This is a genomic window from Longicatena sp. 210702-DFI.1.196 (assembly GCF_020563125.1).
Taxonomy (GTDB): domain Bacteria; phylum Bacillota_I; class Bacilli_A; order Erysipelotrichales; family Erysipelotrichaceae; genus Longicatena; species Longicatena caecimuris.
On record NZ_JAJCPX010000002.1, the window covers coordinates 1 to 57,671 of the forward strand.

The 57,671-nt window shown below is 38.0% G+C and carries 45 protein-coding genes and 1 pseudogene; 12 read left to right on the forward strand and 34 right to left on the reverse strand.

The features are described from left to right. Nucleotides 1-246: 246 nt before the first annotated feature. The 3 genes from LI241_RS01180 to LI241_RS01190 all read left to right on the forward strand — a co-directional run bounded on the left by LI241_RS01180 (nucleotide 247) and on the right by LI241_RS01190 (nucleotide 3,899). On the forward strand, nucleotides 247-1,632 hold the full coding sequence (locus tag LI241_RS01180) for a polysaccharide deacetylase family protein (protein WP_008687408.1): 1,386 nt from the start codon (nucleotides 247-249) through the stop codon (nucleotides 1,630-1,632). 101 nt (nucleotides 1,633-1,733) lie between these two features. Next, nucleotides 1,734-3,145, forward strand: a protein-coding gene (locus LI241_RS01185) for an IS3 family transposase (protein WP_119957509.1) whose coding sequence is annotated in 2 segments (ribosomal slippage) — nucleotides 1,734-2,237 and nucleotides 2,240-3,145 — 1,410 coding nt in all. Because the reading frame shifts where the segments join, the coding sequence is not laid out codon by codon here. A gap of 253 nt (nucleotides 3,146-3,398) precedes the next feature. After that, nucleotides 3,399-3,899, forward strand: coding sequence for a nitroreductase family protein (locus tag LI241_RS01190; RefSeq protein ID WP_008687402.1), 501 nt, complete (start codon nucleotides 3,399-3,401; stop codon nucleotides 3,897-3,899). Nucleotides 3,900-4,162: 263 nt separating this feature from the next. On the opposite strand, the gene LI241_RS01195 is transcribed toward LI241_RS01190, so the two are convergent. The 4 genes from LI241_RS01195 to LI241_RS01210 all read right to left on the reverse strand — a co-directional run bounded on the left by LI241_RS01195 (nucleotide 4,163) and on the right by LI241_RS01210 (nucleotide 8,500). Next, a complete protein-coding gene (locus LI241_RS01195) occupies nucleotides 4,163-5,086 on the reverse strand; it encodes an isoaspartyl peptidase/L-asparaginase (protein ID WP_008687400.1) in 924 nt (307 codons plus the stop codon). 352 nt (nucleotides 5,087-5,438) lie between these two features. Next, a complete protein-coding gene (locus LI241_RS01200; protein WP_008687399.1) occupies nucleotides 5,439-6,389 on the reverse strand; it encodes an L-lactate dehydrogenase in 951 nt (316 codons plus the stop codon). A gap of 180 nt (nucleotides 6,390-6,569) precedes the next feature. Then, the gene (locus LI241_RS01205; RefSeq protein ID WP_008687397.1) at nucleotides 6,570-7,886 is read right to left on the reverse strand and encodes a replication-associated recombination protein A; all 1,317 of its coding nucleotides are present in this window, start codon (nucleotides 7,884-7,886) and stop codon (nucleotides 6,570-6,572) included. 374 nt (nucleotides 7,887-8,260) lie between these two features. Then, nucleotides 8,261-8,500 (reverse strand): hypothetical protein, encoded by a 240-nt coding sequence (locus LI241_RS01210; protein ID WP_008687395.1) that lies wholly within the window; start codon nucleotides 8,498-8,500, stop codon nucleotides 8,261-8,263. Between the two features lie 535 nt (nucleotides 8,501-9,035). Here LI241_RS01210 and LI241_RS15920 point away from each other — a divergent pair. From LI241_RS15920 to LI241_RS01225, 3 genes and pseudogenes are all read left to right on the forward strand, one after another. Next, nucleotides 9,036-10,157: pseudogene (locus LI241_RS15920) on the forward strand (acyl-CoA dehydrogenase); the annotation flags it as partial. 171 nt (nucleotides 10,158-10,328) lie between these two features. Continuing rightward, the gene (locus LI241_RS15925; RefSeq protein ID WP_226897022.1) at nucleotides 10,329-10,937 is read left to right on the forward strand and encodes an FAD-binding protein; all 609 of its coding nucleotides are present in this window, start codon (nucleotides 10,329-10,331) and stop codon (nucleotides 10,935-10,937) included. A 14-nt stretch (nucleotides 10,938-10,951) separates the two neighbouring features. Continuing rightward, nucleotides 10,952-12,160, forward strand: a complete 1,209-nt coding sequence (locus LI241_RS01225) for an FprA family A-type flavoprotein (RefSeq protein WP_008687391.1) — start codon at nucleotides 10,952-10,954, stop codon at nucleotides 12,158-12,160. 248 nt (nucleotides 12,161-12,408) lie between these two features. On the opposite strand, the gene yaaA is transcribed toward LI241_RS01225, so the two are convergent. The 29 genes from yaaA to LI241_RS01370 all read right to left on the reverse strand — a co-directional run bounded on the left by yaaA (nucleotide 12,409) and on the right by LI241_RS01370 (nucleotide 52,366). Beyond that, nucleotides 12,409-13,167 (reverse strand): peroxide stress protein YaaA, encoded by a 759-nt coding sequence (yaaA, locus tag LI241_RS01230; protein WP_008687390.1) that lies wholly within the window; start codon nucleotides 13,165-13,167, stop codon nucleotides 12,409-12,411. 131 nt (nucleotides 13,168-13,298) lie between these two features. Beyond that, nucleotides 13,299-13,805 (reverse strand): hypothetical protein, encoded by a 507-nt coding sequence (locus LI241_RS01235; RefSeq protein WP_008687389.1) that lies wholly within the window; start codon nucleotides 13,803-13,805, stop codon nucleotides 13,299-13,301. A gap of 221 nt (nucleotides 13,806-14,026) precedes the next feature. Continuing rightward, nucleotides 14,027-16,621 carry a translation factor GTPase family protein gene (locus LI241_RS01240; RefSeq protein WP_008687388.1) on the reverse strand — a complete coding sequence of 865 codons (2,595 nt, stop codon included), beginning with the start codon at nucleotides 16,619-16,621 and terminating at the stop codon, nucleotides 14,027-14,029. Nucleotides 16,622-16,937: 316 nt separating this feature from the next. Then, nucleotides 16,938-18,377, reverse strand: a complete 1,440-nt coding sequence (locus LI241_RS01245; protein ID WP_008687387.1) for an amidophosphoribosyltransferase — start codon at nucleotides 18,375-18,377, stop codon at nucleotides 16,938-16,940. A gap of 242 nt (nucleotides 18,378-18,619) precedes the next feature. After that, nucleotides 18,620-19,603 (reverse strand): diaminopimelate dehydrogenase, encoded by a 984-nt coding sequence (locus tag LI241_RS01250; protein WP_008979490.1) that lies wholly within the window; start codon nucleotides 19,601-19,603, stop codon nucleotides 18,620-18,622. A 183-nt stretch (nucleotides 19,604-19,786) separates the two neighbouring features. Beyond that, nucleotides 19,787-20,611, reverse strand: a complete 825-nt coding sequence (locus LI241_RS01255; RefSeq protein ID WP_008687385.1) for a class C sortase — start codon at nucleotides 20,609-20,611, stop codon at nucleotides 19,787-19,789. Beyond that, a complete protein-coding gene (locus LI241_RS01260; RefSeq protein WP_008687384.1) occupies nucleotides 20,595-21,437 on the reverse strand; it encodes a class C sortase in 843 nt (280 codons plus the stop codon). Before LI241_RS01260 ends, LI241_RS01255 begins: the two co-directional genes overlap by 17 nt. Beyond that, on the reverse strand, nucleotides 21,430-22,992 hold the full coding sequence (locus tag LI241_RS01265; protein ID WP_008687382.1) for an isopeptide-forming domain-containing fimbrial protein: 1,563 nt from the start codon (nucleotides 22,990-22,992) through the stop codon (nucleotides 21,430-21,432). Before LI241_RS01265 ends, LI241_RS01260 begins: the two co-directional genes overlap by 8 nt. A 2-nt stretch (nucleotides 22,993-22,994) precedes the next feature. Then, the gene (locus tag LI241_RS01270; protein WP_008687380.1) at nucleotides 22,995-27,248 is read right to left on the reverse strand and encodes an isopeptide-forming domain-containing fimbrial protein; all 4,254 of its coding nucleotides are present in this window, start codon (nucleotides 27,246-27,248) and stop codon (nucleotides 22,995-22,997) included. Between the two features lie 987 nt (nucleotides 27,249-28,235). Then, the gene (locus LI241_RS01275; RefSeq protein WP_017144699.1) at nucleotides 28,236-35,126 is read right to left on the reverse strand and encodes an alpha-N-acetylglucosaminidase TIM-barrel domain-containing protein; all 6,891 of its coding nucleotides are present in this window, start codon (nucleotides 35,124-35,126) and stop codon (nucleotides 28,236-28,238) included. Nucleotides 35,127-35,311: 185 nt separating this feature from the next. Next, nucleotides 35,312-36,826, reverse strand: coding sequence for a response regulator (locus tag LI241_RS01280; protein ID WP_008687377.1), 1,515 nt, complete (start codon nucleotides 36,824-36,826; stop codon nucleotides 35,312-35,314). After that, nucleotides 36,798-38,288, reverse strand: coding sequence for a sensor histidine kinase (locus LI241_RS01285; RefSeq protein ID WP_008687376.1), 1,491 nt, complete (start codon nucleotides 38,286-38,288; stop codon nucleotides 36,798-36,800). The genes LI241_RS01280 and LI241_RS01285 overlap by 29 nt, the downstream gene beginning before the upstream one ends. Then, the gene (locus tag LI241_RS01290) at nucleotides 38,285-39,226 is read right to left on the reverse strand and encodes a substrate-binding domain-containing protein (protein WP_008687375.1); all 942 of its coding nucleotides are present in this window, start codon (nucleotides 39,224-39,226) and stop codon (nucleotides 38,285-38,287) included. Before LI241_RS01290 ends, LI241_RS01285 begins: the two co-directional genes overlap by 4 nt. Nucleotides 39,227-39,577: 351 nt before the next feature. Then, nucleotides 39,578-40,021, reverse strand: a complete 444-nt coding sequence (locus LI241_RS01295; protein ID WP_227150923.1) for a group II intron maturase-specific domain-containing protein — start codon at nucleotides 40,019-40,021, stop codon at nucleotides 39,578-39,580. Nucleotides 40,022-40,344: 323 nt separating this feature from the next. After that, nucleotides 40,345-41,034: a 1-acyl-sn-glycerol-3-phosphate acyltransferase gene (locus LI241_RS01300; protein WP_008687372.1), complete on the reverse strand. Its 690-nt coding sequence runs from the start codon at nucleotides 41,032-41,034 to the stop codon at nucleotides 40,345-40,347. After that, nucleotides 41,034-41,384 (reverse strand): holo-ACP synthase, encoded by a 351-nt coding sequence (acpS, locus tag LI241_RS01305; RefSeq protein WP_008687370.1) that lies wholly within the window; start codon nucleotides 41,382-41,384, stop codon nucleotides 41,034-41,036. Before acpS ends, LI241_RS01300 begins: the two co-directional genes overlap by 1 nt. After that, a complete protein-coding gene (locus LI241_RS01310) occupies nucleotides 41,381-42,061 on the reverse strand; it encodes a biotin--[acetyl-CoA-carboxylase] ligase (protein WP_017144700.1) in 681 nt (226 codons plus the stop codon). Before LI241_RS01310 ends, acpS begins: the two co-directional genes overlap by 4 nt. Next, nucleotides 42,051-42,479: a 3-hydroxyacyl-ACP dehydratase FabZ gene (gene fabZ, locus LI241_RS01315; protein WP_008687366.1), complete on the reverse strand. Its 429-nt coding sequence runs from the start codon at nucleotides 42,477-42,479 to the stop codon at nucleotides 42,051-42,053. The genes LI241_RS01310 and fabZ overlap by 11 nt, the downstream gene beginning before the upstream one ends. A 2-nt stretch (nucleotides 42,480-42,481) precedes the next feature. Next, nucleotides 42,482-43,720: a beta-ketoacyl-ACP synthase II gene (gene fabF, locus LI241_RS01320; protein ID WP_008687365.1), complete on the reverse strand. Its 1,239-nt coding sequence runs from the start codon at nucleotides 43,718-43,720 to the stop codon at nucleotides 42,482-42,484. Next, nucleotides 43,721-44,452, reverse strand: coding sequence for a 3-oxoacyl-[acyl-carrier-protein] reductase (gene fabG, locus LI241_RS01325; protein WP_008687363.1), 732 nt, complete (start codon nucleotides 44,450-44,452; stop codon nucleotides 43,721-43,723). 4 nt (nucleotides 44,453-44,456) lie between these two features. Continuing rightward, nucleotides 44,457-45,383, reverse strand: a complete 927-nt coding sequence (fabD, locus tag LI241_RS01330; protein WP_008687361.1) for an ACP S-malonyltransferase — start codon at nucleotides 45,381-45,383, stop codon at nucleotides 44,457-44,459. Nucleotides 45,384-45,467: 84 nt separating this feature from the next. Continuing rightward, nucleotides 45,468-46,535, reverse strand: a complete 1,068-nt coding sequence (locus tag LI241_RS01335; protein ID WP_008687359.1) for a nitronate monooxygenase family protein — start codon at nucleotides 46,533-46,535, stop codon at nucleotides 45,468-45,470. Then, nucleotides 46,525-47,478 carry a nitronate monooxygenase gene (locus LI241_RS01340; protein ID WP_008687357.1) on the reverse strand — a complete coding sequence of 318 codons (954 nt, stop codon included), beginning with the start codon at nucleotides 47,476-47,478 and terminating at the stop codon, nucleotides 46,525-46,527. Before LI241_RS01340 ends, LI241_RS01335 begins: the two co-directional genes overlap by 11 nt. 48 nt (nucleotides 47,479-47,526) lie before the next feature. Beyond that, on the reverse strand, nucleotides 47,527-48,501 hold the full coding sequence (locus tag LI241_RS01345; RefSeq protein ID WP_008687355.1) for a beta-ketoacyl-ACP synthase III: 975 nt from the start codon (nucleotides 48,499-48,501) through the stop codon (nucleotides 47,527-47,529). Continuing rightward, nucleotides 48,488-49,423, reverse strand: a complete 936-nt coding sequence (locus LI241_RS01350) for an acetyl-CoA carboxylase carboxyltransferase subunit alpha (RefSeq protein ID WP_008687353.1) — start codon at nucleotides 49,421-49,423, stop codon at nucleotides 48,488-48,490. The genes LI241_RS01345 and LI241_RS01350 overlap by 14 nt, the downstream gene beginning before the upstream one ends. Further along, a complete protein-coding gene (accD, locus tag LI241_RS01355; protein ID WP_008687351.1) occupies nucleotides 49,414-50,289 on the reverse strand; it encodes an acetyl-CoA carboxylase, carboxyltransferase subunit beta in 876 nt (291 codons plus the stop codon). The genes LI241_RS01350 and accD overlap by 10 nt, the downstream gene beginning before the upstream one ends. Next, nucleotides 50,273-51,640: an acetyl-CoA carboxylase biotin carboxylase subunit gene (gene accC, locus LI241_RS01360; protein ID WP_008687349.1), complete on the reverse strand. Its 1,368-nt coding sequence runs from the start codon at nucleotides 51,638-51,640 to the stop codon at nucleotides 50,273-50,275. The genes accD and accC overlap by 17 nt, the downstream gene beginning before the upstream one ends. Beyond that, complete coding sequence (accB, locus tag LI241_RS01365; RefSeq protein WP_008687347.1) at nucleotides 51,637-52,086, reverse strand: acetyl-CoA carboxylase biotin carboxyl carrier protein; 450 nt, start codon at nucleotides 52,084-52,086, stop codon at nucleotides 51,637-51,639. The genes accC and accB overlap by 4 nt, the downstream gene beginning before the upstream one ends. A gap of 55 nt (nucleotides 52,087-52,141) precedes the next feature. Further along, complete coding sequence (locus LI241_RS01370) at nucleotides 52,142-52,366, reverse strand: acyl carrier protein (RefSeq protein ID WP_008687345.1); 225 nt, start codon at nucleotides 52,364-52,366, stop codon at nucleotides 52,142-52,144. Nucleotides 52,367-52,927: 561 nt separating this feature from the next. On the opposite strand from LI241_RS01370, the gene LI241_RS01375 reads away from it, so the two are divergent. The 5 genes from LI241_RS01375 (at nucleotide 52,928) to LI241_RS01395 (ending at nucleotide 55,969) form a co-directional block, all read left to right on the forward strand. Beyond that, nucleotides 52,928-53,485, forward strand: a complete 558-nt coding sequence (locus tag LI241_RS01375) for a biotin transporter BioY (protein WP_008687344.1) — start codon at nucleotides 52,928-52,930, stop codon at nucleotides 53,483-53,485. A 115-nt stretch (nucleotides 53,486-53,600) separates the two neighbouring features. Beyond that, complete coding sequence (gene hflX / locus LI241_RS01380) at nucleotides 53,601-54,845, forward strand: GTPase HflX (RefSeq protein ID WP_227150896.1); 1,245 nt, start codon at nucleotides 53,601-53,603, stop codon at nucleotides 54,843-54,845. A gap of 166 nt (nucleotides 54,846-55,011) precedes the next feature. Further along, entirely contained in the window at nucleotides 55,012-55,326 is a 315-nt protein-coding gene (locus LI241_RS01385; protein WP_008687340.1) for a DUF6442 family protein, read from the forward strand. Between the two features lie 62 nt (nucleotides 55,327-55,388). After that, on the forward strand, nucleotides 55,389-55,709 hold the full coding sequence (locus tag LI241_RS01390) for a DUF6442 family protein (protein WP_008687338.1): 321 nt from the start codon (nucleotides 55,389-55,391) through the stop codon (nucleotides 55,707-55,709). Nucleotides 55,710-55,759: 50 nt separating this feature from the next. Then, entirely contained in the window at nucleotides 55,760-55,969 is a 210-nt protein-coding gene (locus LI241_RS01395; protein WP_008687337.1) for a helix-turn-helix transcriptional regulator, read from the forward strand. A gap of 165 nt (nucleotides 55,970-56,134) precedes the next feature. Here LI241_RS01395 and LI241_RS01400 read toward each other — a convergent pair whose 3' ends face one another. After that, on the reverse strand, nucleotides 56,135-56,827 hold the full coding sequence (locus LI241_RS01400) for an ATP-binding protein (protein WP_008687336.1): 693 nt from the start codon (nucleotides 56,825-56,827) through the stop codon (nucleotides 56,135-56,137). Nucleotides 56,828-56,915: 88 nt separating this feature from the next. Between LI241_RS01400 and LI241_RS01405 the strand changes: the two genes are divergently transcribed. Next, nucleotides 56,916-57,572, forward strand: coding sequence for a Crp/Fnr family transcriptional regulator (locus LI241_RS01405; RefSeq protein ID WP_008687334.1), 657 nt, complete (start codon nucleotides 56,916-56,918; stop codon nucleotides 57,570-57,572). The last annotated feature ends 99 nt before the right edge of the window (nucleotides 57,573-57,671 follow it).

Genomic DNA, 57,671 nt, shown 5'->3' on the forward strand with positions numbered 1-57,671 from the left:
AATGCTTGAAAGTGTAATATTTATAGGGATAATCAAAAATCAGATATAAAGTTTAGATAAAATTATAAAAATATATGTCATAATAAAGATGTCTTTTCTTACATTTCTATTAAGACAACAACATGCAAAAAAGCTTTTTCATGCCAATATGAATGCAAAAATAGTCAGTCAGAATTTTACCTAATTCGACAAATGTCTGATATAATGAAGAAAATATGAAAAACTATAGGGTACAGGAGGATTTACATGACACAATATAAAAAAAGCAGAAGAAGTCACATACGATGGGATCGTTTGGCAATTATTATGGCCGGGATCATCGTTATTGTGGCTGGAATCTTTGTGGGGATCAAGATGTTAGCAACCAATCCATATGAAAAATATGATGCTTATAACGAAAAGACTAAATTATATGGGGAATTGCAACATGATAGTCAGAAGGAAGAAGATGTTTATTATCTATCTGTACATTATCCTGAATATCAAGAAAAAGTGATGAATGATCTTGTCGCTAACTATCGGAAAAAACATGTAAAAGTAGATAAAAAGCATAGCGGCATGCAATATATTATGGTGGATTATGACAGTAAACTGCTATATGACAGTTATATCACATTAACTTTCCATCAAGTTATTAAAGATGAAAATGATAAAGTCTTAAAGAAAGAAGACGTATCTTATAATTACGATATTAAGCGTAAAAAATTAATGGATGTAAAAGATGTTTTACGCCGTGATTATATTGTGATGCTGAAAAAACTGGCAAAAGAAAATGGTTTTAAAGAAGATCAGATAAAAATTGCAAATTTGAACAGCTTCATTTTGCAGGATAAGAAAGTCTCCTTCTATTTTGACGCAAATGCATCAAAAACATTAGATGTTGTTTATGAAGATCATAAACCATACATAGCTTTGACAAATGCTAAAATTCCTTCTTATTATATGAAAGATCCTATCATCCCAGCTGCGCAGCCGGCTGTGAAAGAAGGAAAGAAATTAATTGCCTTTACCTTTGATGATGGACCGGCTAGTGAAAATACGAAAGCGATTATGGATGAATTTGAAAAATATGGTGGACGAGCAACTTTCTTCATGTTAGGACAAAATGCGGATCTGAATCCAGATTTAGTAAAAGAAGTATATAAACGCGGACATGAAGTTGGTAACCATTCTTGGGATCATTCACAAGGTATCGCTGTAACAAATACGTTAACCAAAAAACAAGTAAGTGAAGAAGTTTATAAACCAAATGATGTCATCTTTAAAGCGACCGGCTTTGAGCCTCGCTATTTCCGTCCGCCTTATGGAGCAATTGGTAATACATTGGATTCCGTATGTGGTTTAGATATGGTTGGTTGGGATATTGATTCCTTGGATTGGCAAAATCATAATCCGGAAATGATGACAAGTATTATTAAAAAAGGGGCTTCCGTTGGTTATGAAGTTGTCTTAATGCACGATATTCATAAAGAGACTGTAGAAGGTGTTAAAAAGGTGTTAAAAGAATTGGATGCACAAGGTTTTCAATTTGTGACAATTGATACCTTGATGAAACAAGATCGTAAATATCTAACGGCTTACAATAATGAGCGAATGCATAATATTGTGATTACTTCCAATGTAGGAAAGTAATACTCACCTTATTCAATTAATCTTTGATTCTTTAAAGAGTTCCAACACAGTGAAATGAACCCCAAAGTTTGGACAATCAAATGAAAGGGGTTCATTTTTAAATGTCAAAACTTACAAGAGAACAAAAAATAGAAATATATAAAAGAAGAAAGCAAGGAGAAAACTTAAAATCATTGTCAAAAGAATATTCTGTTCTTAAGGGTAATATATATTACATGATAAAACTAATAGATGAACATGGTGAAGATATTCTAAGGAAAGATAAGAATAGGCACTACTCTCCTTTATTAAAAGAAGAAATCATAAACAAAGTCTTACATCAACATCACACGATTATGTCCACTGCAATTGAGTATGGACTATCTTCAGATGGTATATTATTTAATTGGATTAAGTCGTATAAAGAGAATGGATATGTTATAGTAGAGAGGAAAAAAGGAAGGCCTCCAACTATGCCAAAGAAAAACATTGTAAATAAAGATTATAAAGATATGACACCAGAGGAAAAGATTAAATATCTTGAAGATAAAAATTTATATTTAGAAGCGGAGAATGAATATTTAAAAAAATTGAGAGCTGTAATTCAGGCAAGGAAGAATCAACAATCAAAGAAAAAGTAGCGGTTGTTTTTGAATTACAGCGTAAATACCCAATTCGTATTCTTCTACATATTTCAAGACTGAAAAGATCTACATATTATTATACTTTATCTAAGACCAATAAGGATATGAAGAACGATAAAGTTATGAACACTATTATTGATATCTACTATACACATAAAGGTCGTTATGGATACCGCAGAATCACGCTAGAATTGATAAATAAAGGGTTTATGATGAATCATAAGAAGGTAAAACGGTTGATGTCTGTGATGGGCTTATATGGCGTTACACCAAAAGCAAAATACAAGTCTTATAAAGGTGATATGAATGGCACTGTAAAAAACCAACTGCTTACACAAGTTATCGATAAAGAAAATCACAAAACTTATTATGAGAGAAATTTTGAAACAACACGGTGCAATCAGAAATGGTCGACAGATGTTTCTGAATTTCATATAGGAGCAGGTAAACTGTATTTATCCCCAATCATCGATTTACATAATCGTGAAATCATATCCTACAGCATATCGAAAAGTCCTAATTTTAAACAAACAAAGGACATGCTTGATCAAGCATTTGACAAACATCTAAACCTTAATGGATTAATCTTTCAATCTGATCAAGGATGGCAATATCAAATGGAAGTTTATCATAAAAGCCTAGAAGAGAAAGGGATTATTCAATCCATGTCACGTAAAGGAAATTGCTTAGATAACTCTCCTATGGAGAATTTCTTTGGTAAGATGAAGAATGAAATGTTTTATGGACATGAATATGAATATAAAACATTAGAAGAATTAGAACTTGCCATGGAAGAATATATTACGTATTATAATACTCAGAGAATAACAACCAAATTAAAAGGATTAACTCCTGTACAATACAGAAATCAATCCTTATTAACTACTTGATTTAGCTTATTTACTTTTTGTCCAAATAATTGGGTTCACTTCACAGGAACTCTTTTTTTCATACATTATGCATATTCAATATCATCATGATGTGAACAAGTAAAGAAACAAAATCTTCCTATGAATCATCATGACAATTGCTTTTTTCAACATCGCTTTTCTCCTCTATCATACGATACTATCATCAACCATGCATTCGCGATACATGTTTCTCATTTCTGTGCTATACTGATAGAAAAGGAGGCATCATGTTATGTTAGAGGAACTATTTAATCGTGTTAGTATTCGCCATTATCAAAATCGTGAAGTGGAACAAGCAAAATTAGAAGAAATGTTAAGAGCTGCCATGAATGCACCAACGGCCAGAAACACACAGAGCTGGCGTTTTCTAGTCATCACGAATAGAGAAACATTAAATCATATGACAGAGCTTCAGCCTTATACCGGGATGATGAAAGAAGCCTATTGTGCGATTCTCGTTATGGGAGATCGCAACGCAAATCCAGTCGATGAATATTTGTATGTAGATGCTGCCGCTGCCATTGAAAATATGTTGATTGAAGGTGTGCATCAAGGCCTTGGCACTTGTTGGTGTGCTGTTGGCCCTTCAAAAGAGCGCATTAGCAAGTTTAAAGAGTATTTCCATTTAAAAGATCATCTATTGCCTGTTGCTGTCGTTGCTGTTGGATACAGTGCAGAAGATAAGACAAGAATTGATCAGTATGATCCTGAAAAGGTTAGCTATTATCGATAGTGTTTATGTAAGCATTTCTTTCAACTGATTTCTAATAAGCCCTTCATGATTGAAAAGATGACAAAAAGAAAAAAAGATATAAAAAAGTGTTTAAAAAAACGTAGCACATCATTTCTTTTATAGACAACGTTTTCTTTATTTACGTTGTCTACTTAGAAGTGATCATATCTTTTCATGCTACGTTTTTTCTTATTGCTTATATCATTTCCAATCAGCTTTCAGCATACCTAAAAGCTTTAAATCTGTTTTTTGCGCATGTATACCTAATCTCCGGTATATTGCTTTATCCATGCGGCATCTGCTTCAAAGTTGTCATGCTTTCCATTTTGATAAGTCGCAACCATTAACTTGATGTCATCTTCTTGAATGACAACATATGGAAATTCTGAAATATTTGTGGAAGCGCCACAATTCCCATCCTTATCCATAGCAATCACACTGATCGCATCACAGGTACGATTGGCCATCTGCATGCGTTTTACATGTGCATCTAATACTGTATCGACGGCTGCTTGTACAGACATACCTGCTGCCATGGCATCGACTATGCGAATGGATAAGCATCCACGCATGATATCTTCTCCCAATCCGGTAGCTGCAGCACTTCCATACAGGGCATCACTGTAAAAACCGGAACCGATGATTGGAGAATCTCCTACACGTCCTTCATGTTTCATAAACAATCCGCTGGTAGATACTCCTGCTGCTAGCTCATCCTGACACTTTCCTAGCACACAAACTGTATCATGTCCTTCATATGCTTTTAATTCCATGTCTTCTTTTTGTTTATCTTGCCATCGTTTTTTACTTTGAGGCGTCATGTGATTTTGAAAAGCAAAACCTTCTTCTTGTGCAAAGGCCTCCGCACCCTTGCCTGACAGTAAACAATTTACTTTATAATCACTTAGCTTAGCCGCTACCGCAATTGGACTTTCAACATTTTCAACTTCGATGATACCACCAAAACCAAGCGTATTTCCATTCATATAAGCACTATCCAACTGCACATGTCCCTGCGCATTCGGCAAACCGCCATGTCCAACAGAGATAAATTCTTCTCTAGCTTCTACATCCTGAATAGCAGCTAAGATTGCCGCCTGTACAGAGCCATCCTGCTGCAATATATCTTTTGCCTTCAGCATTCCATCATACGACATTTTCCATGTCGAAATCATTGCCTTATTCATCTTCGATTACCCCTTTTCATACTACTTTATCACGATTGTAAAAGGCCTTACCATTGCTTTTTAACAATAACCTTTTACCATTTTAACGCTGTTATCATAGCATAAATCCATACACTTGCAAAGTTACAATTGACATCAGAAACTAGATGAGATGCTTCATCCTTACACAAATTACTCCTATAGAGAAAGTAACACGCCTTCTTATCCCCCCTATGCGCTATACCTTTATGATGGCATGTGTATAGCTATCGAATGTCCTTTTTGCCTTTTACTAAGAAATTTTAGATTCCCATAAAGAAAGAAAAAGCTCTCCGTTCAAACGCTGCTAACGTTTGCCAAGAGAGCACATCAATTATAACAATGGGTCAATCGTTCCTGTGTTGATGCTGCGCAATGTTTCACAGCTAGCATCAAATTTTGCCTGATCAACTTCATTTAATTCTAATTTTACAATTTCACGAATACCTTTGCGGTTGATAATAGCAGGAACACCAATATATAAGCCTTCCTGGCCATATTCACCTTCCTGATATGCAGAAATTGTTAAGATCACATTTTCATCGTCCAAGATAGCATGCACCAAACGATTCAAAGAAAGCCCGATTCCATAATACGTAGAACGTTTCCGTTTGATAATTTCATAACCAGCCTGCTGTACCTGTGTATAAATTTCATGCAGATCACTTAAGTCTTTACCTTGTTCATCCAGAATATCTAATAAATTCTTACATCCAACATAGGCATTTGTCCAAGGTACAAAACTGGAATCTCCATGTTCTCCCATAATATAGGCATGAATATTGCTGGAAGATACATCCAGATATTCACTCATCAGATAACGCAATCTGGCAGTATCTAAGATCGTACCAGAACCAATAACTCTTTCTTTTGGTAAACCACTTACTTTTTGAGCAACATAGGTCATGCTGTCAACCGGATTGCTGGCAACTACAATAATACCATCAAAGCCTGATTTCATGATGTTTTCAGTCACGCTTTTTAAGATCATCGTGTCTTTGGCCGCAATATCCAGACGACTTTCGCCTTCCTTCATCGTAACACCGGCTGTAATCACAACGATGCTTGCATCTTTACATTCTTCATAACCACCAGCTTTGATCGTCATTTTTCCACGTGCATAAGGAAGTCCATGCTGTAAGTCCATCGCTTCTCCTACAGCTTTATCATGATTAACATCAATCAAAACCAATTCATCAATACCGCCAGTGTTTAAGAAGCTGTATGCCATACTCATACCGACAAAGCCGGTACCTACCAATACTAATTTTCTTTTCTCATTCATATTCAAGTCCTCCTTTTTTACTATGTCCATGATTTTTAAAACCATACACAGTGTCTTTATGATGTTATCTTTAACTAACACAAGTATAGCATGTTTCTAACGGAAAGAACATATTAATGATTTCCCTTTTTCATGCAGAAAATGACCTATTCTTCCTTTTTATGCCATATTTTTTATATATTACTTATGCTTCTTGCGCCATTCCTCAATCTGCTTCATACGTGCAGTGACCTTACTCTCAGAACCTTGCATGGTGGGTTCATAATAAATCGTTCCCTGTAAAGTAGGTGGCAAACATTGCATGGTTGTCAGCTTATCCTCATAATCATGCGCATACTGGTATCCTTCCCCATAATGAAGTTCCTTCATTAATTTAGTCGGCGCATTGCGAATTTGTAGTGGTACTGGTTCACTAATCATCTTTAAAGCATCTTCTTTCGCATGTTCATAAGCCATATATAAAGCATTGCTTTTAGGTGCTAAGGATAAATAAGTAACAGCATGTGTCAGATGTACACTGCATTCAGGCATCCCGATAAAATGACATGCCTGATATGCCGCCACACAGATTTCTAGTGCCCGACTATCAGCCATACCAACATCCTCACTGGCAAAGCGTACCAATCTTCTTGCCACATACAATGGATCTTCTCCAGCCTCTAACATACGTGCAAGCCAGTAAATAGCTGCCTGCACATCACTGTTGCGCATGGATTTATGCAAAGCGCTGATTAGATTATAATGTTCTTCCCCTTTTTTATCATACAATAAGGATTTTTGATGGATGCACTGCTCCAGCGTTTCTTTTGTGACAAGATACCCTTCATCTGTTTTTTCCGCATTCAATACGACCATTTCCAAGGTATTCAAAGCGACTCTGGCATCTCCATTGGCAAACTGGGCAATCATATCCAACATGCTATCTTCCATCTGCACATTTAAAGTTCCAAAGCCTTTTTCATCCTGTAACGCATGTTGTAATAATTCCACTAAATCACTGGTTTCCAAACCTTTTAAAACAAATACTTTACATCGCGATAAGAGGGCAGAATTAATCTCAAAGGAAGGGTTTTCCGTTGTCGCTCCAATTAAGATGATGCTGCCTTTTTCCACATAAGGTAAAAAAGCATCCTGTTGTGCCTTGTTAAAACGATGAATCTCATCTACGAATAAAATAGTTCGTTTTCCAAACGCTCTGGCATCACTTGCTTCTTTCATGACTTGTTTGATTTCTCGTATGCCACTTGTGACAGCACTAAAATCAATAAAGCGGGATTGTGTCTTATGAGCGATGATCCTAGCCAAAGTTGTCTTACCAACACCGGGTGGACCCCAGAAAATCATACTGGTTACTTGATCTTTTTCAATTAGATTCCATAGGACCTTTCCTTTACCAATCAGATGTTTTTGCCCTACATAATCTTCTAAGCTCTGTGGTCGTAATCGACTTGCCAAAGGATCTTGTAAATCCTGATAAAACAAGGATTCTTGTTCCATGCACATCACTTCCTTAACTGCTTTCATTATAGCACATTTTAGCGAAAGCTTACGTGCCAGCTAAACTCATGTCACAATTCTTTCACATCCTAGATTAGTTAAATTGCTTTCTTACGACCAAAAACCTTTTTCTTATCAGAAATCTTTTTTACGCTATCGCTCATTCTATATCATGCAAGTTTCTCATACCGTTTTCTTCCTTTTGCCTAAGCTACCGTTTCCTCCCTGCATAACAACAAATTCTTTATTTTCATCTTCATCTTTACGTTCATCTTTTAGGACTTTTTCTTTTCCCAACTACTTATCAACCCTTCTACTTATCAACCCTTCTACTTATCAACCCTTCTACTTTTCATTCACCTTCATCATCTTCCTCATCCACAACAACAGGTAGGCAAGCTATGACCACTTCCATAATGTTGTTGCGCTTCTACTTCCGTAAAAAACACACTCTTGCCAATTTCTTCCTCAGCGATCCAATTATCCTCATCGCATAGGACATACGTATCAATCAGAAAAAAAAGCTCTCCCTTCTCTATTTTGATATCGCTCACTTTACCGCATTGAATATGTGAGCCAAGAATATAATATACTACACCGTTTCTTTCTAACATAGGAATCCTCCTGTTTCATCGGTTATAGAATACGAAACTAATTCCTCACTGTCAATTATTCTGCCTGTTAACTCGCTGTTGCATTCGCCTGAACAAAAAAGAAACGATGCTTTTAAAAAATGGTCAACTGGTGCCTGTAATGGTAATTGTTCTCATACTTTCATATGGTTAGCTCCTGTTTGGATAATTGCTCTCCTACTTTCATAGGGAATCGGTTATTCGTTCCTGTGTGGTAATTGTTCTTATACTTTCATTCAAGTAGTAAAACGATCTATCGGTTATAAAATGAACACTGCCTTACCTAATAAGAATTTAATAGCAGCATTCTAATACCACCAAATCTTCATACTTTGTCATAAGAAAAATTCGCTGGTGCATATCGCTATACAAAGCGCTTACATTCTGATATTGTATAACCAGAAAGTGAGAATACATTTCATTTTAATTCTTAATTTTAATTAAATGTAATTCTCAACCTATGGTTGCTCATGAAGCTCTTCATGACTGGCATTGTGTAAATAAGGAGGAAATGTACATGCTTTTTCAAACAACCAAGAAACAAGAAGACCTACGGAAAAAAGTACGCGAATTTGCGGAAAGCGAAGTAAAGCCAATTGCCTTTTTGCTAGATAAGGAAAATGAATTCCCTAGCGAAGCAATTGCCAAATTTGCCGACATGGGAATGATGGGTTTGCCTTATCCCAAAGAATATGGCGGTGCAGGAGCAGATGTCTTAAGCTATGCGATTGCAGTAGAAGAATTATCCAGAGTTGATGGAGGAACCGGTGTCATCTTATCAGCACATGTATCTTTAGGAAGCTATCCAATTTTTGCGTTTGGTAATGAAGAACAAAAACAGAAATATTTAACACCTTTAGCAAAGGGTGAAAAACTTGGTGCTTTTGGGTTAACAGAACCAAATGCCGGTAGTGATGCAGGTGGAACAGAAACAACGGCAGTATTAGAGGGTGATCATTATATCTTAAACGGTGGTAAAATCTTTATTACCAATGCGCCGGTAGCTGATACGTATGTTGTCTTTGCCTCAACAAATCCGGATGCCGGAACACATGGTATCTCTGCTTTCATCGTTGAAAAAGGATGGGAAGGCTTCACCTTTGGAGATCATTACGATAAGATGGGCATTCGCTCTTCTTCCACTGCGGAATTAATCTTTAATAATGTAAAAGTACCAAAAGAAAACCTGTTAGGTAAAGAAGGACAAGGCTTTAAGATTGCAATGGCTACGCTTGATGGCGGTCGTATCGGAATTGCTGCACAGGCATTAGGTATTGCTCAGGGTGCTTATGAACATGCTTTAGAATATGCAAAAGAGCGTATTCAGTTTGGCAAACCAATTGCCCAACAACAGGCAATTTCCTTTAAACTAGCTGATATGGCAACCAAATTACGCTGTGCTAGATTCCTTGTTTACAGTGCTGCTGAATTAAAAGAAGCCCATGAACCTTATGGCATGGAGAGTGCTATGGCTAAACAATATACCTCAGACATCTGCTTAGAGGTTGTCAATGATGCTTTACAGATCTTTGGCGGAAGTGGCTATTTAAAGGGTATGGAAGTCGAACGTGCTTATCGTGATGCGAAAATCTGTACAATCTATGAAGGTACCAATGAGATTCAGCGTGTTGTTATTGCGTCCCATATCATCGGTAAGATGAAAAAAGATGGTAAGGCAAAACGGAAAAAAACATCCATTACCGGTGAACGTAAGAAAATGATCTTCCGTGATGGCACACCAAAAGAACAAGTCGCAAAACTAGTTGAAGCATTGAAGAAAGATGGTTATGATTTCAGTGTAGGTATTGCGATGGATACTCCAATCGTCGATGCGGAACGTGTGATCAGTGCCGGCAAAGGTATTGGGGCAAAAGAAAACATGAAATTAATTGAAGAAGCTGCTAAATCACTAGGTGCTGCGATTGGTTCATCTCGTCCGGTTGCGGAAACTTTGAAATATGTGCCATTAAATCGCTATGTTGGTATGAGTGGACAGAAGTTTAGCGGCAATCTATATGTAGCTTGTGGTATTAGCGGTGCCGGTCAGCATTTAAAAGGTATTAAGGATGCGACAACCATCGTTGCCATCAACAACAATCCAAACGCTCCAATCTTTAAGAATGCCGATTATGGTATTGTAGGTGATTTGATGGAAATCTTACCTTTGTTAGCGGAAGCTTTGGATACGGGTGTAAAACAGCCGGCTCCACCAATGAAGAAGATGAAACGTCCATTTATCAAGAAAGAAGGACCTTCTTATAAACGCTATATCTGCAGTGGCTGCGGCTATGAATATGATATGGAAATCGGCGATCCGGCAAGTGATGTACCTGCAGGAACAACCTTTGATAAACTACCAGAAGAATGGATTTGTCCAGAATGCGGTGAAGAAAAAGAAAACTTCATCGAGATTGAATAGGAGGAAAAAGACGTATGTATTGTGTAAGAAAAGTTGTAGATGATCTGTATTGGGTAGGCGGTAATGACCATCGCTTAGCACTATTTGAAAATATTCATCCGATTCCTCGCGGCGTATCCTATAACTCCTATTTGCTGCTGGATGAAAAAACCGTTCTCTTTGATACCGTAGATTGGTCCATCTGCCGTCAGTTCTTAGAAAATGTGGAACATGTATTAGATGGCCGTGACTTAGATTATTTGGTAATTAATCATATGGAACCTGATCATGGTGCCAGCATTGAAGAAATCTTGTTGCGTTATCCAAATGTTACCATCATTTCCACAGAGAAAAGTATCATGTTGATGCATCAGTTTGGCTTTGATGTTGATGATAAGACCATGACTGTGAAAGAAGGCGATTCCTTTCGCTTCGGTAAACATAACATCGTCTTCGTGGAAGCTCCTATGGTCCATTGGCCGGAAGCAATGGTTAGCTTTGATACAACCGATGGCATTCTCTTCTCTGCCGATGCCTTTGGCTCCTTTGGTGCCTTAGATGGCAAACTGTTTAATGATGAAGTGAACTTTGACCGTGATTGGATTGATGATGCTCGTCGCTATTATACCAACATCGTTGGTAAATACGGTCCACATGTACAAGCCTTGTTAAAGAAAGCCTCCACCTTGGATATCCACTATATCTGTCCGCTACATGGACCGGTATGGCGCAATGACTTTGGCTATCTATTGGATAAATATGATAAATGGAGTCGTTATGAACCAGAAACATGCGGTGTGATGATTGCTTATGCGTCTATGTATGGAAATACTGAAAGTGCTGCTCAGGTATTAGCTGCGAAACTGGCAGAAAAAGGCATGACCAACATTGCCTTATATGATGTATCAAATACCCATGTATCCTACCTCATCAGTGAAACCTTTAAATATAGTCATATCGTTTTAGCAAGTGTTACCTATAATCTAGGTATTTATCCGGTAATGCATGATTATCTGATGCATATGAAGGCATTAAATCTACAGAAGCGTACCGTAGGTATCATTGAAAATGGTTCTTGGGCACCAAAATCCGGTTCTTTGATGAAAGAATTCTTGGATGAAGAGATGAAACAGATGAGCATTCTTAACAGTGAAGTCAATATGATTTCTGCCTTAAATGACAACAATGCAAATGAAGTTGATAATTTAGTAGAAAGCATCCTTGATTCCATGAAAGAAGCATAGATCTTCCACATGCAGGTGGGATGGTATTGATAAGGAAACGATCAATACTGTTACAAAACACATAGGGAAGAAAGATAATAAAAATAGAAGGAAATGGTATATCTGTTTCCTTCTTTTCTTATATGTTAAGGCATATCCTAAATTGTCTTTACATCTTGATGTTATCCTGTTTTATTTGAAGACGCTAAGAAGTACGAGTAAACATATGAGAGGACCTAATATTAAAACTCTCATCTTATAAATCCTCTTTATTTTTTCCTGGGAAATGCTCTGGTAAAAATAAATTCTTCACTACTGGATAAGGCTTCTTGAAAACGATAGCCAAGACCTTGAAACTGCTTGATATCCTCGATATCGGTAATCTGGTGCTCTGCCATATAACGCACCATTTCGCCTCTTGCCATTTTGACATAGACACCTTTTTCTTTTAAAGTATCCTTCGTTTCTTCCATGAAGCGACATTTCACATACCGTATAGCATCACGTTTGTAGCGTGTGATACAACGGCTATATTGCGCACTTGCCAGATCAACGATGACAGAGGATTCTTGGATAAGTTCACGATAGAGCTTATCTTGCCAAAAGGCATAGAGATTGCAAAAGGTGTCTGTACGTAAAAGACTGTTAATTTCCAGACGATAAGGCACTACACCATCCAGTGGTTTTAAGACACCATAAAAACCAGATAAGATACGCAAATGCTTTTGCACATAGGCAAATTGTTCATCACTGAAGATATCCGGTGCCATATACGTGTATTGAATGCCATCATAGGCTAACAGGGCCGGTACAACATTTTGTGTTAACTGCATAGTTTGGAATATCTGATATGCTTCTTGGGCGATACGTTCACTACAGGAAAGAATATGACGTAAAGCACTAACATCCTGCTGTTGCATAATCTTCGCCAATTGCTTGGTTTCCTTTAGCAACTTAGGTGTTCCCTGGGCGTCTAAATAAGCGATATCATTGCGCATGCGTTTCGCTGGTGCAATGCAAATCATCATCTGCATATCCCTCCTTACGTGCCTATTAGCAAATGGAATCATGGCTTAATCATTCTTTACACATAAAATTATTTAAATGAGGTGTTACTCAAGAACTTAAATGAAAAAACTGATGAGTCTCCATCAGTTTTTTAATCGTCATCTTCATCATCATCCTGATATTTGCTAAGAATTATTTTGGCATATTTATAGAATGTTGATTTTTTCATTCCCGTAGCTTTCCGATAAGCCTCTAACGGACGATGCTCACGTTTTAAAGTTATAATTTTTTCTTCAAAGTCTTTTGGAAGCTCTGCAATCGGACGACCATATGCGCCTTTTCCTTCTTCTTTTAAGCGCAATGCATCTTTAATTCCGCGCAATTGTTTTTCTCGATGATCTTCATTCTTCAATGATAAGGTGAAGTAAAACATCGCTAATTCCCGTTCACTGTTCAATGTCAATCCATAAGATTCATCATACAGTGAAATGTTGTTCTCTTTACAGAATGTAAGCTTATCCTGTAAGTCTAAAAGTCCAAATCCAAAACGTTCAATTTTTTTAAAACTAATTTCATCCCCAGGTTTTAACTGCTTTTTAAAATCTTCCCAATACTGCTTTTTGTCTTTTACGTTCTTACATGAAAATTGATATCTCATAGTCCTGCTCCTTGCACAAATTGCTTTCTCATTTGTATTTCTAAATCCTCTATAATTCTATCATAAAATTCTAAATAATGTTCTATTTTCTGCTAATAATTTTAAAAGTTTTCGTATTTTTTTGCATATTTTCTTCTTTATGTAAACTTTAAGATATTTATGTCATTTTTATAGATAATTTTTTTACAAATATTTCCAGAAATTATGTGTAAGGGTATACATTACTTATCTTTTTTCACATCTTTTTGTTCCCTTAAAGCCGTCAATGCTTGATGACGGAAAACGGGTTGTTGCTTATATTCTTGTGAAGAAATTCGATGATGTTCCTCGACCTCTTTTTGAAATTCTCTGGCAGAAATTCTTTGTGCTCCCTGACCGATAACAATTAGCTGTTCCAAACCATCACTTGTTGCGACACGGACACGATACTCCTTTGCCAACTTATGTGTAGCCATCTCGATGTAGTTATCCGCTGTCTGTGAAGTTTTCGTATACACAACATGTATATTTCCGTGCTTTCTGATTGTCTGTGCTGATTGCTTCACGCGATACGCATCAAAGACAAGGATTACCTCACATTTGCGATATCCCTGATAATTATTCAATTTATCAATCAAGCGATCTCTTGCCGCATCCATCTGATCTTTTGCCAATGCACGCAATTCGTCCCAGTCATAAATAATATTATAACCATCGACCAATAGACATTCTGGTAAGATTTTCAGAGTCTTGATTTCCGTAGCAGGTATTTCTTTCCCTGGTTTCCTTTTCGGTTGTTTTTTATCCTTTGGCTTTCCATAAATACTTTCAAAAACACGCTGTAATTCTTTCTCATCAACCTTTGTATTTTCATGTTTGAAACTTGTTTCAGAAGGAGATTGCCTACGTAATGGTAAATGCATATAGTCTTCTACTTTATCCCATGATACCTGATAGCCACTGCCATGCATACAGAATATGGAAGAGGATGGATTATCCAAATCACGTTGTGCATCATAACCAATTTGTGAAATCACATCAGCGGCCTGTTGACATGGACGATAGCCATCCAGAAAACAGCTTAATTTTCCTTTTCCGCCAGTATACGATCGCAATTCAAGTTGGTAAGATTGCATACATGCAACAGGAGCTTCCCCTTCTAAAATACATAGATCCTCATCTTGTGACAAAATAGAAAAATGCGCCTTCATAGACTCTAGATCATAGATGAGACGGCTGAGATGCATCGCTGTCACTTCTGCATGAAAGCGATAATATGGTTCTAAAAGAACGCTTTTTGCTTTCATTAGTCCTTGACGTATCGCACGATATGTCGCCTGCCGAAAATCACCGCCTTCCGTATGTTTCAGATGTGCTTTTCCACATAATAAAGTGATTTTCATATCTGTTATTGGTGATCCACTCAATACTCCGAGATGTTCTTTTTCTTGTATATGATTTAAAATAAGTCGCTGCCAGTGCCGATCCAATTTATCTAATGGAGCAATACTATCTACTTGGATACCACTGCCTGGTGCAAGTGGTTCCAATAGTAAATGAACTTCCGCGTAATGACGCAATGGTTCATAATGACCGACTCCTTCAACTTCCTGTTCTATCGTTTCCTTATAATTCACCATGCCTTCATCAAACGTTACTGAAAGACCCAAACGCTGTGCAATCGTGTATTTCAGTATTTCCATCTGCACTTCACCCATTAGCTGTACACGTATTTCTTTTTTCATCTCTGAATAAGTAATATGTAACTGTGGATCTTCTTCCATTAAGGGAATTAATTTACGCATCGTCGCAAAAGCATCCGTATTCGCAGGTAAAACCATTCGATAATTCATTGCGGCTACACTTTCCACTTCTGTATGATGTTCCTCAAAGCCCAAACCATCTCCTGCCTGCAGCTGACGTATCCCTTTGATAACACAGATTTCACCAGGCAATGCTTCCTGAATCACCTCAAAGCGATTGCCACTATACCGCCGTAATTGATCTACTTTTTCTGTATCACTGATCTTCATTTTCGCTTTCAGGACACCACCACTTACTTTTACATGGGCAAGCCGATTTCCTTGTTCATCATGACTGATTTTATAAATGCGGGCTCCAAACGTATCGCCATATTGTTTTGGCTTGATCCATGTTTTTAAACCATCTAAAAAGGCATCAATACCATCCAATTTTAATGCCGATCCAAAATAACAGGGAAACACCTTTCTTTGCGCAATCGCTGTCTTTATCGCATCTTTTTCAAGAACTCCCTGTGTCAGATACGCTTCCATTAATGCGTCATCACACATCGACACATCTTCCATCAAACTAGCATCCTCTTGCATGAAATCAATACAACGGCTATCTAACTTCTGATTCATTTCTTTTAATAGTTCTTCTTTACTATGATAAGAAATATCCATTTTATTCACAAATACAAAAGTAGGTATCTGATGGGCCTTTAATAGCTGCCATATCGTTTCCGTATGGGCCTGTACCCCATCACTGCCACTGATAATCAAAATAGCATAATCTAAAATTGCTAAAGTCCTCTCCATTTCCGCACTGAAATCGACATGTCCAGGTGTATCCACAAAATTCATATGAAGCTGTTTCCAATGCAAAGCTGCCTGTTTCGCATATATGGTAATACCCCGATTTCTTTCTAGCTCATCATAATCAAGAAATGCATTTTGATGATCTACGCGGCCTAAGTTTCGTATGCTTCCACTGCGATATAACATTGCCTCACTAAGCGTTGTTTTTCCGGCATCCACATGAGCCAACAGACCTGCACAAATATGCATGTTGTTATCTTTTTCCTGTTTGTCCATCTAAATACCTCCTCATCATCTTTTCCCATTATCTGCTACATCTTGCAGTGTTCTATATTCTGTAATATCGGTATGCTGAATTGATCACATACAGGACATTTTTCTCTTCTTTATGCATGGTATCCCTCGATCTAGTTGTACGGTTTTTAAACTATTTTTTTGTGTCATCTGCACATTTCTAAAACTGCTTTATGATTCCCAAGCTATTATATCATTTCCTTTAAAAACCGAAAACAAAGTTTATACATTATGCTCCTTTTGGGTACACATTGATGTGAAGATGAAGAAAGGCTATGCATCTGCACAGCCCTTAACTTTATTCTTTGCCTTCGCCATCTTTTCCATTATCATCTTCTACACCATCAAAACAATAGGTACATAGCTGACATTTATCCAAACCGATTGCCTTTACCATATCGTCAATGCGATGATAGCGCAATGATGTGAAATTAGAACGTTGACAGATTTCGCTACACATCTTTTTATAACGATCACTGTCTGGATTGGCATATTCTGCTAATACCTCATCAGAAACATCGTCACCCTCCAGTTTGCGAATCACCCGACGGGTAATCAGATCCATCTCGGATTTAGAACGTGAGAAGTTGAGATATTTACAGCCAAAGATAATCGGTGGACATGCAGGTCTAACATGAACTTCTTTTGCGCCACTTTCATACAAGAACTCAGTCGTTTCACCTAACTGTGTACCTCGAACAATGGAATCATCTATCAAAAGCAGACGTTTATCTTTGATTTTTTCTTGTACCGGAATCAGTTTCATCTTCGCTATCATTGAGCGCTGTTTCTGACTGGTCGGCATGAAGGAACGTGGCCAGGTTGGCGTATATTTAATGAATGGACGTGCAAATGGTACACCTGATGCATTGGCATAGCCCACGGCATGAGCAATCCCTGAATCAGGAACACCTGCTACACTGTCAACTTCTACATCATCACGATTTGCCAACAGTTCGCCACAGCGATTACGCATACACTCTACATTGACACCTTCATACGTAGAGGTAGGATAACCATAATATACCCATAAGAAACTACAAATTTTCATCTTTTCCAATGGTTTCTGTTTTACTTCAATACGCTGAGGCGTGATAAAAACGATTTCCCCGGGACCTAAATCACGATAATGATGATACCCTAAGTTAAGGAAGGCACTACTTTCAAAGGTTGCACAAAAACCTGTTTCTTTTTCACCAATGACAATCGGAGTTCTTCCTACACGATCTCTAGCGGCATAAATACCTTCTGAAGTCATTAACAGAATGCTCATACTGCCTTTTACAACATCTTGTACATATCGCAGACCTTCGACGATCGTATCTTTATGATTGATAAGAGATGCCACAAGTTCGGTAGGATTCACTTCTCCTGTGCTCATTTCTAAGAAATGCGTAACCCCTTTTTCAAAACACAAATCTTGCAACTCCTGGACATTGTTGATACGTCCGATCGTGGTAATCGCAAAGGAACCTAAATGTGATTTTACCAATAATGGCTGCGCTTCGTTATCAGAAATACAGCCAATGCCGATATTCCCACTGAATTCTTCAATATCTTTCTCAAACTTTGTACGAAATGGTGAATTCTCTATGTTATGGATTGCTCTTCCAAAACCTTTATCACCGTGAATCGCCATTCCACCACGTCTTGTTCCCAGATGGGAATGGTAATCAACGCCAAAAAATACATCTAATACACAGTCTTCTTTCGATGCTACACCAAAAAAACCACTCATAATTACCTCCAATTAAACTCTCTCTTTTTGTAATACGTGTATATTTTACCTTATTTTTTCATGAATGAATATAGAAAATATAATTTTTTCATGGGAATGCTTACATCTTCACAGAAATATAAAAATTTATCTTCTTCATACTGCCTTTCTTGAAAGACACACACTAATTTACTATGCCAATTCTTATGACTTTAAAAGCACATGCAGAAGAAAAGGATAGAATTCTTCTATCCTGTGTAAGATCATAATAGCTTTTTTCGTAATTCTTCACCACTTGCCTCATGCAAATAGGCTGGCGCAATATCAAATACTGTTTTACAGCCGTATTGTCCCTCTTGGGCTAAACGATAGGCTGCTCTGGCATATGCGGTTAACACACTTGACGTGAATTCTGGATTTGAATCTAACGTTAGTTTATACTCTATCACATGTTTATGCTCATCGTGCAATCCTGTGGTACCACTGCGTAAGACAACTCCGCCATGTGGAATGCCTTTATGATGCGCATTCAATTCTTCCTGTGTGATAAAATGCACGGTCGTATCATAATCCGCAAAGTAATTGGGCATCGTTTTGATTTCCTCTTCAATACGCGCAAGATCTGCACCTTCTTTGGCCACGACAAAACATTCCCGTGTATGTTTTTCACGAGCGCTCAACACCGGATGCTCACCATTGCGTACTTTTTCCATTGCTCCTTCTACAGGAATCGTATATTGTCGGGCATCTTGTACACCTTCTATGCGTCGTATCGCATCAGAATGTCCCTGAGATACCCCTTTCCCCCAGAAGGTATAATCATGGCCATGTGGCAAAATCGCCTGTCCATACAAACGATTTAATGAAAATAAGCCCGGATCCCAGCCAACAGAAATTATACTGATATGCTTGCCTTCCATACTTGCTGAATTCACCATAGCAAAATGTTCCGGTATGTTTGCATGTGTATCAAAACTATCAATGACATTAAAATGTTTAGCCAGTTCAGCGGTTTGTTTAGGCAAATCGTTAGCACTGCCTCCACATAAGATTAAAACATCAATTTCATCCTTTTTCTCATATATGCAATCCATGGAATAGACTGGTGCTTGGGTCAATGTCTTTAATGTTGATGGCTCTCTACGCGTAAAAACACCGATAAGCTCCATATCCTTGCTGTTTGTAACTGCACATTCGACACCTTTTCCAAGGTTGCCATATCCTACAATTCCTATTTTCATATGCATTGCTCCTTCCTTACAGCCACTATTTTACCATTTTTTGAAACAACAGTATAGGTTTAATTTCATTTTTATTACAATATTTTCTGAAAATATATGAAGCACTATTTTCAATGCATTATGAAGACGCAATGTATGCATACACCAAACGCCTGAAATTATTCAGGTTATGCAGATGGTATCTATCTTTTAGCGATGCTTCCGTTTGTAATGCAAGAAAGAAAAACCAAGGAAAATACAGATACCAAAACCCATTCCGATAGCCAAGCGATTCCATAAGCGTTCCTTCTCGATTCGTTTTTGTGATGCCGTACTTGCTGGTTGTTTTGTAGTAGGCGTTTTTGTTTCTTCATGATCCTTGCTAGCCCGTTGTGCATAAACAAGATAGCGCTGTTTATTGGTCGGATATGGGTGGCAGGTAATCAAAGTAATCATATCCTTGCCTTCCTGAATCCATACTTTCTCGATTTCATTAGGTTCGATGATTTCTGTCTTCATAACGACATATTGCAAGGTTTCCCAATGATTTCTTATATAAATACGATCTCCCTTTACTAATTTTTCAATATCTTTGAACATCGCTTCCCCTTCATATCCGCCTCGATGCCCTGCAATCACACTGTTTGCGGAAGCTTGGCCTAAGGGCATACTTGTATTGTTAAGTAATGCTAACCCTTTCCGTAAATGCTCTTCACTTGCTCCATGATATATAGGAAGATTTAGCTGCATCTTTGGTATTCGCATAATACCAATTACCGTTTCATCTGTACGATTCGTCTTACTCTTCCATGCATCCTGCACACCTATTTGACCTTCTTGACATAATCGCTTATTATATCTAACCATCTTTTGATACCATTCTTCCCTATCTGTAACACTGTCATTTTCAAATTGTTGAATGACCTGAGCTATCTGATGTTTACGCAGCTGTGTTTGAATATTGGGATACAGACAAATAAGCAGTCCTCCTACTACCATGATTGCGGCAAGTAGATAGTTACGTCCCTTGTTCATGCTTTGCCTTCTTTCTCAATTTTAAAACGCATACCAAACTAAGCAATATGATGATGCCTCCACCTATTATCCATAGGTTTTCCGTTTTCTCTTTTTCTTGCGATGTCACATCCACTTCATGGATGGCTTGTACGCGTTTGCCTCTTACTAACAAGCGATGCGTATTTATTCCATATGGTGTACATGTCATTAAAGTTACATAGTCCTTACCTTTTATGATGCGCAATTTTTCGACTTCTTTGGGTTTTACTACGCGTATCTCATCTACTTCATAGAAAAAAGTTTTATCTAATACCGTTATGCGAAAGGAATCCCCTTTTTCCAACTCATTCAACTTAGTAAACAGTAATGCACTTGGTAAACCTCGATGAGCACATAAAATTGCATGCTGGCTATTTCTTCCAATCGGTAGTGAGGTTCCTTCCAAATGTCCAGCCCCTTTTTTCAAGGCCTCTTCACCACAACCATGATAGATAGGTAAAGATACATTGATTTTACCGATAGTTAAATGGCCCATCACACCGTCATGATTGACATTTAAAACTTCTTCATAATCCTTTGGAAGCACATAGCCGCTACCTTTCACAAAAGGGTCATGTACCGGGTCACCGGAAAGATTTTCATTATATGTAATAGCGGCTTTCCATAACTTCTGTATGTCCTCTTGTTTCTCACGAGCTATGCTTGTCTGATATTGATGAATCACTTTTTTTTGCTGCTCTTCCATATACCAGTTACTGATATGAGGATAAAGGAAAATCCCGGCACCTATCGCTATAAATAGCACAGGTACCAGGAAGGCCGACCATTTTCTTTTCTTATGCATGTCGCTTGCTATTTCTTACAATCACAAGGACACCACCAAGCATAAAGACAATTCCGACTATGCTAAACAATACGGTTCCAGCTCCCCCTGTAATTGGCAGTTGCATATCTTTTGCTTTGCTGTTTTTTACTTTCATTACTACTTTATTCGTTTCTAGTTCCACGGTTCCTTCTAATTCATAAGTCCCTTTTGTTGTTAATGTTACCTCATCTTGTTCTAAACTTCCATTCCCATTTTTATCTTTTAACGCTATCGTTATATCTCCATTCGGTAATACATAGCCACCATCCGGAACCTTTGTTTCTTTTAAGACATAACTTCCTTCATCTATACCCTGTATCGTAAAATGCCCATCAGTTCCTACTGTTAAAACAGTATCCCCCTTTGGATTGATAACATAAGAACCATCTGTTGCTTTTTTAAACTTCAATGAAGTACCATCTTTAGATAACGTAAATTCTGCATTCTTTAAAATATCAGTTCCGCTTTCGCCGACCTTCAATACCTTAATCCCATAAGTATATACCAATTTTTCTGTCGTTTTTTCTTTATAAGATTGTGTATCATAAGGATCGTGATTATATCCAATATAGGCAATATTCTTTAATGCGTCCATCGTTAAGGCTTTATCATTAACCTCAGCATCATAAGTAACCTGTACGTTTAACATAGGATTCGCTTTTATATAAGCTTCTTTGAATACTATTTCAAATGTATAATCAGTTAGCTTAGCCGTTTTTCCAGGATCTTTCTTAACGTCGTAATTGGTTGCGGCTATTTCTTTTCCACTAGCCTCCTTCACGGCAATCGTATCCGGCTTTAAAGTCAATCCTTCTGATAATTTATCACCGATTGCAAAAGTGATAGCACTGGCATCTTCTGGATATGTCGGAATTTGAGCTGTCAGCTGATAGCAGACGCTATCTGTAATAGCTACCGTCGTATCCGTTGGATCAATAACCGTTTTAACAATTGTCGGAGTTGAAGATTTCATAGTAACCGTTTGATCATTCACACTCCATGTCCCTTCCTCTTCGACTGGTGCTATATTGAAACCTGTAGGTGTATAAACCTGTTCTACACCATGTTTTGCGCAAATCAGATAATATCCCAAGCCAATATCCGTTAACGTAACAGAAGGCGCACTGGCAGTAGCCGTTTTCGCTGCTGTTATCGCGATCGTTGAAGGTGAGCGATGAATTTCTGCCGCCATTTTTTCATAAAAGCTTTTTGCTTTTTCCACATCCTCAAGCAAATTCTTGAATTCTGTTGTCACCTCATGGTTCTCTCCTATATAACTAGGATAATTGTCTTTCACCCAATTTTGGACGCCAGTCACCCATGTATATACCGGCGCTTTGGGAGCACCATTTTCTATCTGTATATCAATGATCTTATACATTGACAATTCGGTACCATTTTCAACACCAGTTATGGTTACTTGAACCTTACTGTCTGCACTGATTTCAGCAGAAACATTGCTTGTTTGTGTCATGAGTACCATCCCTATGGCAACCATGGTTGTCAGGACTCGCTTTAACCATTTATTTTTCATTTTCATTCTCCTCCACGTTCCTTTAATTTTTTCTTTTTTCTCCAAAACAGCAGACTACCATAGAAAATACATCCTAATCCAAGCAGATAAAGGTGTTCATCATAGCCGATACTTCCTGTGATCGGTATTTCTTTTAATCGATAATTCATGAGTTCAAAAGATTCATCTTCTTTTCTTTCAAAAGCAGGAGGATTATCCAAACTACCTGTAATTTGAAAAGCCTTTTGTTGTGTATCGTATGCCAACATCCATTGCCCTGCTGGTAGTACATAACCGATTGGTGCCATATATTCTACAAGACGATACTGTTTTTCTATATTTAAACCGGTTAACTTGACACTGCCATCACTTTCCTGCGATATAGCGATTGAACGTTTTTTCCAACATGGATCATTCGATACTACGTTGCCATCTTGATCAAGCTTTACTATATCTTTTGCATGATCATGCGCATCACTCTTACAATTCAGCTCATATGCAGCAAACTTCGCATTTGCCAACTTATTTCCCTCTTCATCTATTTTATAAAACAAGAAATCGGCTGTTGTAATATCCAATTCGTGATACGTTGTTTCGCTTTCTTTTTCAAAAGAATGCTGATGAACCTCGATGATTTTCGCCGTATTTACAAATAGAGTATCATCGCCATTATCAGTTACTTTGGTAGGAATGACAAAATGGAGCTCTTGCTCAGCCTGCAGCGCTTCAATTGTAAAGATCAGCTTCTGTTTGTTTTTAGCATCTTGCATCACCTCTACAAATTGCGAATCTTTCACAAGTTGCTGTTTTGTGGAATCATTACCCAAATACCACGCAATAGCATCCAATTGGATATCCAATCCTGAAGGCAGGATATCCTCCACCTTAATAGCATTCAATAAGAAAGATGTTTCCCCATTTTTTACACTGATATCATAGTTGATTTCATCATGCTTTTTCACCTTTGCCGGATGATCCTGAGTTCCGGAGGCAGGTGTTGATGTTTTATGGATTTCCATTTCAGGTTCACGTATAGCCACCGTTGTTTCCGTTGTTTCTAATAAAGAATCTTGCCACTCAACATTGGAAACCTGTGTGTTTGCATTTACCCATGAGGTATTGTATGCCAATATCTTCTTTTCCATATCTTGCTTTATTATATCAATTGGTGCCTTCATATGAAGAATCGCAGAGACTTGTTGCTGTGATTCTAATACAAACGGCGTTCCTTCTACGGTATTACGCATATCAATAGCAACTGCTGTAACTTTTGACATATCCGCTGGTTTTTCTGCACTCCATATTGTCTCATCTTCAATATTGGCATCCCCTTTTAAACCGGCATCATCATGAGATAATATGATATCTTTTTTCATGGAATATAAAACCTTAGCATCCACACCTTTACGAAGCGCCGATGACACATCAACACTTTGTAAAGTTCCTTTCCAATGTTCTCTTTCTCCAGCATTATTTTCCAAAACATCAAATAAAACTAAATTATTAGCTTTCGCTGTATCTTGTGAAGAATACTGTAAACGATAACTATAGCTATCGCCCGTTAATACTTCTGTGGAAGCTGCATATTTCAATTCCTGTTGGTTTTTCACAGACTTAAAGAACCCTAATTTTGAAAATGTATCCCCTGTAAGACTCGTCGAAACAGAAGCATACAAAGTATCTTTCTGAGCACTTTCCCCCGCTTTTCCATCTTCGTCGATATCAATGAACCATTTTTGATCAGAAAATGATGCATCCGGCATATCCGGATAGCCATTTGTTATACTTTCATTACCAGATTTGTAGGCAATACTATTGCTTATATTTCTTCCAAAATCAAAACAAGATTCCCAAGGATAATACCCATGATATTGTAACAGAAAACCACTTTCCCATTCCCAGCCATTAGGTTGAATATTTGTATATTTTATACTATTTTTTTCACCTGGTTTCATACTTACCTGAATGATCATCATGGTTCTTCCGGAGTTCTTCCAATTTTCTTTTATTTGTACCGTAAAATCACATGGTTTATCTGGTAAAAAAGTAGTACCACCCTGTCGATATACAGTAGTCACTTTAATCTTTCCTACATCTACATACATTCCTTTTGGTAATAAATCATAAAACGTTCCTGACTTTTGTTCTTTGAGCGTTCCATTATCTGATGCTTCATCAAAGGGATCGGCATAATTTGAATATGCTGCCTCATATGCATAGCTCTGATACTCAATATCGTATTGTTGATTTTTTGTATCATTTGTCGTTTTAACTATTTCTTTCTGCATATTGCTGGTTGTTGGATAACCTTCTAAAAGAACCCAAGCTTTGCTATGATTTCCTAACGCACCTTCCATACAATATTCTGCTTTATCTCTTTCTATCATCTGTTCTTTTATTTTTTCAGAGCCTTCAATGGTAAGGGTATTTTTCTGGTTTACCCATTTCCCATTACTATCAAATATTCTGCCCGAATTTATGTTATAGAGCATAATCGAATCTTTTCCCTCAATCAGACTAGCAACATGGGCGGTTTTTCTTAATTGAATGCGAATATCTAAATTCAATTTGTTTTTAAAATATTTTGATTCGTGTTCTAATTTCAATGCAATAATCCCTGCTGGCAATTTTACTGTATTATTTCTATCAATGTTTTCAAATACTTTACCATCGTTATCTATAAAATTAAATATTTTATTGCCAACACATATAAACTTTCCTAATTTTATCCATTCACCATCAAAGCTTTTTCTACCATATAGATCAGCAGGTTCCCAATTCCCATATTCCGTATTTTCATTAAATAGATAGCCTCCTATATCCTCATTCGCCGTCATATCAAACTCATTGATAACCACATGCACAGCGCTAAATACATAATCGTTCTCTTGCAGTCGCTCATCCTCTAATGTAACAAAATCATCTACTAATTCGGTTTTATAGCTCTTTTTCCCATAACTATCCAAAACATTGTCAGGCAATCCATCGCCTTTGGTATAAATACCTCCATCCGTTGTCATTTCATTCGCCCAATGCCCCTGTAATTCAGGTAATTCATCATTTATATGAGCTTGTTCCATTAAATTGAAGAAACCCGGTGCGTTGCCGCCCCAACATATATAATTATGAAATCCCTTATTAATCCAACTGTTCCCTTCAGGGTATTTAAAGTTAAAATCTACATAACTGTAACTTGCATCAGCACTTTTTTCCTGATCGAGCGTAGGCATTTCATTAGGATATAAATCAATAACTTTTGCAAACACCTTATTTTTATATAGCGAATTTTTGATTGCATCTTTCCTTGGATATTTCACTAATACATGGGTGATAAAATATGGTGTTTCTAGTTGTGCTTCATCCCCTTGGATCATAAAGTCCTCTTCCCCTATATGAAATACGTTGTTTCCAAATGTATCACCAGGTTCAATTTTGGAAAAATAAGGGTCATACCAGCCTAAAATAGTACCATTGTTATCAACTACATCTTTTAAAAGTAGTTGGTATGGTCTAGTCATACTTGCATCAAATTGTCCTTTGATTAACCAATTCACAAAAAAATAATCTTCTGCATCCGCTGGTTTTGCTCCCCACTCTTTTTGCCAAGTCTCATATTTTTTATATTTCTTCTTTGTTAAGGATATCAAATCTGATTTTGTGATCTGGGTAACCTGCAATTCATCCGCTTTATGTAATAATGTACCATTCCTATATAGTTCCGCCTGTACCTTACCAATAGAACCTGATGAAATAGCACTTGGTTTTTGATTTACAGCTTCATTATAAGTATAATACGTTATATCAAAGATCAGTGTATGCGCCTGTGTAATTTCTTGCGAATTTGTCACTATAAGACTATTGCCATCATCAGATATCTTATAATAAAAACTATTTTGATCTCCATTATCAGGTAAACCAATAGAAAAATTACCTGTCTGCTGTCCTGACCTATCAATGAAAATCGCTTTCGGTAATATTATCTCAATTTCACCTGGACGAATGTTTGCTTGCGTGAATTCTGTTTTTACCTGTGCGGTAATGGATGTACCTGCAGCTTTTGCTTTATTTTCAGCAGGTGTTAGTGTAACTTTACTTACATCATTTGCATCATATTCAATGCAACCATCTACAGCAGCGCTCGTCCATTTCATTTCAAAGCTTGCTATTGAAGATGTATCCGCGCTTGGTTGTATAGCAAACATTTCATGTGGAAGCAGCATTAAAACTAAAGTAAACAAGACACATATCGTCATCCCTCTTTGGATAAATTTTTTCATGCACCGATCTCCTTTCCATCCTTTTATGCATTTTATATCTTTCTTTCCATTTGGTTTTGTGCAAACACCCGTTTTCAACATAGGAATTGTTTAAAAAAGGGAACGTTTCGTCGTATTGTAAAGGTTTTCACATATGGATTATAAAATGTTTTTCCAGAAATTACAAGGCGAATGACGATGCAACCATACCAAATGCAACAGCCTTTTTCTTAATGATGTTTAGCTTTTTGAAAGAGTTACTATAAATAACGGAAAAATTGAATAATAAATAACAAATATATCACTTAGCATAAAAAAAGAAAAGAAACCCTTTCAGAATTTAGTTGGTGATGAAAGATTATTTCCCTTTTTCTAGTGATGCATCTTAAGCTTACCTTCTTTACAAAAGGATAACTATTATTTTTTTATAACCATGCATAGTAAATTACCGAAAAAAAAACGTCATTCTCTTATGGAATATCTAAAAAAACATGGGGAACTGAAATCCATCGCAAAAACATGTGGTGCTTCAGTTTTTTTCTATACATTTTATGGGGTTTTATGTTTTTATCATTTATAACATATCTTCGTAAAAGGATAAAAAAAGATAGAAATCTCCCCGACCAAAGTTTGCTTTCTATCCGTTCATAAGAACAATATGATAATAATAAATTTAGCTCATAAAATCAAGTTAAATCAACAATTGGAATCGATTCAGAGCTAAAGTGATGTATTCTCTTAATGATGATATTTATTTCAAAATGTAATGTAAAAAGAAGTGCTCTTCTTACTTCTAGATTTTTAGCACTTCTTCATTCATTACAATTTATGGGGAACTTTTTCCACCACGGTTTTTTATACCCCGTGTTTTTATACCCCATACTATTTCAGATTACCAATTCTAATAGGCCTATATTGTGAAAATCCCCCATCCATAAACAGACGTTTATTTCCGAGGGATTTTTTAATGAAACTCATGTTGAGATATGCAATACAGATTTTTATATCTTATGCTTGCTTATTTCTTTTCTTTCGATTAACAATTAACAGAATAGCTCCACCTGAAATAATCAGTAGTAATAATAGAGCAGTCGTGTTTGTTGAATCTCCAGTCTTAACATCGTCATCATTGGCAATGTTGCTGGTAGGTTTATTATCTGTCGTATGATTTCCATCATTTACAGATGGATTACTTGACGGACCATCTGTTGTTTCTCCACCATTGTTTGGCTTGTTGTCAGTTCCACCGGCATTTGGCTTATCCGTATTTTCACCGCCATTTGGTTTGTTATTATCATCGTTTGGTTTATCAGTATCATCACCATGATTTGGCTTGTCATCTGTTACATCACCATTTGGCTTATCCGTATTTTCACCGCCATTTGGTTTGTTATTGTCATCGTTTGGTTTATCAGTATCATCACCGTGATTTGGCTTGTCATCTGTTACGTCACCATTTGGCTTATCATTTTCTGCTTCAATCTTTTTTACAATCGCATAATAAGATGCTTCTGTTGTATTAAAGCTCAATTTACCATTCTTCTTTTCCGTTGACAATACTGTGACATTGCCATTTTTATCTATTGCGACAATACTTAATTCATCTTTTTCATTTCCTTTTGGTACACTAATAGAAGCTGCATTACCTTTACCTAAAGAAAGATGTTTATCATCAATTTTTAAATATAGATCATATGCTTGAACAACACTGTATTGCTTTTTAAATGTAGTATCTTTTATGTTATTCAGCAATGCTTTTAACTGACTTGCTGTAAATAAATCAGCATGTAGCTTGGTATTTGGTTTAAAGAGTCCTGTAACACTTACATTATTTGAGGTTAGCGTCTGTTTTGTAGGATTATCATTTACATCATCCTTTTTAACTTCTAACTGATCAATAGCAGCCAATAAACGACTATTTGCTTCATCTAATTCTGCTTGCGTTACTTCTTCTTTATTGAATGTTGCAATAGCTTTTTTATTTTCAGATGCTAAAGCTTTCCAGCTATCCTCGGTATACTTACTTGCTTCTAGAGCACTCACTTTATCCAGTGTAGCACGTAATCCAGAGCGATCCAATTTTTTCAAGCCTTTTATTGCATTTTTCAATGCGTCTACTTTTTCATTTACTTGTTTTTGTGTAACTTTCTCTGTATCATATACAGATTTTGCATCTTTTAATTTTGTTTGTAATGCTTTCCATGTTGTGCTATCATATTCATCTTTAACAAGATCTGCACACTGCTGTATGATATTCAATAATGCTGCTTTATCTACTTGTACACGACTTGCCTCAAAGACTTCCACAGCTTTCTTTAAATCAGCTGCAATTCCTTTGATTACATCTACATTTTTATTGGCATTTGCATAATCTGCTTCTGCTTTATCAATCGCCGTTTTTAAAGCAGTCTTTGCTTTTTCAGGAATTTGTCCATGAGCTTCGCCAACTTCAGCATTCTTATAAGCATCTTTTGCTAATGCTAAGTAAATATTGTACTGTTCATCGGCTTCTAAAGAAGCAATTACTTTTTCAGTTTCTTTCTTAAGCGCTGCTGCAGCTTCATCAATTTCCATTTGTGTGGACTTGTATTTTTCATATACTGCCATCGCTTTATCATATAATGCTTTTAGATCTGCTGTAACTGAGGTATCTTCAACTTTTTTCAACACGATCTCAGCATTAGAAATTTCTGTTAACAATGCATCACGTACGATATATACGACACCATCTTTATAGAATTTATTCATAGCAGCTTTGATTTTATTGATCCACTCATCTACACCAGCGGAATTTAAACCTTCCTCTTTTGCGGCTTCTGCTTTCGCAATAACATCTAACACAGCCTGTTTTGCTTCTTCTTTATAGCTACCATTCGTATTATCATAAGACTTAGAGTCTAATACATCCTTAACTTCTGCAATATATGCCATCAAAGGAACACTTGTATCCACTTTATATGCTCTAAATTCTTGGATGTCTAAACTATCACTTAGTACGGTTAAGCGCACTTTATCCATAAATGCTGTTTCTTTCAGCGAAATCATCAATGCCGGATTTGCATCATCATTGTCACTTCCATCATAAACAGTTGTCCATTTATCTGTCGTAGGGTTATGTGCCTCTATTAATACTTTTGGTGCATTTAATGCTTTTGTACTACTTGCTGTTAATAACTGGAAGATGTTTACATCTGCCGGCTTATCTAAAGCAATTGTAATGACCTCATCTTTTGCCGCAGTATAAAGTGTATCTGTTTTAGCATCCGCAATAACCTTTGCAGCATCAGGAGTTACTTTTGCTTTTAGCGCTACATTTTCTGGAGTTCCCATAAAGAACTCTGCCTCATACAGACGTTCTTCTGCTAAGTATGCATCACCCTTACCATTGTTACCAAGATGCTTAAAGATAATTTTTGTTGCACTTCTGTGTATTGGAACCTCAATTGTACGATTTTCAAGTAATTCGGTAGTAGAAGACTTATCTAATACCAACGTACGGTTGCCGTCATTATCTTCCGTATATACAACATATTTCAGACCAAGGCCAGCCTTTTCAAAAGTAAATTGTGCTTTATCTACATAATACAGATTACCAAGATTATAAACAATATCTTCATCTTTTGTTACTTTGTTGAAGGTATCTTTATCACCATCTACCGTATTTGCATAAGAATTTGTTACATTTTCAATTTTTCCATCACCAAAGATAACTTCATTACTGCTTTCTTCCTCATAGCCCATGACTTCTAATTCAGCAATATCGAACCATCCGTTCTTATTGGCAACTTTACCCATAAATTCAACTTCAACTTTATGAATACGCTTATTCACTTTGATGTTATATGGATGTTTGTCTGGAGTACTATCGTTTACGTCATCTGTTGTTACAGACAGTACTTTTTCTCTTGTATCACTGCCTTCTGGATACACATAGACATTGAAGAAATACCATTTTTCTTCGCCTTTTTCAAATGCTAGATTAATATCATCTACCATATAAGATTTACCTAAATCAACACCTGCTTTGATAGGATCTTTATCTAAAGTTCCTGTTCCATCCCAGATTGGTCCATATACATCCCCATCAAATACCCATAAAGTATCAAGGTTTCCATCAATCATATTTTGTACATTACGACCATATTGTGTTGTATCTGCATAAGCTGTCTTATTTAAAGCTAAATTAACTTTTCCACCGGTTACTTCATCCTTTGTTGAAAGAACCTTAAGTTCTGATAATGCCGGAGAAGCTGCGGAGAATTCACCTTTGCCATTACGGCCAAGATAATTTACATTGACTTTTTTGATTTTCTTATTTACCGGAATCTTAAAATAACGCGTGGTTAATGCTTCCGCATTGTCACTCATATCTAATACAACTTCTTCACTATCATCTTCTAGAATGACACTTACCGTAAATTTATAAGGCAATCCTGCTTTTTCTAAATAAAGCTCAATGAATTCAGCAGAGCCAATGCCTTCTAAATCAACACTTAATGTACAAGGATACATGTCACTTTCTGAACCAGACCATCCCGTTTTCCACAGATTTTCCGTATTCTCATCAGTTACATATTCCAAGGAAGCATCTTCTGCAGTGGCAATTGTTGATGTTGCCGGTTTACCTTTCGCAATATTGTAATATGTCTGTAAATCCTTCTGTGTACCGTAAATGCTAATTTCTGCAAGTGTTACTGGTTTTAAAGAATCTTTTGTGGTAATGGTGAAACGCATTTGCGTAGCTACTTTTTCAACTTTGAAATTTGTATTGGAACCAAGATTTTCATTTGTAGCTTCTGCTATGGTTTCCCACTCATTTGTTTCTGCATTTAAGAATTCAATCTTATAATCGTTAGGATAGTTACCAGCGGCCTGCTTCATACCAAGATCCATATCCGTGATATCGTAAGTACCTTGTAAATCTAATGTCAGTACATGTGGACCATCACCTTTTGCTACCCATTCACTACCATAGTTGCCATCTGTAATATCTTTTAATTCACCGGACACAGCTGTCGAATTTGATGTAAATACCTTACCAAGTGCGATATTTACCTTATCCTCTGTTGTTGTACCCTCTTCTTCTAGTTTTGCTACTGTATAGTTATCAGCTACCTTTTGAGCATTTGTTTTCAGTTTACTATAATCTGCCTTATCCGCATAACTATAGCCATCATCAGATTTCAAATTCGCCCAATGCCAGCCATATAAGAACCAACCTGCATCCTCAATTGCCTTATTTTCAGGATCCTTATCTTTACCATCTAATTCCGCTTGACGATTTTCGATCCAGATTTTCCAACGTTTACCATAGAAATCTTTTGTTAAACCATTCCATTTACGGTTGGAGTAATCATTCAGATTATTTAAGGAGCTGCGTTCGCCAGACCATGTTGTGACCATTGCACGTGCATTAAATTCAAACAGATCCTTTGTCCAATCATCCCCATCACTCATCATATTTCGAGCATCATTGATCCAGTTTCCTACCATAAATTCTTCGCTAGAACCTAATATTTCATCAGAAAGATCAATTATTTCTAGGAATTTCTTTGAGTATTTACGGAAATCATCTGCATTGGATTCATTTTTTGCCTTTACCATTAAAGAGTGATATTCAATTGCTACATTACATAATACCTGATCCGCTACATCTGCTAAATCATAGCGATAAGCTGGAGAGGCTTTAAAGTCATCATAGTTATCAATCAGCAATTGCAGAGCTTTTTCAAATTCTTTCTTATCATAAGTAATATTGCTATGTCCCCATGTAGATGCAGAACGGAAGCTATCTCTTGGAGTTGCATTGATAATCGTTTCTGCAGCCCCTTGATAAGACTCTTGTTTTGCTCCATAAGCAGTTTCATTTAGAATCTTCCAAGCTTCTTGCAGCTTTTCACTTGTTCCACCTGCACGACGTTGTGCATATTTAGCAATCCATGCATCTTCATCAATTGGATCTTTTGTCCAAGTCATATCAAATAATAACTCATAAGCAACCGGACTATTTTCTAAAGCTTCCGGCGTGATGCCGATACCTTTCATGTATTTTGATTCATTCATAGCGATAGCAGGATTTTTAGCAACATTTGGAAGATTTCCATCCATTCCCATACGACCGCCGAAGTTATGCAGCATACACCATAACCAAGGTGTTTCACTGTTTTCCATTACCCCATTCTGTGGGTTTAAGTCGGTCTGCAAATCCAGTGCCAATGCCTGAGAAGGCTTCAGAAGACCGCTTAGTTTTGTCGCATCTAGATTGCCTTGCCATTGCTGCATGACCCATACAGCTTTTTCGTTTGCTTTTAACATCTCAGTTTGCACTTGTTTAAAGGTTTCTGCAAAATCCAAGCCGGATGGATTTCCGCCTTCATGGAAAGGATCGGTTGCATAATAATTTGTTACATTTCCAAATACATTTTTCTGTGCATCATAGAAATCTTTCGCTACTTGTGGATATAAATTTTCTTTACCCTTAGCTGCATCATTTTCTGTAATATATGGCTGAATGATAGAAGGACGTGTATAGCCTACCCAATCTTTCATTTCCGTAATTAAAGCAGTTGGTTGTTTTTTATCGAAATTATCTGGAACCTGTCCAGAGAATCCCTGAACAACAGGAGAAATGCCATAAGTTTGCATACGATCATGCATTTTTCTAGCTAATTCTGTACGTTGCTCAAACCAATTATCAGGTAATGGTCCACCATAGCTATATAAGTTTTGCATGTAGAACCAAGCAAAATATGCAGGACCACATATATATTCTTTTACTTCTTCATCACTATAGCCCCATTTATTCAAAGTTTGACGAAGTACTTCTTCCTGCCCCACGATGTCCAGCATCAAATTTACACCGTTCATAGCAGCCCAGTCAATAAATTCTTCATACTGATCCCAATTCCAGAAAGACATGGTATAGGAATATGTACAGAAGTTCAAAGCGTAACGATATTCATACTGTGTATCCTTTACGATTTTCTTTCCGACAGGAACAATCCCCTTCTTCATTTCCGTATTGCTGTCAAATAATGGATTATAATCCACCATAGCATAGTTCTTTAGATAATAATTGAAGCCACTAGCTAATGAAATACCGTTATTTCCACGTACAATAATGGTATTGTTACCACCATCTTCAATTTCAAAGACATCTCTGCCATTCATCTTAGAACGTAATTCAAATTTGAAAGAAGATTGCCATTTAGAACCTATTACACGGCCTACTAAAGCACTTGCTTCATTTAACACCTTTTGATTTGCATAAGTTTCATCACTTTCAAATTTATCCCATTCTTTTTGCCAACTGCTGCCTTCCCAATTACTTGTTTTGATAGCCGCTGGCTTTTGCACGGTGTCATTTACCTTTGTTCCATATACCTCAATCTCTGCCAGATTTGTTTGGTAGCCTTTTGAGTTATATGCCATATTTAAACGTAAATAGGATGCACGCTTGTTTACATTATGCGTATCTCCCTGTGCCGTTGCCACATTGCTGTCTGTCTTAGAAATAATCTTATCAAAGTTCGTTCCATCTACAGAAGCATATACGTAATAGTTACTGTAAGAATCATCTACATTGGTAAAAATCTTAATTTGTGAGAGATCATATGTTCCATCAAGCTTAATATCAATATAGCGATAGTGATCACGCATTCTGCTTTTCCACTGCTCTTCCATCGTGCTGCCTTCTCCATTCGCGGACATTGATTTCCAACTGGTGCTCTTAGATCCATCAACGATGTTAGAAACTGGATGAGCGGATGCCTGTCCCATAGCAGTTACAGAATTTGCATCAATCGCTATCTTAGATGCTGCTGCAATTTTAACAGGAAGATTTGTAAAAACTCCTGCCGTCATGCAGGCAGCCAAAAACAATTTGAATACCTTTTTCATAGTTTCCTCCTCTTTACCTTTCACTGTTTTTATTATAATCTTGCATAGATTGTAAAATATTGCTAAAGATAATAAAATATTGCTACTCCTTTAAGAAAAGTCATATAAAGATACAAAAAAATAGTTGGCACAAAAGGGCCAACTAAAAGTTCTTATCTCTATAAATAAATAAGCAGTAATTTACATCATTCAATGAACATATCTCGATATTCAATCGGTGTGATACCGACATTTTTCTTAAAAGTTTTCGCAAAGTAACTGGAGCTTTGAAATCCTATCTGTGCTGCCACTTCTTTTGCCATAGCCCCATCTTTCAGCAACTGCTTTGCTTTCGCAATCCGAAATTCATTCACAATATCTGTAAAGGTTTTCCCCACCTGTTTATTTAATAGTTTGCTGATATAAAATGGTGTTACCTTTAATTGGGTAGCCACATCATTAAGGCTAATTGCTTTATTATAGTTATTTTCTATGTATTCTAAAGCCTGTCGTACTAAATAGCTGTTATTTTGATAAAGCAAGTTTTTCACACAATTGCGAATCATTGCTATCGCATAGACAAGATTAATTTCTAAATTATAATATTTATCTGTATCATTTATTTTACGTATTTCAACATCTTTCTTATCGATATAAATATCATGTAGTTTTTGTTCAGCTTCTAAAACACCAACGATAAATTCAGCAACCTGTTCGTTGATCTGCCTAGCTGGAAAACTATGAAGATAAGAAGCATAATCATGTAGTATGGATTTAATTTTTTCATCATCGTGCTGCTCGATTGCCGGCAACATTTTTTTGATCCACTGCGTACTATCTGCCTGAAGCTCACGCTGTACCATTTCCTTATTACGAAGTGTAAACTCGCTCTTTTTCATATGTGTTAATTGTTGAAGTGCATGACAATAGGAATGATATAGGCCTTCAAGATGATCTTTCAATGTACCAAGGCCAATCGGATAATCGAAAAACTGATATTTTTCCATCAAATCAGCAATCTGCTTTAAATTTTCTTCTGTAATATTTTGATAGGACAGCAAAAATAAAATCAATTGTGCATTACGATATCCCAGCAGACAAAACAAACCTAAATCACCAATCTGATTGGTTAAGGTTTCCTGCTTGCTTTTTGCTAGACGAATACCATCAATCACGATACATAAACCGTTTTTTACTGACATATGCAATAAATTCAAAGTTTTCTGGATAACTAGCTCACTTTGGTTAGATAAAATCTGCTGCACACATTCATTTTCTAAAGATGAACGCATATTATCCACCTTTTTCAATAGCTCACTCGTTTCATAATAGCGGCTTTTTTCACTTTTTAAGCGGTCCAGCACCTTTGCTACACTATGGATGATCATTTGCGGTGTTGATGGTTTTAATAAGAAGTCTTCTACTCCTAAACGTATTGCCTCTTGCGCATATGAAAAATAATCATAAGAGGTTAAGATGATGAAACTTACATTTTTCTGTGAAATATTTTTGATGATTCTTGCACATTCTAAACCACTGTAAACCGGCATATTAATATCTAAAATAACGATATCCGGTTCATAGCGCTGATATAGATCAATCGCTTCTTGTCCATCCTTAGCACTGTATATTTCACCAATTTCCAGAATCGAGTCTTTTAAAATAGAAACCAGTGAGTTTCTTTCAATTTCTTCATCTTCCGCTATCAATATCTGAAACATATGCTTCCTCCTCATCTTTTATATGGATTTGAATTATCAATTCAAAACCGCAGTCTTCATCACTATTTATTGAAATTGAGGCATTATTTCCACAAACCATCTCAACTCTTCTCACCACGTTATATAGACCAAAATGATTTTCACCATCATATTTCTTATAGTCGTTTAAAATTAACTCTTCTAATTCTACTGGATTCATACCGGTACCATTATCAGAGACCGACAGCAAGATATCTTCATCTGTATATGAGGCACTCACTAAAATCTCGCCACCGTTTTTACAATCTTTTAATCCATGCTTTAAAGCATTTTCAACAAGTGGCTGTAAAATCATACCTGGGATTGCAATATTCGGTATGCCTTCTTGCACCTCTAGCTTGAATTGCACACGTTCACCAAGGCGTTTCTGTTGAATTTCCATGTAATTGGCAACCGACACTAATTCGCTTTGTAAATCACTCAGCCGATTTTGTTTATCTAATCCATAACGTAATAAACGACTCGTCCGCTCTATCATTTCAGCAGCATTATCCGCATTCTCACTCAATGCTAGTTTGTAAATCATATTTAAGGTGTTAAACAGAAAATGTGGATTAATCTGATTTTGTAACATACGCAATTCACTTTGGGCTAACTGTTCATCTTTGCGTAAATTTTCATTTTCTGTTTCTAATAAGCGATGTTGAAGCTCTGCTTTTTCTTTTGTACTTGCAATTTCATTTTGCACTGAAATAGCCATTTCATTTAAGGCGATGCAAAGTGATTCCATTTCCTTCCCTGTGCTTGAAATATCACTTAGATCATATTCACCTTTTTTTACCTTGTTAATATTTTGCAAAATTACGTATAATGGTTTAATAAAAGATACGCTCATAAAAAAGCCAAAATAGAACAACCAGCATAAGACAATGAGCAGTAAAATGATCGTTCCTACAAAAGTCACATGTTGATTTGCATCCATCTGGGTCTTTTGTAAGGTCATCTCGTTGGTAATCACATTATAAAAGCGATCTGACGTTCTAGCGATTAAATCATGAGAATGTAGTAAAGCATTATAAACTGCTGTATAATTCCCTTTATCATTTTGATATTCATGAATCGTGTTTTGACATTCTTCATCATAAAACCTTGTCATGTTTTCTAATAAATCAAAGCGCCAGCTTTCATCGGATACAAAGTCATCTTGTAAGCCATGAATATAGGTAGTAGCTCTTTGCATTTCCTCTTTATATTTTTGCAATGCCTTATTCTGTTCTGTATATAAATAATCTTTAATATCACTGGTTGCCGCATCTATATGATTATAATAACTATTTAACTGACGATAAGCAGAAAGGGCTTTATCATACTGTTTCATCGTATGATAGTTGATCATGTTGGAGGCAATCATCATCGTGCTTACCAAAAGGAACATGACAGCTGCGGTTATATTGATTCTGCGCTTTAAGCTCCATGTCTTCATTTTGATATAAGCTCCTTTTTATAGGTTTCCACATTATTTGCAGTTACTAAAATAAGCTTTGCATAATGTATGGAAGATACACTCTGTTGTTTGTTTTTTATTTTTTCATACAGCATTTCAACACTTTGGTAGCCATAATCATAAAAAGACACAACAATACTGCCATTGATTTTTTTCTCTTTAATAAGCTGTATGGTTTCATCCATTTCATCTACCCCATATATTAACATTTGTTCCCGTATGTTATATTTTGTAGCAGCTTCATAACAGCTGCTTGCAGATTCTCCTGCAAAATTAATAGCTACATTGATATCCTGATGTTCTTCCATAACACTGTCCCATTCTTTTTTTGCCCGGACATTATCTGATTTTGATTCACTAATAGATACAATGCGATAACCCCCTGCATGTTGTGCAAAAATCGTTTCAACCTGTGCTATTTGCTGCTTCGCGATATTAAAATTTTTTTCAGCTACTTGAATAGCAATTTTTAATGGTGCTTGTTTCCCAAACTGCTTTTCTACATCAGCTAGCAGTAAAGTAGCTTGTTTTTTGAAATCTTTACCAATATAACCAAATCGTTTAGAGCTTGGCATATCACTATCTACCAACATCACCGGTATTTGCTTCTTATCTGCTTTCTTCAAGAGCTTATCACTAACAACCCCTTGTGTAATAATTGCATCCGCTTTTTGCATAATGCCTGTTTCTATTACTTGATTCATCTCTTCCGTGTCAATTGTCGTTGGTCCTTCCCAATCACAATGCAGCTGATAGACATTACACGCATCACGGAAACCTTTTTCCGCTTCTAGCCAAATTTTATGTTCTTTTAATGGGGTAGCAAACAAAAAATAGTATCGGTTTTCTTCCCTTTGTTTTTCAGTTGAGCAGCCACCAACACAAAGCAGCATGCACAAAAGCAGTAGTTTCTTCATCGTCGTTTCCCTTTCCTCTATGATAAACTGCAGATAGAAAGTATCCTTATTTAAAGAATTATACTTTATTACACAGTTAATTTCAACTTGAAACCAACTGTTTTTTTATACATTGAAAGAAAATAACCTGAAAAAAAGCAGGGTTTTAGACTTTCATCAGATTGTATTATAAAGTACTATTTTACGAACATCCTGACGTATTATCAAAATAATCATACCATCAACATTAGCTAGCCTTTTCTTTACTTATTAAGACTTTTAAAACCGTCGTAATTAAACAAAATCAAGCAAAGTATCTTAGTACGTTGATTATAAGTTATTAAATCGAGTAGGGTGAAATAAATCACCCTCTCACACCACCGTACGTACGGTTCCGTATACGGCGGTTCGTTTTAATTTCAAAGCGTGTCTCTCTATATAGTAATCTAAACAACTGACTAGTCCTTTTTGGGCTAGTTTTTCTTTTGATATTGCTCTTACCACACATGTTTTGGTTACTACCCATTGATAATGGTCTCCCATATACGATGTCTGTCTTGCTCTATCTTTTCTAATCCCAAGCTTTTGTAATCCCCACTGTCGCTTGCTGGGTACTTTCCACTGTTTCCATATGATTGCTCGCAGTCTTGTACGAAGATGTTCATCTATCTTTGTCATATGTGTTTTCATATTATATATAGAATAATAGTTTATCCATCCTCGTATTACTTGGTTCAGTCGTCTTATTCTTTCTTTTAAAGCCATTGCGTGCTTTCTGATTGTTAGCTGTTTTAGTTTCCTTTCCTCGTTACTTATCTGATTTACGCCATTAGGTTACGGTTATCTTTTGGACTTTGATGCTTCATGCCATCTCATCCGCTAATGCCGCCTTATTATCAGCCGTCTGAATTTAATGTTCAGACTTCCTGTCCGTTAAGCCACGATTTCGCTATTGCTTCCTCTCTCCCATACCTCACGATATGAAACTTGCAAGTCGCTCTTGGGTTCGTCGATAACTACGCCCCGAGGGATTTTCACCCTAGATATGTGGCATGCCTGCCACACAACAAAAAAGATGGTCTATCCCATCTTCATCACTTTGTTATTCTAGTTTATCATTCTGTTTTGCATAAGCTTTGTTAACATGTAGCCTCCTGTAAGGCTTCTTGCATTTCTTCTTGCAATATCGTACAAAGTCCTTCTGCTTTTTCCTTGCGATATTCTTCATAGCTTCTTGCTTTTAAAAACTTAACCTGAAATGTTGCCCCATGTAATAAGACATGCTTAAAGTCATAAGAGTTTACCAATACCATAGGAATAATGGTGGCTTTTGCCATGAAGGCTGGTTGTAAAGAACCGGCTTGTAGCTCTAGCAGTTTGCCATCTCTTGCACGCGTGCCTTCCGGAAAGATCAGCAGATTACGACCGCTTTTTAATTGTCTGGCACTTTCTCTTAACATGTGGATAGCACTGGCACGATCTTCACGATCAAAATAGATTAATTCCAATGTCTTTGCCCAATTTGCCACATAAGGGAGCTTTTCATTTTCTTTTTTTGATATGAATGTAAAAGGTGTTGTAATGATTGACATCTGTAACAGCATGTCGAATGCACTTTGATGATTTGATACAAACAGCAAGGGTCCTTCTTGAGGTATGGCCCCCTGTGCATCAATACAAACACGGCAATGGAATGCTTTGATGATCCGTTTTGACCACTTTTTCATATGGGCATAGCGTTCTTCAAAGGGCTTCTTACGCACCAGAAAGGCATCTAACCAAGATGCAGGTACCAGATATAGCATACGTAAACAACCTAATATAAACATCAATCATCAATCTCCTTAGACTCCACGATGGCATAGGCAATCGCATACGCCTTTTCATGGGCGATGGAAACTTGTATAGCATATTCTTCCATCGTACAATAAGGCGCACCATCGTCATCACTTAAAATTTCAATATCACAAAGTGTGCAGGCATGTATTGCGTGAATTGCTTTATAGATAGCTTCTTTAGCGGCAAAGCGCCCGGCAACCCACTCTGCCTTACGTAAGAAAGGCATATCTTCACAGCATGCCTGTTCTTTGGGTGTTAAAATACGTTTTACATGATCCTTTTGTAAAGCCACTTCAATACGTTTGATTTCTACTATGTCACAACCAATCCCTAAGATCATAAGTTACGCTCCTTATAGATATTTGACAAGGAGATTTCTTCACTGCACAAAATACGTGTAGTCTGTGCAGTGCAGATGCGTAAACCGCCCTCACTTGTTACTTCCTTTACCTCCCATAATACATCATCCAACCATATTTTTCTACCTTTTAATACATGATAGTTCTGGTAGGTTTGCAAAAGGGTTTCTAAAGGAAGCTGTCTGCATCTTTCACACTGGGTTAAAACAGCCTGCAGCAGTTCTTCTTTATCTACAGCAACATAGCCTGCTTTATCTGCCAGCTCGCCTTTTTTTTGTGTAACATTGATACCAATGCCAACGATCATGGCGGCTTTTTGACTGCCTTCATACACTGTTTCAATTAAGATACCACAAACTTTTTTACCATTTAGTAAGATATCGTTAGGCCATTTGATCATTGCTTGCATGCCAAAGCTTTCCAACGCCTTGACAAGTGCTAAAGGAAAAATGATAGGGTAAGGAAAAGCTTGTTTATAAAGAATAGAAAAGGTCAGATCTTCATTGCTTTCCCATGTTCGCTCAAAACGTCCTCTTCCTTTTGTCTGCTGTTTGGCAAGGATGACACTGCCATCCATTTGCGATGCATAGTTGCGTTTCAGCCAATCATTCGTACTGTCCAGCTTATCAAAACGCTGTAACTGATAATCATGCTTCATCGAGGGCAAACATCAGTTCTCCACTGACTGCAACTTCATCATCAACGGTTGCCACAGCATTCACAAAGACGATTCCCATGCGCTCTTTCGTGACTTCACAAGTCAAGGTCAGCTTGTCCCCGGGAATAACCTGACGTTTAAAGCGTGCTTTGTTGATACCGGCAAATAAACCAATTTTTCCTTTATTCTCTTCCTTGCTTAACAACATCACCGCCACGGTTTGTGCTAAAGCCTCCAGCATCAGTACCCCGGGCATAATGTGCTTCTGGGGAAAGTGTCCTAGAAATTGCATCTCATTTGCGCTGATGCATTTACTTCCTACAACTTTATTTCCCTCAATGCTCTCAATGCGATCCACCAGTAGAAAAGGATAACGGTGGGGAATGATCTTTTGGATATCGTTGCTATTGTATAACATATTTATTCCTCCCACTTTCGAATGATAATGCTGGCATTATGACCGCCAAATCCTAAGGAATTAGACATTGCCACATGCACAGGTGTATGCAGGCCTTCATTGACCACCAGATTCAAGTCACAAGCTTCATCCTTATGCTGGTAATTAATCGTTGCCGGCACAAAGTCGTTTTGTACTGCCAATGTGGAAATAATAGCTTCTAAAGCACCGCTGGCACCTAATAAATGACCGCTCATTGATTTGGTGCTGGATACATATGGCTTCATAGCATCCTTACCAAAAGCTTTCTTTACTGCCAGTGTTTCACTGGAATCATTCAGCGGTGTACTAGTACCATGGGCATTGATATAATCAACATCTTGCATTTGCAAAGCGGCATCTTTTACTGCCATCTGCATAGCTTTTGCGGCACTGCTGCCATCGGCCAATGGAGCCGTGATATGATTGGCATCACAAGTACTTCCATATCCTACGATTTCACCATAGATGTTTGCTTTACGGGCAAGGGCGTGTTCCAATTCTTCTAAAATCAGCACACCGGCACCTTCTCCCATTACAAAGCCTTTACGCTGCGCATCAAATGGAATGCTGGCACGCATTGGATCTTCCCCCTCGTGTAAGGCACGCATAGAGGCAAAGCCTGCCATGGCAACCGGTGTAATACTCGCTTCACTTCCTCCGGCTGCGATGATATCTTCATAGCCATCACGAATACGATGGAAGGCTTCTCCGATAGCATTGGTACTCGCTGCACAAGCTGTTACCACACTGGAAACATTCCCTTTCGCTCCCAGATCAATTGCTACACTTCCCGGTGCCAGATTAATCAATGCCATTGGGATAAAATAAGGAGAAACGCGACTAGGTCCGCGATCTTTCAAAGTTGTGCTTGCACCTTCAATCGTTGCAATACCACCAATACCACTTCCTAGGATTACCCCAAAGGCATCGGCCTTGATCGTATCTTCAGACAAACCGCTGTCAGCATATGCCTGTTTCGCGGCGATACGCGCAAACTGGGTAAAACGATCATTAAACTTCAATTCACGTTTTGTGAAATATTGTTCCATATCTAAATCTTTGACTTCACCTGCAAGTTTCGCACGAAACTCACTTGTATCAAAATGGGTAACCTTTCCAATGCCACAACGGCCTTCCTGCAAAGCATCCCATACTTCTTCTACGTTATTTCCAATTGGGCTTACAACACCCATTCCGGTTATGACAACTCTTCTTTTCATTTACATCACCATCCCGCCATCAACTGCGATGACTTGTCCTGTTATATAATCACTATCTTCACTGCATAAAAACTTCACGACGTTGGCAACATCCTGCACACTGCCGAATTTTTTCATCGGTATATTGTTTTTGGCATTCGCCTGTACGTCTTCACTTAATGTATCGGTCATCGCTGTCTGGATAAACCCAGGGGCTACAGCATTGACATTGATGCCTCTAGGTGCCAGCTCTTTTGCTACCGCTTTGGTCATCGCAATAACACCGCCTTTACTAGCCGCATAATTGACCTGACCGATATTGCCGCATAAACCGACAACACTTGCCATATTGACGATCTTGCCATGACGCTGTTTCATCATGATCCTTGCCACATGGCGGATACAGTTATACGTTCCTTTTAGATTAATGCGAATGACATCATCAAATTCTTCTTCACGCATTCTTAATAATAAATTATCTTTCGTGATGCCGGCATTATTCACAACGACATCCAGATGTCCATATTCTTTCACGATGGTATCCATCATTTCCTTAACATCCTGTTCATTGGCAACATCACATTGCATCATCTTATGTTTGCCGCTTGGATCAAGCTTGGCTAAGACTGCTTTTGCGCCTGCTTCACTGTTGGCATAATTGATGATGACATCGTATTCCTTTGATAAGGTGATAGCGATAGCTTCTCCGATACCGCGGGAAGCACCGCTGATAAATGCTGTTTTTCTTTCCATATGACTATCCTTTCAATGCATTAAGGCATTCCTTCAAGCTTGCCTCATCTTCGACATGCAAGATTTTTACGTCATGCCCTTTGCAACATTTTTTCACAAAACCACTGACAGCTTTTCCCGGACCAACTTCAATAAAGGTATCTACACCATCTTCCAGCATATGTTCAATCGTCTGCGTAAAATAGACAGAATGTGCAATTTGTTTACTTAAGATTGTGTTCAGATCGGTCTTCTCTGGTTTTCCCGATATATTGTGATACACTGGAATGGATGGCTGTTTAATATTGTATTGTGCTAAGACCTTACGCAACTCTTTAGCCGCATCTAGTAATAAGGAAGAATGAAACGCCCCGCTGACCTGTAAAGGAATCACGCGTCTTGCTCCCAATTCTAAGCATCGCTTACTTGCTGCTTCAACGGCAGCTTTATGCCCGGTGATTACGATTTGTCCCGGACAATTATAATTGGCAATTTCACATACGCCCAACGCCTTAACTTCTTCACAAGCCTGTAAGATTTTCGCTTCTTCTAACATCAGAATAGCCGCCATACTGCTGATTCCTGAAGGCAGTGCATTGGCCATGATCTTGCCTCGCTGAGCAACGATCTTCGTACCATCTTCAATTGAGAAAGCATTCGCATAACATAAGGCACTGTATTCTCCCAATGATAAGCCAGCGCACACATCTGCTTCAACGCCAAAAGAACGTAGCAGCGTTGCACAAGCCATGCTGTGTAAGAAGATTGCAGGCTGAGCATATTGTGTATCATCCAAAGTTTCCTTTGGACCTTCAAAACAAAGTTGTTTCACATCGAAATCTAAAGTACTGCTGTCAAAGATGGCTCTGACGATAGCGTAGTTGTCATATAAATCTTTTCCCATGCCGGGATGCTGAGCACCCTGACCAGAGAATAAAAAGGCTGTTTTCATGAATGTCCTCCTTACGTATATGATGGCATGCATCTGCTTAGAATGCAGATGATACGCTCATAACTCATTCGTATATAAATGAACCTAAATAAAAGCTGCTTTTAGTTCATCCATCAATTGTTTTACTGTGACGATTTCCGTAATACGCCACGCATTGGCTCCTGCAAATACTAAGCCCTGTTCTACCTCACCATGTACGGCATGAATCAATGCCTCACTGATACAATATGGCGTTGTTGCCGGTTTACATGGCAACATACAGCCAATACAATGGGATGGCGCTATACGCTTTTCTTTTACCTGACGCATAAAATCCGTCATCACCGCTCTTCCCGGTAATCCAGCAGGACTTTTCACCAGTTCGATATCTTCCTTTTGGGCTTGCACAATCACTTCTTTAAAAGCAGGCGATGCATCACATTCCTGTGTGGCGATAAAACGCGTGCCCATTTGTACACCGGCAGCTCCTAAATCACAAAAGTGGCGGATATCTTGCGCATCATAAATGCCCCCTGCTACAAAAATCGGTACCTGTCGCTGATAGCGTTCTTCAAATTCAGGAAGAAGGGCTTTTACATCGGCTAAGATTTTTTCTAAAGGCTCTGCCTTATTTGTGATAAGATCTTCTTTCTTAAAGCCCAAATGACCTCCTGCTAAAGAACCTTCAATGACGATAAAATCAGGCAGGCGATGATGATGGCGATCCCAGGTCTTCAAAATCAGCTTTGCCGCTCTGCCACTGGATACGATTGGTGCTAGTAAAATATCCGCATCCTTAACAATGGCTGGCAAATGCATTGGCAGTCCTGCTCCGGAAATAATGGCATCCGCTTGAGCATCAACGGCAGCTTTCACATAAAACTCATAATCTTTACTTGCCACCATGATATTTACACCACATAAGCCCTTTCCCTGTGCCCATTCTTTTGCCTTTGCAATTTCTTCATGCATGGCTTGAATATTACAGATCATGCTGTTTTCCCAGAAATCCGGTTTACGATATCCCGGGTGTGCTGCACTGATAACCCCCATGCCGTCTTCCTTCATCACAGCACCGGCTAAGGAAGATAGTGAAATACCAACTCCCATACCACCTTGTATCACAGGTACTTCTAAGCTTTTTCCATTATGGAAAAGAATCCTATTCTGCATAAATTAATCCCTTTACTTTTTCGTTTAATGTAATGATTTCTTCCTGACTTTCCTGGATCAAGGAAGCGAAAATGTCTTTGAGTGGACGAATTTCCTTACACATACCGGCAACCTGTCCCATCATGACAGAACCATGCTTCACATCACCATCAAATACGGCTTTTCGCAAACCGCCTAAGGTCAGTTTTTCCAATTCTTCCTTTGGCGCATTTTCATGTTCCAGCTTCAGATATTGGATCGCCATCTGGTTTTTCAAGATACGTACCGGTGCCCCCGCATTACGCCCGGTCACGACACTATCCAGATCCTTTGCCCGCAGCACCGCTTTTTTATAATTTTCATGAATTGGACATTCTTCACTCACCAATAAACAGGTACCTACCTGTACGCCGACTGCCCCTAAGCTTAGCGCTGCATTCAATTGTTTCCCACTGGCAATACCACCAGCTGCAATTACTGGAATAGATACAGCATTTACGACCTGTGGTACTAATGACATTGTCGTGGTTTCACCAACATGACCACCACTTTCGCCACCTTCTGCGATCAGTCCATCAACACCGCTTTTTGCTAAACGGCGTGCTAAAGCCACACTGGCAACAACAGGAAAGACTTTACAGCCACTTGCTTTTAATCCTTCGATATAAGGTCCGGGATTTCCCGCACCGGTTGTCACAACAGCAACCTTTTCTTCAATGATCACCTGCATGATTGCCTCCGTATGCGGATTCATCAGCATTACATTGACCCCAAAGGGTTGCTTTGTCAATTGTTTGCATTTCTTGATAGCAGCTCTTGTCTGCACCTCATCCATCGCACCGGTGGCAATGATGCCTAAACCACCGCAATTGGATACCGCAGCCGCAAATTCTGCTGTCGCGATATTGGCCATCGCTCCTTGAAAGATCGGATAGCGAATACCTAAGAGTTCATTGATTAACATGATTGTTCTCCTTTTGTTCCTGATACATCGTATCATTGCGAACCTTTTCTATAACTCAATATAAGCTCCGGCCCAAGTAAAACCTGCACCAAAGCCACTTAATACTAATTTCATCCCTTCATTTAACAGACCTTTTTCCTTCATTTCCCCAAGGGCTAAAGGAATGCTGGCTGCAGATGTATTCCCATACTCCGCAATATTCATATAAACATGAGCCATATCAATATGACAGCGACGACACACATTCGCAATAATACGCGAATTGGCCTGATGAGGAATGATCCAATCGATTTCCTCCATCTTAACACCAGCCTGTTGCAATACAGCTTCCATGCTTTCTTGCATGGCCTTTACGGCAAAGCGAAAGGTTTCACTGCCATTCATGCGGACAAGGGATGGTGTATATATCTGTTTTTCAAATAATTTACGAGGAAGTGGAGCATCACTGTGAATAATGCCTTGCTCATCCCCCATGCTGCGCGCATAGTGAAACATTCGACAAGCGGTATCTTCCTGCTTTAAGACCATGGCTCCTGCCCCATCCGCAAAGATAATACAAGTAGCGCGATCTTCCCAATCCAATTGTTTACTGATAACCTCTGCACCAATGATCAAAGCACATTTTGCCTGATTCATCGCTAATAAGCTGTGTGCCGTCTGTAAGGCATAGAGAAAGCCAGAACATGCTGCATTAATATCAAACGCCATGACCGCCTGCTCCTTCATCCCAAGTTTGGATTGAATCAGACAAGCAGTGCTTGGTGTCGTTTTATCCGGCGTAAAGGTCGCCGTAATAATCAGATCAATCTCTTTCGGATCTATTTGCGCATCCTGCAAGGCCATTTTCGCGGCTCTCACACCTAAATCACTCGTATTTTCATCCTCTGAAATATAGCGGCTTTCAATACCTGTACGTGTCTGTATCCATTCATGATTTGTATCAACATAAGTTGATAGCTCATCATTGGTTACCTTCCGTTTGGCTTTGGCATAGCCAAGCCCTTTTACTTTACATCCCTTCATAGGATTGTCCCATCCTTCTGAATTTCTCATATCGTTCACTTAACAGTGTTTTTTCTTTCTTTTTCATTAAACGCTCCAACTGTTTCAGCAATTCTTCATCCAATTGGGCAATAACATAATCTAAATCATGATGAGCACCGCCCAAAGGTTCTTTGATGATCGTATCGATTACACCCTTACGTTTTAAATCCTGTGCTCGTAATTCCATAACTTTGGCTGCTTCTGCTGCCCGCTTTTCATCTTTCCACAAAATGCTGGCAAACCCTTCCGGAGATAGTACCGAATAAATCGCGTGTTCCAACATCATGATCTGATCCGCAACACTGAAAGCCAAAGCACCACCACTGCCTCCTTCACTTAAGACAACGGCAATAACGGGAGTTTTCAGATCGGCAAATACTTGCAGACATTGCGCAATAGCTTCTGCCTGTCCGCGTTCTTCCGCTCCTTTTCCCGGATAAGCACCACTGGTATCCACCAGCGTAATGATCGGGCGATGAAATTTTTCGGCCTGTTTTGCCAGACGCAAGGCCTTACGATACCCTTCCGGCTGCAGCATTCCAAAATTACGCTTCATATTTTCTTCCAGCGTTTTTCCCTTGCTTTGTGCCAAGACCGTTACCGGAATCCCATGAAAACTTGCCAAGCCCCCTTGACAGGCACCATCATCTCCATAGAAACGATCGCCATGCAATTCCATAAAATCATCAAACAGCCTGGCGATATAATCACTCGCTTTGGGCCGTTTGGGATGTCTAGCCAGATATACACTATCCCAGGCATCCATATGTGTATACGCCGTTTGGCGTATTTCTTCTATTTGTTTTACAATCGCCTCTTTTTGCAAGATATCCTCGCTTTCTAAGGATGCTAAAGAGGCTTCTAAAGAGGCAATCTTTGCCTCACTTTCTCTTAATCCCATGAAACTCTCCTTTCATGAAGACGCAGCAGTTGGATCAACACATTGCGTGAATCTTTGCGTTCCACGATACGGTCAATAAAACCTTTTTCCAACACAAATTCAGCCGTTTGGAAATCAGCTGGCAGCTCTTCATTAACAGTCGAGGCAATGACCCGCTTTCCAGCAAATCCAATCAGACATTTCGGTTCTGCCAAAATAATATCTCCCAGCATCGCAAAGCTGGCAGATACACCTCCGGTGGTAGGATGCGTCAGATAGCTGATGTACAATAACCCTGCCTCATGATGTTTAGCAAGCGCTGCACTTGTCTTTGCCATTTGCACAAGAGATAAAATACCTTCTTGCATACGCGCTCCTCCACTTGTACAAAAAATGATAAGTGGCAGTTTTTTCTTCGTCGCATATTCGATACACCGGGTAATCTTTTCTCCGACGATCTGCCCCATGCTGCCCATAAAGAAATTGCTGTCCATAATAGCTAGTGCGCATTTGATACCACCTAATTTTGCCGTACCGGTAACCACTGCTTCATATAAACCAGTCTTTTTTTGTAAACGCTCCAACTTTTCCTCATACCCAGGGAATGTTCTTCCCTCAAGTAACGTCATACGTTTATCCATTTCCACAAAGCTACCCTCATCGACGATCTGCCGTATGCGTTCATGCGCAGTTAGTTTTAAATGTGCTCCACAATGCGGACAAACATATAAATTATGCATTAGATCCTCAAATGGAATGCTTTCTTTGCATTCGCTGCAACTGCGAAAAAGATTCTCAGGAACATCAATCGGCTGTTTCTGATCACTGCTGCGACGGCTTTTGAATAAATCCAAGCGCATCTTGCGTGTTTTAAATAATTGTTCCATCCTCTTTCAGCTCCTTTATGAATGTTTCCATAAAACCGGTATCATACTTGCCGCTGACAAATGTCGGATGATGCAGCAACAGATACTGAAATTCAATATTGGTTTCGACTCCTTCAATGATCAATTCTTCCAAGGCAATGCGCATACGTTTGATACATTCTAAACGAGTTGGCGCAAAGGTAATGATCTTGGCAATCATGGAATCATAAAACGGAGGAATTTGATAACCGTTGTAGACGGCACTTTCCACACGTACATTGCGTCCTTGGGGAAAGTTGATAAATTTGATAGTTCCAGGACTAGGCGCAAAATTCATTTTAATATTTTCCGCATTGATGCGGCATTCGATGGCATGTCCAAGACAAGGAATATCCTCTTGTTTGATATGCAGTTTTTGATGCTCGGCAATGCGAATTTGCATTTTGATAAGATCAATTCCCGTGATTTCCTCGGAGATGGTATGTTCCACCTGAATACGGGTATTCATTTCCATAAAATAATACTGCCCACGTGCATCTAATAAAAACTCTATCGTTCCTACACTATCATAGCCAACTGCTTTGCAGGCATTGACAGCGTCCTGTAATAAATGATTTCGTGTGTTCGCATCCAGTGTATGACATTGTGCTTCTTCCAATAGCTTTTGATTGCGCCGCTGGCAAGAACAGTCACGTTCATACAAATGCAAAACATTGCCAAAATGATCACCCATCAGCTGTACTTCAACATGTTTGGGCTCAACGATGAATTTTTCCATATACACCGCATCATCCCCAAAGCAGACCTTTGCCTCAGCTCTTGCCGTTTCATAGGCATCCATGACCTCTTCTGCACAATCGGCTCTGCGCATACCACGACCACCGCCACCATTCGCTGCCTTGATCAATACCGGATAACCGATGGATTCTGCCATAGCTAACGCATCTTCCCTGGTTTTCAAGATATCCTTACTGCCGGGAATCACTGGTACACCGGCCTTTATCATTACTTGACGGGCATGATTTTTATCTCCCATCTTATCAATGATATCCGGACTAGGACCGATAAAGATTAGACCACATTGCTGAACCAAACGGGCAAACTTGGCATTTTCACTCAAAAAACCAAAGCCGGGATGAATGGCATCACAGCCCGTCATGCATGCTGCACTTAAGATATTTTTCATATTTAAATAGCTGTCAGCGCTTTTTGCTTTCCCGATACAGACAGCATAATCTGCCAGCTGCACATGCAATGCTTCTTTATCCGCTGTTGAATACACCGCAACCGTTTCAATGTTCATCTCTTTACATGTACGAATAATGCGAACAGCAATTTCGCCACGGTTGGCAATTAATATTCTGCGAATCATGCGGCCTCTCCAATACGAATCAGCTCTTGATCAAATTCCACCATAGACTCATTCGTAACTAAGATTTCCGCAATGACACCATCGATTGGCGAATGAATTTCATTCATTACTTTCATCGCCTCAATAATACAAAGAACATCGCCTTTTTTCACCTTCTGACCGATTTCCACAAATGGCGTACTGCCAGCTGCGCGACTGCTGTAAAATGTTCCAACAATCGGTGCTTTCACCCAATAACCTGCCTTTTTTTCTTCTTGTACAGCTGTTTGCACAGGTGCTTCCTTAGGCTGTGGAGCTAAGGGAAGCGTCGTAGTTGGCGCATAGGTTACTTCTTTTCCTGTCGGCTTTTCCATTTTTATTTTCATATCATCTGCTTCAAGTTCCATTTTTGCTAATTGGGAATCTTCAAAGATCTTGATGATTTCTTTTATCGTTTCTGTGTTCATGCTTTACCTCCCATGAATAGATTTTAAAAAAGCCAAGTCATCTTGGCTTTGCGTTTTATTGCTTGCTTTCCAGTAATTTAACGATATCAGCAACACTTACCAATTTCGCAAGCTCTTCATCCTCAATGCGGACATCAAATTCTGTTTCCAGCTCTAAGGAAAGCTCTACTGCTGCTAAAGAATCAATACCTAAATCATCTTTCAGGTTTGCTTCCATAGTAATCATATCTTCATCGACGTTAATTGCTTCTACTAATACTTCTTTTACTTTTTCAAACATATTTTGTTCCTCCTGGTTACTCTGTAACTGCTAAAAGATTAACACTCCTAGTTTTAATTGTCAATAGTTTTAGTATTAAAAACTAGATAACATTTCAACTAGGAGATTAATAGTGTTTTTGTTGTCGAGGTGAATTCCAATATTTTGAAATTCAAACGTATTTTAATACTTTGATATTCAAAAGTAAATAGTTTGATGGTCAAATTTTAATTTTCACATAGTTTCACATAATTTGTAATGCTATCTTTTTCTCTCATTTCCCTTGAAAATAGGCTGTTTTTAACACCTAGGTTCGCAGAAATCGTCTTCCTTTTTCCTCATGTAGCCTAATGGCACCACCAGTAAGCGTACGATGATTCATAATATTTCATATCATTTTTCAACGAACCATCTTCAAGTTTTCTTTTTCTTTTACACTTTCATTTTCCCTTTCCCAAATAAAAAATATGTAATATCTTCTCTCTTTCATATAGTTTATGAAATTATCAATAAAGTAAAAAAAAGTTTGACAATCAAAATAAGTCGCAGTATACTCTCTTTCGTGAACAGGAGGATTTACAAATGAAAACAAAACAATTAACACTATGTGCCTTTTTTACGATCTTATATATACTGGGTTCTCGTATTACAATTCCCACTGGAATCATACCGTTGACCCTTCAAACGATGATGGTGATTATCGCCGGTATTCTCTTACGTCCAAAAGAAATTTTAGCCTCTTATGGTGTTTACTTTCTGATGGGATTTGTTGGATTACCTGTTTTTGCCAGCGGTGGTGGTCTCAGTTATGTCTTACAGCCATCTTTTGGTTTCCTATTATCTTTCCCTTTTGCGGCTTGTCTGATTTCAGCTCTTCGTCATAAATATGAGCTTACACATTTTTATCAGCTATATCCACTTTGCTTATGTGCGTTATGCTTTATTTATCTGATAGGTTGTGGCTATATGTATCTGATTTTTAACTATTATATGGGAAGTGCTAAAGATATTTCCAGTATCATTGCCATTGGAGCTGCACCTTTTGTTATCAGTGATTCCATTAGCATGGCCGTTGGTTGTTTCTGTGCCATTCGCTTATCCATGGTATCTTCCATTAAACGTATTCTAATCTGTGAATAAGACTGTTTTTGAATGATCAAAACCTTTCTAATAGAACAAAATATCTTATTTTAGAAAATTATCATTCGAATAATTCCTTCCTTCATAGTACAATATAGAGTATTGGAGGACGTATATGGAAGATATTATCGTTGTATTTGCAGATATTGATACACCGCAAGAAGAAAATGAGGAATTCATCGAGCTTATCAAAGCTTGTGATATGAACATCGTAACATGTTTTAAACAGCCGCTAAAGGCTATCAACTTTCGTACCTTTATCGGTAAAGGAAAATGTTTAGAAATTCAAACGTATCTGACCTCAACAAAAGTAGATACTATCATCTTTAATCAGGAGCTATCTCCTTTACAGATACGAAATCTTGAGGAAATATTTCAGATTCCGGTACTGGATCGTACCGATTTGATTCTTGCTATCTTTGAAAAACGTGCAGTGACTCCGGTTGCTCGTTTGCAGATAGAAAGTGCCCAATTAAAAAAACTCTTACCACGTTTGATTGGGGCAAATACCCAATTAGGCAGACAAAGTGCCAGTGGTAAGAATAAAGGTGCCGGAGAGAAGCAATTGGAGCTCGATCGCAGACGCATCAAAGCCCGCATTCATGAGGTGGATCGAGAGTTAAAAAAAGTAGAAGCGCAGCGTCATACCCAACGAAGAGCAAGACAGCGTTCCCGCTTACCCTTAGTAGCCTTAGTCGGCTACACCAATGCCGGTAAATCGACGATCATGAATCAACTCTTGCGCTGCAGTGCACATAAAGAAGAAAAACAGGTTGTTGAAAAAGATATGCTATTTGCGACATTGGATACATCCATTCGCTGTATTGCACAGCCACATGGACATAGCTTTCTTTTAAGTGATACCGTTGGTTTTGTCAATCGGCTGCCACATGAATTAATTGAAGCCTTTCACTCTACTTTAGAAGAAGTAAAATACGCCGATATGCTCTTGCAGGTTGTAGATGCCAGTGATGAAGAAAAAGCAAAGCATATGGCTGTTACCATGGAAACCTTACGGGAAATCGGCGCTGGAGATCTTCCTATGCTAACAGTTTTTAATAAATGTGATAAAACAGAGTATCCTTATCCTCATAGCAAAGGACATGAGCTCTATATCAGCGCCAAGGCAAAAAATAATATGGATGCTTTATTATCGGCCTTAAACAAACAGCTTTTCGCCCAAGAACACCATGTAAAATTACAGCTTCCTTATGAACAAACCACTATTTATGCAGCCTTGATGAAACAAGCCTGTATCCTAGAGCGTGAAGATCAAGAGGAAGGCATGTATTTGGATGCCTTGTTGAATGAAGAATTGTATCAAAAGTATCAACAATACATCATACAGCTTTATGCCTAAGCCGCTAAAATGCGGCTTTTTATGTTTTATGACAAAGTACTATTTCATTAACATAACGCGATGACACTTGTATATTGCCAAGAAAACTTTGCAATAATCATTGACAATAAAACTTGGCATGATATACTATATTTACCAAGTAAACTTGGCAAATGGAGGAACACTTATGAATAAAGATGAAATTTTAATGAAGAGTAGGCAGGAATATCAAAAAGAAGATGAACGTGAAATTTATATCACTACCCAAGGCTTCATGTATGGTGCTGTTGGAATGGCAATTGTTTTCTTTATCCTTGTCTTTCTCAAGCTATTTCTTAAAGGGCAACGTATTGATGACATATTAGCTATGTATGCAGCTTTTCTATTTGCCCATTATGTATATAAATATCGTATGGATAAAGTGCATAAAAATATCTATCCTATGCTATGCTGGGGCATATGTGCTATACTGAATTTAATCGTCTTTATATGGAAAGGATAAACAATCTCCTATTAGACAAGATATTTTCAAAAATGGATAAATAGGAAAGCAGTGGAAAAATAATGGAAAAAGAAGAAATACTTGCCAAAAGCCGCATAGAGCAGCAAGGTAAGGATGAAAGAGAGCTTTATATTTTACGTAACGCAAGTAACATTGCTGTTTATACTGGTTTTGTAGCTTGCTTTATAATTAGTATCCTAGAACTTTTGTTTATGGGAAGTTTAAGTTTTAGCAACTGGGCCGTATATTGTGCTATGATGGCAGGCTTGTTTTATGTAAAATACGCGGCTTTGCATCTATGCCATGAAGGTATCGTTTTCTTTGTTTATAGCGTGCTGACACTTCTTTTCACAGCCATTTATGTCTATAGAATCATTCTATGATCCATCTTAATAAGAATGGTATTTAAGCATCGTATAGAAAGGATGACAATATGAAAGAACAGCTGATATTAAGAAATCATATAAAAGATGTACGTAGTGAAAAGAAGCTATCACAAAGTCAATTGGCGGAACTGGTGGGTGTTTCACGCAATACGATCAGCTCCATTGAAACCGGTCAGTTTAATCCCACAGCGAAACTGGCTTTGATCTTATGTATCGCATTAGATAAAAAATTTGAAGAGCTTTTCTATTTTGAATAAACCTATTTTCAAATTCATAATAACGAAAAAGATTCTATCCGCGTATCCATCACTGATTTGCTCTAGAATCTTTTCTTTTATCTATGTATTACTTATGTTTTTCATACTGTGTCTGATAGTTCTTTTGCCATAAGATGCATACTTTTGCTATGCTGGTATGCTTTATTACAGTAATTGTCCTTCACTTGTAATAATCATCACATCACATGGCACGATCTTCCCACTATTTGCGATTGCCTTAGTGACTGCATGCTCTAACCCTTTACAACAAGGCACCTGCATACGAACAACACTAATTTTACGGATATCATTGCGTTTGATGATTTCCGTTAATTTCTCGCTATAATCTACCACATCTAATTTAGGACAACCAATCAAGGTGGTTTTTCCACGCATAAACCTATTATGGAAGTCACCATAAGCATATGCCGTACAATCAGCCGCAATCAATAATTCTGCTCCATCATAATATGGTGCTTGCAATGGTACTAGCTGTATCTGTAACGGCCATTGACGAAGCTGTGAAGAAGGTCCGCTAAGCTCTGTTGATGGTTTGGGTTGAGATAGTTGTATAGAAGCACTTCCTGGACAAGCACAAGTACCCTGTGCTTGCTGTTTGCGTTTTGCCATATGTTCTTTTACAGCCACTTCATCATAGGCTGCCGCTTCTCGTTCCACAAAATGAATGGCATCTTGCGGACATACCGGCAAACAATCACCCAAACCATCACAATAATCATCACGCAATAATTTTGCCTTTCCATTCACCATGCCGATGGCACCCTCATGACATGCTTGAGCACATAACCCACAGCCATCACAACGTTCTTCCTCTATCTGTATAATTTTTCGCAACATACGAAATTCCTCCTTTATTGACATCACAATGGCAGTATACTACAATACAAATAGAAAGTATGTTGTTAAAACAACAAAAGGTGAAAACATGAAGGTTTCTTTCCTATTAGAAACAGCATTGTTTCAAGGCATTGCTCCACAAGAATTAGAAACATTGCTGCCACGTCTTCGCATGCATAAAGAGCAATTCTCAAAAGGAGCAATCATTTACCATGCCGGTGAAAGGATACGCGAACTGGGAATTGTTGTATCTGGCCGTATCCAAATAGAAACCTATGATTTATGGGGCAATCGCAGTGTCTTAGATAGTATTGGTCCAAAAACCATTTTTGCGGAAACTTATGCCTGTCTGCCAGATGAAGTAATGTTGGTAACCGTGAGTGCCAGTGAAGATAGTGAGGTTTATTTTCTGGATGCCCACGCTATGATCAAGGCTGCTTCTACTCACCCTGCTTTAATTCAAAATCTGTTAACATTGACAGCACAAAAAAATCTTAATCTATCGCGTAGAATTTTCCATACCTCTGCTAAAACAATACGAGCGCGCTTACAATCCTATCTATCCTTTGAGGCAACTCGACAACACAGCAATGATTTTTATCTTCCTTTTAACCGCCAACAGCTGGCTGATTATTTAAGCGTTGATCGCAGTGCTTTATCAAATGAATTATCAAAGATGCAAAAGGAAGGCTACTTACGCATCCATAAAAACCATGTGATATTTCCTAAAACTAAAACACGTTAAAAGTATACACTTGGTTACCTTGTACAAATCCTTGCATAGTTTACATAAAAAAAGACGGTTATGGCAATAAGAGCGCATCGTTGCTCATATCCCATTTCC

Excerpts from the sequence above, each read along its gene's own strand:
- fabZ (WP_008687366.1), bottom strand. The coding sequence starts at position 42,479 with ATGTTATACAATAGCAACGATATCCAAAAGATCATTCCCCACCGTTAT.
- hflX (WP_227150896.1), top strand. The coding sequence starts at position 53,601 with ATGGAAGATATTATCGTTGTATTTGCAGATATTGATACACCGCAAGAA.
- LI241_RS01265 (WP_008687382.1), bottom strand. The coding sequence starts at position 22,992 with ATGAAAAATAAATGGTTAAAGCGAGTCCTGACAACCATGGTTGCCATA.
- LI241_RS01310 (WP_017144700.1), bottom strand. The coding sequence starts at position 42,061 with ATGAAGCATGATTATCAGTTACAGCGTTTTGATAAGCTGGACAGTACG.
- LI241_RS01200 (WP_008687399.1), bottom strand. The coding sequence starts at position 6,389 with ATGAATGAGAAAAGAAAATTAGTATTGGTAGGTACCGGCTTTGTCGGT.
- LI241_RS01400 (WP_008687336.1), bottom strand. The coding sequence starts at position 56,827 with ATGTTGCGAAAAATTATACAGATAGAGGAAGAACGTTGTGATGGCTGT.
- LI241_RS01300 (WP_008687372.1), bottom strand. The coding sequence starts at position 41,034 with ATGTTTATATTAGGTTGTTTACGTATGCTATATCTGGTACCTGCATCT.
- LI241_RS01385 (WP_008687340.1), top strand. The coding sequence starts at position 55,012 with ATGAATAAAGATGAAATTTTAATGAAGAGTAGGCAGGAATATCAAAAA.
- LI241_RS01285 (WP_008687376.1), bottom strand. The coding sequence starts at position 38,288 with ATGAAGACATGGAGCTTAAAGCGCAGAATCAATATAACCGCAGCTGTC.
- LI241_RS01250 (WP_008979490.1), bottom strand. The coding sequence starts at position 19,603 with ATGCATATGAAAATAGGAATTGTAGGATATGGCAACCTTGGAAAAGGT.
- accD (WP_008687351.1), bottom strand. The coding sequence starts at position 50,289 with ATGGAACAATTATTTAAAACACGCAAGATGCGCTTGGATTTATTCAAA.
- LI241_RS01345 (WP_008687355.1), bottom strand. The coding sequence starts at position 48,501 with ATGAAGGGATGTAAAGTAAAAGGGCTTGGCTATGCCAAAGCCAAACGG.
- yaaA (WP_008687390.1), bottom strand. The coding sequence starts at position 13,167 with ATGATGATTTGCATTGCACCAGCGAAACGCATGCGCAATGATATCGCT.
- LI241_RS01370 (WP_008687345.1), bottom strand. The coding sequence starts at position 52,366 with ATGTTTGAAAAAGTAAAAGAAGTATTAGTAGAAGCAATTAACGTCGAT.
- LI241_RS01375 (WP_008687344.1), top strand. The coding sequence starts at position 52,928 with ATGAAAACAAAACAATTAACACTATGTGCCTTTTTTACGATCTTATAT.
- fabF (WP_008687365.1), bottom strand. The coding sequence starts at position 43,720 with ATGAAAAGAAGAGTTGTCATAACCGGAATGGGTGTTGTAAGCCCAATT.
- LI241_RS01235 (WP_008687389.1), bottom strand. The coding sequence starts at position 13,805 with ATGAGATATCAATTTTCATGTAAGAACGTAAAAGACAAAAAGCAGTAT.
- LI241_RS01395 (WP_008687337.1), top strand. The coding sequence starts at position 55,760 with ATGAAAGAACAGCTGATATTAAGAAATCATATAAAAGATGTACGTAGT.
- accC (WP_008687349.1), bottom strand. The coding sequence starts at position 51,640 with ATGATTCGCAGAATATTAATTGCCAACCGTGGCGAAATTGCTGTTCGC.
- LI241_RS15925 (WP_226897022.1), top strand. The coding sequence starts at position 10,329 with ATGGATACTCCAATCGTCGATGCGGAACGTGTGATCAGTGCCGGCAAA.
- LI241_RS01270 (WP_008687380.1), bottom strand. The coding sequence starts at position 27,248 with ATGAAAAAATTTATCCAAAGAGGGATGACGATATGTGTCTTGTTTACT.
- LI241_RS01225 (WP_008687391.1), top strand. The coding sequence starts at position 10,952 with ATGTATTGTGTAAGAAAAGTTGTAGATGATCTGTATTGGGTAGGCGGT.
- LI241_RS01245 (WP_008687387.1), bottom strand. The coding sequence starts at position 18,377 with ATGAGTGGTTTTTTTGGTGTAGCATCGAAAGAAGACTGTGTATTAGAT.
- LI241_RS01335 (WP_008687359.1), bottom strand. The coding sequence starts at position 46,535 with ATGCAGAATAGGATTCTTTTCCATAATGGAAAAAGCTTAGAAGTACCT.
- LI241_RS01260 (WP_008687384.1), bottom strand. The coding sequence starts at position 21,437 with ATGCATAAGAAAAGAAAATGGTCGGCCTTCCTGGTACCTGTGCTATTT.
- LI241_RS01190 (WP_008687402.1), top strand. The coding sequence starts at position 3,399 with ATGTTAGAGGAACTATTTAATCGTGTTAGTATTCGCCATTATCAAAAT.
- LI241_RS01290 (WP_008687375.1), bottom strand. The coding sequence starts at position 39,226 with ATGAAGAAACTACTGCTTTTGTGCATGCTGCTTTGTGTTGGTGGCTGC.
- LI241_RS01405 (WP_008687334.1), top strand. The coding sequence starts at position 56,916 with ATGAAGGTTTCTTTCCTATTAGAAACAGCATTGTTTCAAGGCATTGCT.
- LI241_RS01210 (WP_008687395.1), bottom strand. The coding sequence starts at position 8,500 with ATGTTAGAAAGAAACGGTGTAGTATATTATATTCTTGGCTCACATATT.
- LI241_RS01340 (WP_008687357.1), bottom strand. The coding sequence starts at position 47,478 with ATGTTAATCAATGAACTCTTAGGTATTCGCTATCCGATCTTTCAAGGA.
- LI241_RS01180 (WP_008687408.1), top strand. The coding sequence starts at position 247 with ATGACACAATATAAAAAAAGCAGAAGAAGTCACATACGATGGGATCGT.
- fabD (WP_008687361.1), bottom strand. The coding sequence starts at position 45,383 with ATGAAAACAGCCTTTTTATTCTCTGGTCAGGGTGCTCAGCATCCCGGC.
- LI241_RS01280 (WP_008687377.1), bottom strand. The coding sequence starts at position 36,826 with ATGTTTCAGATATTGATAGCGGAAGATGAAGAAATTGAAAGAAACTCA.
- LI241_RS01275 (WP_017144699.1), bottom strand. The coding sequence starts at position 35,126 with ATGAAAAAGGTATTCAAATTGTTTTTGGCTGCCTGCATGACGGCAGGA.
- LI241_RS01205 (WP_008687397.1), bottom strand. The coding sequence starts at position 7,886 with ATGGAACAAGAATCCTTGTTTTATCAGGATTTACAAGATCCTTTGGCA.
- LI241_RS01195 (WP_008687400.1), bottom strand. The coding sequence starts at position 5,086 with ATGAATAAGGCAATGATTTCGACATGGAAAATGTCGTATGATGGAATG.
- LI241_RS01350 (WP_008687353.1), bottom strand. The coding sequence starts at position 49,423 with ATGGGATTAAGAGAAAGTGAGGCAAAGATTGCCTCTTTAGAAGCCTCT.
- accB (WP_008687347.1), bottom strand. The coding sequence starts at position 52,086 with ATGAACACAGAAACGATAAAAGAAATCATCAAGATCTTTGAAGATTCC.
- fabG (WP_008687363.1), bottom strand. The coding sequence starts at position 44,452 with ATGGAAAGAAAAACAGCATTTATCAGCGGTGCTTCCCGCGGTATCGGA.
- LI241_RS01240 (WP_008687388.1), bottom strand. The coding sequence starts at position 16,621 with ATGGACAAACAGGAAAAAGATAACAACATGCATATTTGTGCAGGTCTG.
- LI241_RS01255 (WP_008687385.1), bottom strand. The coding sequence starts at position 20,611 with ATGAACAAGGGACGTAACTATCTACTTGCCGCAATCATGGTAGTAGGA.
- LI241_RS01390 (WP_008687338.1), top strand. The coding sequence starts at position 55,389 with ATGGAAAAAGAAGAAATACTTGCCAAAAGCCGCATAGAGCAGCAAGGT.
- acpS (WP_008687370.1), bottom strand. The coding sequence starts at position 41,384 with ATGATCTTAGGGATTGGTTGTGACATAGTAGAAATCAAACGTATTGAA.